This is a genomic window from Anaerofustis sp. NSJ-163 (assembly GCF_024135845.1).
GTDB classification, from domain to species: domain Bacteria; phylum Bacillota; class Clostridia; order Eubacteriales; family Anaerofustaceae; genus Anaerofustis; species Anaerofustis butyriciformans.
The window spans coordinates 57,672-110,911 of record NZ_JAMYJV010000007.1; the positions used below are offsets into that span (position 1 = coordinate 57,672).

The window sequence follows — 53,240 nt, forward strand, 5'->3', positions numbered from 1 at the left end:
TTGCGGCATAAAGAAATACTCCTGAACCACAGCAAGGATCCATGATCACTGTATCTTTCGGAAGTTTTAGTTCCATTAACATTTTTTCAGCAAGTGGTAAGTCTGTATAAAAAACTCCATTGTCTTTTTTATAGCTGTTTTCAAGAGAGCTTTCATATACATTAGAAGCATCTATGTAAGCGTTTTGAGCAAGACTCATAGCAAGCTCTCCTTTCTATTCTTTTTCAATAATATCCATAATGTCTCCAATATTACAATCCAAGACACCACACAGTTTCATCATTACTTCCATTGATACAGGCTGATTTTTGCTTAGTTTTGATAAAGTTGTAGAACCAATACCTGCGGCTTCTTTCAATTGCATTTTTTTCATATTCTTATCAATGAGAAGTTTCCACAGTTTATTATACGAAACAGCCATAACGAATAACCTCGCTTTCAGATATAACCATTTTAATTATAACATGGAACTCGATAGGTTGCAATAATTTTGCGATATAAAAGAAAAAAATTCCCACCTATCGGTTGTTTGAGATTGATTAACTTGGGTATTTGTGATACAATTTTAACCACGAGGTAGATTGCATGTTGAATATTATTGATTTTAAACTATATAAAGCTATATTTGTGTCAGAAGGAAAAAGCAGGTTTATTTGCAAAATTTCATATAATGATGAAATCCTTGAGTGTTATGTTCCAATTACGTGTAAACTCAGTAGTTTAATATCGCTTGATGATAAAGAAATTTTGATAAGAGAAACGACCAAAGCAGCCAAACGAATTAAATATACTTTATTTGCGATACGAAACGACAAAGATTATTTGATTGTTGATACAGGATTTGCCAATCACATTATTAAAGCAATCTTAACCGGAAACAAAAATAAAGGTTTATTTTATCCTGAGCAAGTTATTGAGAATTATAAATGCGATTTTTACTCAAAGACATCTAAAACGTTGGTTGAGGTAAAGAGTGTAATTACAGCAGAGCAAGTGTTGCTGATACCAAATATGAAAACTCAAAGGGCGATCAAACAGCTACAATGTATTTGCTCATTATTATCCCAAGGATATAATGCTGAATATTTTATAGTGGCGTTTGCACCTCAAATTGAGAAAATAGAAATTGATACAACAGAAAGAGTCGGCCAATTATTAGCTGAGTTTTCAAGATTGGACGGTAAAATAACTTGCATAAAGATTTCACTCGACGAGTCATATAAAATTCACATTAACAAATTGATATATTCATTTAAATAAAATTCTCGTTTTATTACAAAAGTCTTGACAAACACTTGTTCTATGAGGTATAATAAAATACTCTCAAAAGAGAGCTACAACTGAATAGTATTCTTCACATTAGAGTGAGAGAGACGGCTTTCAGCCGGACAATGCCTGCGGTATGCTAAGAGAAAATACCGCCGCTTCTGAACTGCCCTGAACTGTCGGCGGTCAGATAAGTGTAAAGGACAGTTTCGACTTTGAATTTCAAAGCCGGTTACATGAATGTGAAGCCACCACCGCAGGAGATAGGTCTATCCTTTTTGCGGGAAGTCGGTACGCATTTGTGTGCCGGCTTTTTTTGTTGCCCGAAAGCCGGTTACAACTGAATGACCGGCTGGACGGGATATGACCGTGCGATGATCTCCCTTTGATGGGAGCGAGCACAGCAACGCTGCGGTGAGACTCCGGGGCAGGGACAGAAAAACGACATTCAGACAGACCGGCAAAACACCCACGAAAAGGACAGCGTAGATGTCTTATACCGTAACAAGCAGGGAAACTGTATTGACAGTTTCCGCTTTAATCGGCAGCAAGTGCCGATTTCACTTTAGGGGCTGCCGCCCCTAATACCCCGAATTCAAAGAAAGGATTGATGTTGTATGAATGAAATAAAGAACAAAAACCTGTTTATCCGTGTGAGCGAAAAAGAAAAAAATCTGATTGAGCGCAATGCTGATAGGTGCGGTCTGACCGTATCGGAATATCTCCGGCAGCGTGCTTTGGGATATATGCCGAGAGCCGTTTTACCCGAAGTATTCTTCTCTTTCAGCGATAAATTAGACGCACTCTGTGTGGTATGCGAAGGCAAAATTTCAGCGGACACGGAAGAAAAAATTATCGCTTTGATTGATGAGATAACCGCCGAACTTATCTTACCGCAAAAGGAAAGGTTGGTGGTATGATGTGGCAACTACGGGATTCTGGCCTGTGAAAAGCAGGCTGAAGGAAGTGATAGACTATGCGGAAAATCCCGATAAAACCATCGACAAAAGGTATGTGGACAGCGATCTCTACGCCGCCTTGCAGTATGTTTCCAATGATAAAAAGACCGATGAGTGTATGTATGTCAGCGGTATCAACTGCAACGCCAAAAGAGCCTATGAGCGTATGATGGCAACGAAAAAGCGCTTCGGCAAAACAGGCGGCAATGTGGCGTATCACGGGTATCAGAGCTTTCAGACCGGCGAAGTAACTCCCGAAGAAGCGCATAAAATCGGCTTGGAAACCGCAAGGCGTATGTGGGGCAAGGAATATGAAATTGTTGTTACCACCCACCTCAATACCGATAATCTCCATAACCATTTTGTGATAAACTCCGTATCCTTTAAGACCGGCAGAAAGTTCGAAAACCATATCTCCGACCATCACAGGCTCCGTGAAATCTCTGACGCCGTATGTCTGGAATACGGAAAAAGCGTCCTAAAAGAAGCCGAGTTTTACGGCGGGAAGAAAAAGGAATACTGGCTGAAGCAGAGCGGCGGTATGTCGCACAGAGAGCTTTTGAAAGCGGATATTGACGCTGCGCTTGCCCAGTCCACCAATTTCAAAGCCTTTGAGATACGCCTCAAAGATATGGGCTATGAGATACGGCGTGACGAGCGCTTTGCCCACTATTCCGTCAAAGCGCCAGGCTGGCAGAGGGCGGTGCGCTTGGAGCGACTGGGCAAGGAATATACCCCTGCCGCCATCCGTGAACGGCTGCTTGGCAATCAGCGGTATATCGGCTATGTGCCTTTTCACAAGCCAAAATATACGCCGCTGCTTCTGCTTGAGATTGAATACCGCAAAATGAAAAAGATGGACGGTATACAGATATTGTTTGAACTGATTATCAAGTTATGCAAGCTGATTACAGGCAACAATATCGCTCCCGCCTCTCCCCGTCCGCTTTCGCCCGAAATGCGGCGGGAGGTTGTCAAACTGGATAAAACCCTTGAAGAATACAGATTCCTGTGTGAGAAGCAGATGGATTCTCCGCAGGAGCTTGTTACTTTTATCAGCGAAACACGGGTGCAAATCTCCGCTTTGGAAAAGGAGCGGCAAGCGGTATATAACCGCAACCGCCATAAGAAAAGCGAAACGCTGAACGCCGAAGCGAGGGATATTACCGCAAAAATCAAGCCTTTGCGGAAGGAACTGTCTACCGCAAGGGCGATTCTCGAAAAGATACCGAGATTTGAAAAACTGCTGGAAACCGAACGGCAGATGGAAACTGCCATAGCAATAAAACACAAAGAAAGAAGGTATGAACGATGACAAATACAAGCAGCCCGCCGAAGAAAAGGGCGGCAAACATCCGAACAGATAAGCTCCGCACCTTTGAGGGACATCCCTTTCAGGTGCTGGACGATGAAGATATGAACAGCCTTACAGAGAGCATTAAGACACAGGGTATTATTTCTCCGCTGATCGTCCGCCCGATTGAAAATACGGACGAATATGAAGTGGTCAGCGGACACCGTAGACTGCACGCCGCCGTAAAAGCAGGACTGACGGAAGTGCCTGCTTTGATCTATCCCCTTGACCGAAACGAAGCGATGATTGCGGTGGTGGACAGCAATCTCCACCGTGAACGGATACTCCCAAGTGAAAAGGCCTTTGCCTACAAAATGAAGATGGATGCAATGAAAGCGCAGGGCAAGCGCACGGACTTAACTTTGTCGCAAGCTGCGACAAAGTCGGATACCGCCGCTGAAATCGGCAAAGCACGGAATGAAAGCCGAGACCAGGTGTTCCGGTATATCCGCTTAACCCATCTCATTCCCGAACTGCTCCAAAAGGTGGACGAGGGCGTGATCGCCCTCAGTCCCGCCGTTGAACTTTCCTATCTGTCCGAAGAACAGCAGAACATCCTGCTGGACGCTATGAGCCTGAACGACTGCACCCCTTCCCACGCACAGAGTATTCGTATGAAAAAAGCGGCGCAGCAGGGCACGCTTTCCTCAGACAGTATCTATGAGATTATGTCGGAGGAAAAAGCCAATCAGGCCGAGCGTATCAGCTTTAAGGTACAGGATTTGAGAGGCTTTTTCCCAAAGAACTACACGCAGAAGCAGATGACCGATACCATTCTGAAACTGCTTTACGACTACAACAGGAAACTGGAACGAAGCCGTAGAAATCGTGACGAAAGGTAAGGTGGCAGTATGAAGAAAACGGAGATTTACCAGAATAACGAAGTTATATATGCTCTGCCGCCTGAGCCGATCGATGAAACCGAGCCGGTTTGTCTTGTGGATTATATGCTGCCTCGAAGCGGAGAACGCAGTCTGGATTACAGCAGGCTGCGCCGCTTCGGGGAGGACGATTTCAAGCTGAAAATTGGCGGGACAACCTACGAAATCTCCACGCATTTTAATCCCAAAGGCAGGCAATGCGTAATGGAGCAATTTAAGGAACTGATTCTGTCCGAAAACCTGATTTAACCATTGCACAATAGAAAAAGGCAATAGGGTATAGTAGGATGAATATGCCTTTGCTATGCCCTGTTGCCGGAAAGGAGAAAATGAACGATGACAACAGCAACGAAACCAAACGGGCAGGCAGATGAAAAAATCACGGCGCTTTACTGTAGACTTTCCGTAGACGATGACAACAAGGACGAGGAGTCAAACTCCATCACGAATCAAAAGCAGATTTTGCAGGACTTCGCCCGAAAAGAGGGATACACCAACACCATGTTTTTCGTGGATGACGGCGTATCGGGCACCACCTTCCAAAGACCGGATTTTATGCGTATGGAGCGTATGGCGGAGAACGGAGAAATCGGCACCATTATTGTGAAAGACCTATCCCGTTTCGGGCGTGAACAGGTGGAAATGGGAAGATTGACGCAGGTGGTGTATCCGTCGCTGGGTATCCGCTTTATCGCCATACAGGAGCGAGTAGATACTTTGACCGGCGATGGCGTGGAGATGATGCCGTTCCACAATATTTTCAACGAGTGGTATGCGGCACAGACCTCCAAGAAAATCCGTGCGGTATGGCAGTCAAAAGCAGATAACGGCAAACGGGTATCTTCTTCTGTTCCGTTTGGGTACAGGAAAGACCCGAATGATAAGGAGAAATGGCTGATTGACGAGCCCGCCGCCGAAGTGGTACGCAAAATCTATGCGCTTTGCCTTGCAGGGCGTGGCCCATCGCAGATTGCGAGGCAGTTGGAGAAAGAACAAATCCTTGTTCCCTCTGCTTACTATGAATCTATCGGCAGAAGTCACGCGCAGAAAGTACCGGCTAATCCGTACTGTTGGGACCAGAAAACCGTTGTCGGTATTCTTGAAAACAGGCAGTACACCGGCTGTGCGGTAAACTTCAAGACCACCACCGTCAGCTACAAGGTGCATAAAACCATTTACAAACCGGCGGTGGAACATCAGGTTATCCCGAATATGCAGGAGCCGATTATCTCGGAGGAACAATGGCTGAGGGTGCAGGAACTTCGTAAACACCGCCGCAGACCGACCGCCACAGGCAGAGCAAGTCTGTTTTCGGGATTGGTGTACTGTCCCGATTGCGGCGCAAAGCTGCATTTCTGCGCTGCAAAAAGCCTGAAACGCAATCAGGAATTTTGGCGGTGTTCTAACTACAAGGACGGCAGAGGGACTTGCCAAATCCACTATATCCGGGATGTTGTGCTGGAAAAGATTGTGTTTGAAGCCATCAGCGGTTTATCGGAGTTTGTGAAGTGCCACGAAACAGTATTTCTGTATATGCTGGCGAAGAAAACCAACGCCATGCGGCAGAAGGAACACAAAAGGCTGGAGCAGACGGTGGAACAGGGTACAAAGAGAATTGCGGAAATCGACAGGCTGATTGAAAAGGTGTTTGAACAGAACGCAAGCGGCATACTTTCTGATGAACGCTTTTCCAAAATGCTCCAAAACTACGAAAAAGAGCAGAAAGCACTGATGCGGGAGGTTTCCGACTGTCAAAAGACCTTGCAGGAAGCGAAGCAGAAGGTTACGGATTTAAGGCTGCTGCTCCGAACGCTTCGTGAACTGACGGATATTGCAAAGCTTACCCCGGCACTTGTAAACTCTCTGATTGAGCGCATTGAAGTCCACAACAACGACAAGTCAAGCGGCCACTGTTATGTGAAGGTGGATATTTACTTCACGGCGGCGGGAATGATAGACATTCCCACCGAGCAGGAAATCCTTGCTATGATGCAGGAAATACGGGAAAACCCACAGGACTTCCGCTTTGTAGCATAACAAAAAGGTACGGCGTAACCCATTTTTCTGAGTTACACCGTACCCCTTACATAAATACTTCCTTATCTGGCGTTGGCATTTCTTAACGGTCTTTTTTTATTTGCTCATTATAATTAAATTATAAAACACTCTTTCAGAGTTTTTATATCGCCTCTGTTATTAAATCTCCCATTTGTCTTGTGCCGACTTCTTTTGTGCCTTCGCTTACTATATCAGGAGTTCTATATCCCATATCAAGAACCTTTGTTACGGCATTTTCGATTGCACTTGCTTCTTCTTCAAGGGTAAATGTATATCTAAGCATCATTGCCATTGAAAGAATTGTTGCAATAGGGTTAGCCATGTTTTTACCTGCAATATCAGGAGCAGAACCGTGAATTGGTTCATACATTCCAAAAGAATTTTCTCCAAGACTTGCTGATGGAAGCATACCAATAGAACCTGTAATTTGGCTTGCTTCATCTGATAAAATATCACCGAACATATTTGATGTTACAATAACGTCAAATTGTTTAGGGTTTCTTACAAGCTGCATAGCTGCATTATCAACATACATATGTGTAACTTCAACTTCCGGATAATCTTTGCTCATTTCTGTTATGATTTTTCTCCAAAGTCTGCTGCTTTCAAGTACGTTTGCTTTATCAATACTTGCAAGTTTTTTGTTTCTTGCCATTGCTGTTTCAAATGCGATTTTACCTATTCTTCTTATTTCCATTTCTGAATAACTTTCTGTGTCGTAAGCTTCGTTTCCGTATTTACCTTCTCTATATCCTCTTTCTCCAAAGTAGATACCGCCTGTAAGTTCTCTTACAACCATAATATCTAAGCTGTCGCCTATAATTTCTTTCTTTATAGGACAAGCATCGCTTAAAGCTTTATGTATTATTGCAGGTCTAAGGTTTGCATATAATCCTAAAGCTTCTCTTATGCCAAGTAATGCTTTTTCAGGTCTTTGATCTCCTGGAAGATTATCCCATTTAGGACCTCCCACAGCACCTAAAATAACGCTGTCAGAGTTTTTGCAAAGCTGTACTGTTTCTTTTGGTAGACATTCACCGCAATTGTCGATTGCGTCTCCGCCTGCTCTAACATATGCAAATTTAAATGTATGAGAATATTTTTCTCCTATTTTATTTAGTACTTTTACAGCTTCAGCTGTTACCTCAGGACCTATTCCATCCCCTTTTATTACCGCCAAATTAAATTCCATATTATTCTCCGATCTTTTCCTTTGTATATTCTACAAGTCCGCCTGCTTTCATGATTTTTTGCATGAATTCAGGGAAAGGTTGTGCCTTATATTCTTTGTTTGTTGTTAAGTTTGAAATAATACCTGTGTTAAAATCAACTTTTACTTCATCGCCTGCTTTAATATCATTTGCTGCTTCTTCACATTCAAGAATAGGTAAGCCGATATTTATTGCGTTACGATAGAAGATTCTTGCAAATGTTGATGCTATAACACAAGATACTCCTGCGCATTTAATTGCAAGAGGAGCATGTTCCCTGCTTGAACCACAACCAAAGTTTTTCGTTGCAACGATTATGTCACCCTTATTCATTTTATTTACAAAGTCTTTGTCTATATCAATCATACAATATTTTGCAAGTTCATCTCCGCTTGATACATTTAAGTATCTTGCAGGGATTATTACGTCAGTATCTACATTATCACCGTATTTAAATACTTTTCCTTGTGCTTCCATTAAAAATCTCCCTCCATTACTTTTTCTGGGTCAACAATATATCCGGCAACTGCTGATGCTGCTGCAACGGCTGGACTTGATAAGTAAACTTCGCTGTCTACATGTCCCATTCTTCCTACGAAGTTTCTGTTTGTTGTTGAAATTGCTTTTTCTCCTGCAGCCAAGATACCCATATGTCCTCCAAGGCATGGCCCGCATGTTGGAGTAGAAACAATTGCGCCTGCTTTTATTATATCTTCAACATATCCAAGTTTGATACTGTCAAGATAAATTTGTTGTGTAGCAGGGATAACTATTGCTCTTACTTTTTTGTTTACTTTTCTGCCTCTTAAAATATCAGCAGCCATTTTAATATCTTCAAGTCTTCCATTTGTACAAGAACCGATAACTGCTTGATCTACATATACTTTTTCTTTCATAGATTCATCTACTGTTTTTGTATTTTCAGGAAGATGAGGATAAGAAACAGTAGGTCTAAGTTTGCTTAAGTCGATTTCTATAACTTGTTCATATTCAGCATCTTCATCAGCTTCAAATACTTCAAAAGGTTTTGTTGAATGTGCTTTTGCATATTCGATTGTCTTTTCATCAACAGGGAATATACCATTTTTTGCACCTGCTTCTATAGCCATATTAGCCATTGAGAATCTATCATCCATAGATAAATACTTGATTCCATCTCCAACAAATTCCATTGATTTGTATAAAGCACCGTCAACACCGATTTTACCAATAATATGTAATATAATGTCTTTACCGCTTATCCATTTTGCAGGTTTGTTTTTTAGTACAAATTTAATTGCTTCAGGAACTTTGAACCATGCTTCACCTGTTGCCATACCTATTGCCATATCTGTACTTCCAACACCTGTTGAAAATGCTCCAAGAGCTCCGTATGTACAAGTATGAGAGTCTGCTCCGATTATAACTTCTCCGGGAACTACTATTCCTTTTTCAGGTAAAAGTGCATGTTCGATACCCATATCTCCAACATCAAAGAAGTTTTTAACATTCATATCCCAAGCAAAATTTCTACAGCTTTTACATTGTTCAGCTGCTTTGATATCTTTGTTTGGTGTGAAGTGGTCAAGTACGATTGCTACTTTGTTTTCATCAAATACTTTCTTTGCACCGGTTTTTTTGAATTCTTTTAAAGCAACTGCAGTTGTAATGTCGTTACCCATTACAATGTCAAGTTTTGCTTCAATTAATTGCCCTGCAACAACGCTGTCTAGTCCTGCGTGTTTTGCAAGGATTTTTTGTGTCATTGTCATTCCCATAATAAATATCTCTCCTTAATTTCTACTTAACAATTTTATTTGCAACACTTACTACGGCATAGAATGAAGATAATGTTATGTTACTTGATACTCCGGCTCCGTAGTACATTTTGTGGTTATGTCCTTCAATTTGAATGTATGAAATAGCTCTTGCGTTTGTACCGTATTCCATAGAGTGTTCTCTATAATCGGTTACTTCCATTTCAATGTTAAATTTATTTTCAAGAGCATGTGTGAATGCATCTATAATACCATTACCAACGCCGCTTATTTCTCTTTCTTCGCCTTTATATTCAATTATAGCTTTGATAGAAACTTCTTCGTCGTGGTCTTTAGTTGTTTCTTTATATTTTATAAGTTTAATAGGATTTTCGTTGTTGATGTATTCTTTTTTGAATATATCAAATATAACTTCAGGTGCAAGGTCACTATGATGTTTATCTGATACTTTTGTTGTAACTTTGCTGAAATCTTTTTGGAATTCTTTAGGAAGATATAATCCATAATTTTGTTCAAGTACGAATGCAACCCCGCCTTTACCAGACTGTGAATTGATACGTACGATTGGGTCGTATGTACCTCCAACGTCTTTTGGGTCGATTGGAAGATAAGGAACTTCCCATATTGTTTGTTTTCTTTCTTCTCTTTTGTTCATTCCTTTTCTTATTGCATCTTGGTGTGAGCCTGAGAATGCAGTGAATACTAAAGAACCAACGTAAGGATGTCTTGGGTTTATTTCCATTCTTGTAAGTCTTTCGTACATATCCCCAAGTTCTCTTATTTTTGAAAAGTCAAGTTTAGGGTCTATTCCTTGAGAGAACATATTCATTGCAACAACCATAATGTCACAGTTTCCTGTTCTTTCTCCGTTTCCGAAAAGTGTTCCTTCAACTCTGTCTGCTCCTGCCATTAAAGCAAGTTCTGTTGCGGCAACTCCCGTTCCTCTGTCGTTGTGAGCATGAAGACTTAATATAACGTCTTCGCGGTGATGAAGTCTTTCTGAACAATATTCTATTTGGTCTGCATAAATATTGGCAGTTGCCATTTCAACGGTTGATGGAAGATTTATTATAATTTTATTATTTACTTTTCCATGCCATGTATCTATTACTGCATTACAGATTTCAACTGCATAATCCATTTCTGTTCCTGTATAGCTTTCAGGAGAATATTCAAAAGTAAAATCTGTTTCAGGATATTTTTTCATTTCTTCCAAGAATTTCTTAGCGCCTCTTACGGCAATTTGTGTTACTTCTTCTTTACTTGCATTAAATACTACGTCTCTTTGAAGAACTGAAGTAGAGTTGTAAAGATGTACTATTGCTCTTTTAGCACCTTTTATGGAAGCAAATGTTTTTTCTATTATTTCATCTCTTGATTGTGTAAGAACTTGAATATTTACATCATCGGGAATCATGTCTTTTTCTATTAATGTTCTTACAAATTCAAATTCTGTATCGCTTGCAGCTGGGAAGCTTACTTCGATTTCTTTAAAGCCTATTTCCACAAGTTTGTTATAAAATTCAATTTTTTCATCTAAGCTCATAGGGATTTCAAGAGCTTGGTTTCCGTCTCTTAAGTCAACGCTGCACCATATTGGAGCTTTTTCAATAACTTTATCCGGCCATTTTCTGTCAGTTTTTTTCATTGGCGGATATGGTCTGTACTTTTCAAAATTTTTCATATTTTTTACCTCTTTAATTATTTATGAACGCACCTTATTTAAAATTTAACACACTTTTTAGTTGGAATTTGGTATAAAAAAACTTCCGTTCTCAAATAAGAGACGAAAGTTACTAATTCCGCGGTACCACTCTAATTTATTCTTTAGTAAATAAGAATACACTCATTAAAGATACGGGCAGTGTGCCGATATCTCGTCACTGTAACGGGTGACACCCGTTTCCACTTACTCTCCGTAGATTTCAGTAAACCACTCTGAGGCGAGTTCGGTTTTTGTTAAGTACTGTTTTACACCAACCAACAGCTCTCTGCGACTTGTTAAAAAACTTACTATTCCTCTTCTTTGTGTTTAAAGGTATTAAGTTCATATTGATAATAATCTATCACATGAAAAGTTAATTGTCAATAATATTTAGAAAATTCTTTAATTTTTAGATGCATTTTACATTTATTATATTTGTAACATTTAGGGTGTTGAATTTATGAAAATATATAGAAAATTTTATGTGAATTATTTTATTTTTCATTAATGTAAAACAATAAAAAAACACCTTAAAAGGTGTTTTTTTATTGTTTTTTTGAGAAAGATGTTTTTACTTGAACGTGGTCGATTTTTCCAAGTCTTCCCGTAAAAGCATTTATTGTATCAGCTTCGCCGATTACGGCAATAGATATAATTGATACATTTTCTCTGTCTAATGGTATTCCCATTCTTCCTCTTATAATATCTTTATAGCTGCTTATTACCTCATTTACTTCTTTTTGTACTTTTTTAGGTTCATCTAGAACCAGACTTATTACTGCTATTCTCATACTTCCTCCTTCATTTACATTTGTTTATGAATTCTTTAATTATTTTTATGCTTGTTTCTTCTTTTTCATAATTGAATTCAGGATGCCACTGAAGTCCCCAAACAAATTTTTTATCCTCTAAATATACTCCTTCTATTAATCCGTCTTTTGAAACTGCCATAGGTTTTAAATTCTCGGCTAAATCTTTTATTGCTTGGTGATGATAACTGTTTACGCCTATTTCATTTAAGTTTAAAAGATTATATAAAGGAGTATCTTTTATTATATCCACTTTATGAAAGTTTATGTTGTAAGGTGGTTTTTGAACGTGGTTTAATCCTTTTTGTGTTTGTAAGTCTTGATATAAACTACCTCCAAGAAGAACGTTTATTATTTGTATTCCTCTGCAAATTGCAAGAAGAGGTTTATCCTCTTTTATTATTTCTTCAAATAATATTGTTTCCATTTCGTCACGTTCAACACATATATTATGACATTTATTGGATTTTTCTTCTTTATACAGATTAGGGTTTACATCGTGTCCACCGGAAAATAGAAATCCATCACAGTATTTTGTAAGTTTTTTTATATTTTCCTTATTAGTTGTTAGAGGTAACATTATAGGTATTCCACCGCATTTTTCAATGCTTAACATATATCCCGGAAGCATCCAATAGCTGTCTTTGTATTCGTCAAAAAGCGGTACTATTCCGATTATTGGTTTTTCCATTTTGTCTCCTTTTTATGTCAATGCTTTTATTAAAATTTGTATAGTTTTATTTTAGCTAATAATAAAAGAATATCATATATAAAAAAATAATTCCATATTATAAAAATTCTATTTTTATAATAAAAATTACATATTTATATTTATTTATTAAATAATAAAGGTATGAAAAAGGGTTTATTTTTATGTTTTGTTTTTATAATATTAATCTATTTCTTTTGTGAAAATTATTCATATAAAACATTTAACAGAACTTTTATGATATATATGAACGGTTCTGATTTGGAAAGCGAAGATAAAATTGCAAGCGGAGATTTGAAAGAAATATGCGAAAGTGAAATACCAAAAGGCAGTAAAGTTTTAATATACACAGGCGGAACAAAGAATTGGAATAATGAAAAAATAAATGAAAATAATAATCAAATATTTGAAATAAAAAACAAAAAACTTCATTTAATTAAGAACCTATCTAAAAAAAGTATGGGAAGCAGTGAAACACTTAGTGAGTTCATTGATTTTTCAATGGGACATTATAAAAGTGATGAAAATATACTGATTTTTTGGAACCATGGAGGAGGAGCAATATCGGGATTTGGTAAAGATGAAAATTTTGATAATGATACGCTTTTGCTTAGTGAACTGAAAAAAGGACTTAAAACTTCATATGAAAATCATAAAACAAAACTAGATATGATTGTTTTTGATGCTTGTTTAATGAGCTCATTGGAAACTGCATATACCATTAAAGACTACTCTAAGTATATGGTCGCAAGCGAAGAGTTTGTTTTGGGCTATGGGTTAAATTATAAAAGTATTATTGAAAAATCACAAAACAGAGATATAGAAAGTTTAGGAAGGTTAATTGTTGAAAGCTATTACAAGGAAAGTGTAAGAAAAAATAAAGATAAGATAATAACAATGTCCTTATTAAATTTAGGTAAGGTTGAATCTTTGTATGATAAATTTAATCTTTTACTTGAAAATAGCATAAATGAAAAAGATGTAAATAATCTTAAAGAAGATATTTTAAAGGGGACAATTTTTGGTGGAAGAACCAAAGAAGAAGGTTTTAGCAATATGGTTGATTTCCTTTCTCTTTCAAAAAATATATTTAAAGAAAGTGATTATGAAAATCTTGAAAAACTTATCAATGAAGTTGTTATATATAATAGGAAAGGTTTTTTAAATAATGATGCTTGCGGGGTATCAATTTTCTTTCCTTTGGATTATAATAATAAGACGTTAAATGAGCTTGTGTTGTATGAAAAGTTTAACGCAAATAACTCTTATTGTAAATTTTTAATTAAATACTCTTTAAATGACGATATGAAAAAAAATAAAGATATTTTCAAAGTTAAAAAGATACAAAACAAAAATATTATATATGAAATAACGAAATACAATCAAAGAAGTAATAATAAACCTTTTTATTTAAATGGATATATGCTAACTTGTTATAAAATTGGGACTATAGGTATGAGTGAAATTTATACTTCCCCTATAATATATAATGGTAAGGAAGCAAGTATCAGATTTGAATATAATGTGTATAATAATAAAGTAGGTATATTAGGCGTTGTTATGGGAAGAGGTAACTTAAATATTTCTGAAAAAAAGCTAAATGAGCTGGCTTTTAATGATAAAATATGTATAATAAATTACGAACTTTTAGAGCAAAATGCTGTAAAGATTTTATGCAAAAATGTGCTTAAAGTCACAGAAAACGTCAATATATTACAAATGTAATCAAAATATGAAAAAATTTTCATATTTTTGTAAAAAAAGTATAATGTTTTTTTTCATCTTATAGTATAATATAAAACGTGAATCTAGAAATTTTTTAATAATTCATATAATAAAGGAGAGAAAAAAATTGAGAAAAATAGCAGTTTTAACAAGTGGCGGGGATGCTCCCGGTATGAACGCAGCTATTAGAGCTGTTGTTAGAGCAGGAATATATTATGGATTTGAAGTTTATGGTGTACAACAAGGTTATCAAGGTTTAATGGATGATAATATCGTTAAACTTGATGCTTATTCTGTATCAGATAAGATTCAAAGAGGCGGAACTTTTCTTCGTTCTGCAAGATGTTTGGAAATGAAAACCGACGAAGGCTTAAAAAGAGCTGTTGATACATTAAATAGACATGAAATAGAAGGCTTGGTAGTAATCGGAGGAGACGGTTCCTACAGAGGTGCTCAAAAATTAAGCAGAGCAGGAATTAACGTTATCGGAATTCCTGGAACAATTGATAATGATATTTCATGTACTGAATATTCTATAGGATTCGATACAGCAGTAAATACTGCAGTTGACGCAATCAATAAAATCAGAGATACATCTTCTTCTCACAGCAGAGTAAATGTTGTTGAAGTAATGGGAAGAAACAGTGGCTTTATTGCTCTTTATGCAGGTATTGCAGCAGGAGCTGAAGCAATTTTAATTCCTGAAAAAGAATTAAACTTAGATGTTGTTTGTGAAAAAATAAAAGAAGGCTTTAGCCTTGGAAAATATTATGGACTTGTTATTCTTGCCGAAGGAGTTGGACATTACGAAGAATTCTGTGATGTTATTGAAAAATACTCTGGTGTAACAACAAGAGGAACTAACTTAGGATACATACAAAGAGGTGGTTCTCCAACTGCATTTGACAGAATGCTTGCAAGTAAAATGGGTGCTTTAGCTGTTGAATGTTTAAGAGATGGAAAAACAAACAGATGTATGTGTTATCAACATGGAAGATTTTTAGATATGGAAATTGAAGAAGCATTGGCTATGCCATATGTAATTGATGAAGAAGCAAAAAGAATTGCTGAAATGTTAGCAATATAATATAAAAATAAGTTTATGATTAGGAGATGGGCATAAAATTATGAAGAAAACAAAAATTGTATGTACAATAGGTCCTGCAAGTGAAGATAAAAAAATTCTTACACATTTAATTGCATCAGGTATGAATGTTGCAAGACTTAACTTTTCACATGGGGATTATGAAGAACATCAAGCAAGAATAGACACAATAAAAGAAATTAGAGAAAAATTAAATCAACCAATTGCTATCTTATTAGATACAAAAGGTCCTGAAATTAGAACAAAGAAATTTAAAGACGGTGGAGTATTCTTAAAAGAAGGAAGCATGTTCACTCTTTATGTTGGTGATGAACTTGGAGATGAACATGGTTGTGCTACAACATATGATCATTTAGCAGAAGAACTAAAAAAAGGTGATGTAGTTTTAATCGATGACGGTTTAATTAAATTAACTGTTAGAGAAATTAAAGGAAGCGACGTTGTTTTAAGAGTAGATAACGGTGGTCCTGTAAAAAATCATAAAAGTATAAATATTCCTGGAGTAAATATTAAACTTCCAGCTCTTACTGAAAAAGATACAAATGACTTATTATTTGGTATTAAAAACGATATTGACTTCGTTGCAGCATCTTTTATTAGAAGCAAAGAAGATGTTTTTGCAATAAGAGAAGTTTTAAATAACAATGGTGGAGAAGATATTCATATTATTTCTAAAATTGAAAACAGACAAGGTGTTGACAATATTGATGAAATTATCGAAGCCAGTGATGGAATCATGGTTGCCAGAGGTGACCTTGGTGTAGAAATTCCAGCAGAAGAAGTACCAATCGTACAAAAAGATATCATTAAAAAATGTAACTATGTTGGTAAACCTGTTATTACAGCTACACAAATGCTTGATAGCATGATAAACAACCCAAGAGCTACAAGAGCCGAAGTTACAGACGTATTTAATGCTATTTTTGACGGTACTGACGCAATTATGCTTTCAGGAGAAACTGCTGCCGGTAAATATCCTATTGAAGCAGTTCAAACAATGGGTATTATTGCAGAATCTGCAGAAAGCAAATTAGCAAGTGACTTTAGAACAAGAAGTAAATATGTAAATGATAAGAGTATGACAAGTGCTGTAAGTTTATCAACAGTACAAATTGCAGATTCTCTTAATGCAAAAGCAATTTTAACACCTACAAGTTCTGGTTATACAGCAAGAAGAATTTCTAAACATAGACCAAACTGTGATATAGTTGCTTATACAGATAAAGAATACGTACAAAGAAGACTATCTATAGTATGGGGTGTTGATGCTTATAAAATTGATGTATTCTCAGATGTAGAACTTTTATATAAAGAAGTAATTAGCAGTGCAAAAGAACATATGCATGTAAAAGATGGTGATATTGTTGTTATTACAGCTGGTATCCCTCTTGGTGTGAAAGGTACAACAAACTCAATCAGAATTGAAACAGTTGGAGAACATGTTCTTAAAGGGGCTGGTTTAATCAGCGGTAGAGTAAGAAGCAATATCAGAATGTATAATGATGATTTAAAAGATTTTAAAGAAGGTGAAATCTTAGCTCTTACAAAATGCTCAAAAGAAGCTAAACCTTTATTAGAAAAAGCAGGCGGAGTTGTTTATACAGAAAAGGCATTGTTAAATGAATTAGCAATGGAATTAAGAACAGCAGGTATTCCTGTTTTGGTTGGAGTAGAATCTTTTGAAGGATTTGAAGATAACGATAAAGTTACTCTTGATGCTACAAGAGGTATTCTATATAAAACAAAATAATTAAATAATCTTATAGGGGCGTAACATGAAGACTTATTTAGAAAACGGTAATATAATGAAATTTTTTGTGGATATGTTTTTTGTTACAATTGCATGCATTATTATGGCATTTGCATTTGCAGCATTTTGTATTCCAAATAATATAGCACCGGGTGGGTTTTCAGGTTTAGCTACAGTCCTATATTCTTTTACAGGGGCACCGGTTGGTGTCTCTTCTTTTGTTATGTGTATTCCTTTGTTTATTATTTTATATAAGGATATGGGTGTTATAAATTTTTTAAAGACATTGTATGGTACATTTGTTTTCTCGTTTTTTATAGATTTAATGACGGGAAGATTTAATTTTACAAATGATTTATTTTTAGCATCTGTATTCGGAGGAATAGTTTTTGGTTTTGGGGCAGGCGTATTGTTTAAGTTTAAAGGGACTACAGGTGGAACTGAACTTCTAGCCTTACTTATTCATAGAAAACTTACCCAGATATCTTTAGGTAATTTAATTTTAATAATAGATGGTATTGTAATATTAATTGCCGGTATTGCATTTAAAAACTTTGAAATAATGCTTTATTCTGCAATAAATATTTATGTTGCAACAAAAGTTATAGACTTTATTCAGGAAGGTTCAAGCTATACAAAGGCATTTTATATATTTACTTCATATCCTAAAGATATTAAAAATGCAATTTTTCAAAATCTTGACAGAGGCGTTACTTTCTTAAAGGCAAAAGGCGGATTTACGAATGAAGATAAAGATATTGTCTTTTGTGTTGTAAGCAGAATGGAAGTTGCAGCTTTAAGAGAACTTGTTACTGATATTGATAAAGATGCTTTTGTTATTCTAGCAGAGGTTAGTGAGGTTCTTGGTGAAGGATTTAAGGGTGTAACAGAGGAATAACCATGAAAGAAATAATTATAAATGATGAATATAAAGATATGAGACTGGACAGGTTTGTTACTAAAGTGACAAACCTGTCTAAAGTTGAAATTCAAAAGCTTTTAAGAAAGAAAAATATTAAGGTAAATGGTAAAAAAGAACAAGGAAGTTACAGAACTAAAAAGCTTGATAAAATTCAGTTTTATATAAATGAAGAACATTTTAAAATAGAAAAAAAAGTAAAAGCCGTAAATACAAATAGACTAGATATTATTTATGAAGATGAAAATATTATTATTGTAAATAAACCGGCAGGTATTTTATCTCAAGGAAACGGAAGCAATAAAGCTGATGTTGTAAGTATGCTTAAAAGCTATTTGAATACAAATACTACCGGAATAATAACGAGGCTTGATCTTAATACAAGTGGTATAGTAATTGCAGGTAAAAACAGAAGAAGTTTAATGTTGTTAAATGAAATATCAAAGAAAAATTTAATTGATAAAAGATATTTAACTTTGGTATATGGTGAATTTAAAAATGAAGGTAAAGTAACTCTTTATGGAATAAAAGATAGAAAACAAAACAAATTAATTTTAAATAAAGAAAAAATAAATGGTGCATTTGAAGTAAGCGCCTTTTTTAAAATAAAGAAAAAATATAAGGATTATACTTTACTTGAAGTAAAACTTATTACAGGGAAAAGTCATCAAATAAGATCTCAGCTTAATGCTTTAGGATATAGTGTATTAGGGGATAGAAAATATGATGATTATAAAAAAACAGATTCAAATATAACTTTAAACAGACAGTTTTTACATTGTTATAAAGTAACAATAAATTATGATGAAAAATATAAAGATATAATTAAAGAAAAAAAACAATTTAATTCTCCTCTTCCAAAAGATCTTGAAAAAGTTATAAGTTTATTGGAAAAAACAGATAAATTTTGATAATTTATTTTAAAATTATATTTTATAATTTTATTTGTTAAATTATGATATTTATTGGAGTGATTATATGTATATAAGCAGAAAAAAGAAGATAATTTTTATCGTTTCTTTTGTTGTATTTCTTTTATTCTTATTTATTGTTTTTGCATCGAATGTTTTTAAATCAGATAAATTATTACCTATAAATAAGGATATTGAAGCAGGGAAGAATATAGATACTTTATCTCTTGTAAAGTTAGGTGATGATTATAAAAACTATATTGTTAGTGCAAAGAGTGAAAAGATAACGCTAAATAAAACAGGAAAAACAACAATTACATATTACATAAGAAAAAACGGTGAAAGCAAAAAGGAAAAAGTTGAAGTATCATTTAATGTAGTTGATACTACTCCTCCTGATATAAAAACCGAAGATGTGTTAAGTGTTGCTTATGGCAGTGAATTTAATATAAAAAATTTGGTTAGTGTGTATGATAATGTTGATGAGAGGATAAATGATATTGATGTAAGTGGAGAAGTTAATACAAAAAAATTAGGACAATATAAGATTACTGTTACAGCAAAAGACAGCAGTAAAAACACCGTAACGAAAGAATTCGTTGTGTCAGTGGTAAATCCATATTTACCATATGAAGATATTTCTTCAATTAGCGGTAAATGGTTAAATAAAGAAGAAGATTTGATTTTGAGCTTTTTTAATAACTACGGAAGAGCTAAATATTCTGTTAGCGTGAAAGGTGAATTATCAAATTATAACGGATTTGTAAGCAGTATAGATGTAAAGGGAAATAAAATAACTCTTGTTTTAAGTTATAATGCTTCAAATTGGCAGGAAGGAGAAAGTCCTGATTATAAATTTGCTAAAATGGTTTTGATAAAAAATGATAATAAATTAACATTAAAAAGTTTTATGAAATACAAAGATATTGATTTTTCTTATGCTGGAGAAAGTTGGCAGGAAGTAGATGAAAAATACACAAATTAAAAAAGACCCGTTAGGGTCTTTTTTTATAATCCTAAATTATAATCATTTAAGAAAAATACTTTAATTCTGTCTTTATTTTTTTGATATCCAGTCAAAGTATAGAAAATACATATTTTGTCATCACTCTTACAGTTAGCACATCTTCCAAGTTCTCTGCAAGGAGTCTTCATATCAAGTCTTTCACAGTTCATTGGACCTGTTTGTTCTTTTACTCTGTCGATTGCAGCATCTACACTTGATACGATTTTATTAGGACTCGCTATAATTATTACATGTTCAGGTCCGTAAATTAAAGCTGAAACTCTGTTTCCTGTTCCGTCAACGTTATATAATTCACCGTTAACAGTTATTGCATTGGAGCTCATAAAATAGTAGTCAACAAAATTTGCTTCCATTGCGATTTTTCTTGCTTCTTCTTTTGAGTTAGCTTCTTTCTTTCTGTCTTTAAAGTCATAACTTTGAATAAGTTCGCTTAAGCCTTCCACTTGTTTGATAGTATAGCTTCCGCCCATTGCAGTTGTTGAGCCTTCAGGAATAAGTTCCCTAACTGCATTTAAAAGTTCATCTTTACTATCAAATAATCTTGCGTCAATATTGTTTTTGTTTAAAGCTTTAATTGTTGTTAAAATTTTCTTTTCATTAATTTTCTTTATGCTGCCGATATAATCCATTTTTTATCTCCTTTTATTCTTCGGATAATTCTTCCTCATCTTGAGATGGGGCTTTTGCAATTGTTGCGATGTTTACATCTTCATCAAGTTTCATTACTTTAACGCCTGATGTGCTTCTTCCCATTTGAGATATTCCGCTTACATCAATTCTAATAACTGTTCCGTCATCACTTATAAGCATTATATCGTCTTTTTCTTTTTCAACTACGCACATTCCTGCAAGGTTACCTGTTTTGCCTGTAATTTTATAGTTAAGCACGCCTTTTCCGGCTCTTCCTTGTGTAGGATATAAATTAGCTTTTGTAATTTTACCATATCCTTTTTCTGTAATAGAAAGTACGTATCTGTCATTCTTAGCAATGTCCATTCCGATTACGAAGTCATTTTCTTTAAGCGTAATACCTTTAACACCTCTTGATACTCTACCAATTGGTCTGATATCTTCTTCTTTGAATTTGATTGCAACACCTTTATGAGTTCCAAGTATTACTTCTTGGTGTCCGTCTGTTAGGCATACTCCAATAAGTTCATCGTCTTCTGCTAAGTTAATTCCGATAATTCCGTTCTTTCTTGAAGAGTCATATTCAGTTAGGCTTGTCTTTTTAAATATACCGTTTCTTGTTGCCATTAGAAGGAATTCATCATCTTTAAATTCTTTTATAGGTATAACTGCTGTTATTTTTTCGCCTGGATCAAGAGCTAAAAGATTTACTATTGCAGTTCCTTTTGCTGTTCTTGATGCTTCAGGAAGTTCATAGCCTTTAAGTCTGTATACTTTACCTTTGTTTGTAAAGAACATAATGTAGTGATGTGTTGTAGTAAAGAATAGATGTTTTACGAAGTCGTTTTCTCTTGTAGATAAAGCCGTAACACCTCTTCCACCTCTCTTTTGAGCTTTATATGTGTTTGCAGGAAGTCTTTTTACATAACCTACGTGAGTTATTGTAACTACAATATCTTCTTCTTCGATTAAGTCTTCCATGTCAAAATCTTCATCATCAGCTTCAAAAGCTGTTCTTCTTTCATCGTTGTATTTACCTTTGATTTCAAGAAGTTCTTCTTTTATGATATTCATAACCAAATCTTCGCTTGCAAGAACGCTTTCTAAGTATTCTATTGTTTTAAGAAGTTCAGCATATTCATTTTCAAGTTTTTCTCTTTCAAGTCCTTGCAATCTTCTAAGTCTCATATCGACGATTGCTTTTGCTTGTACTTCAGAAAGTTCAAAGCGTTCCATAAGTTTTAATTCAGCATCGTTGTAACTTGCTCTGATGATTTTGATTATTTCATCAATATTGTCAAGAGCAATAAGAAGACCTTCTACAATATGAGCTCTTGCTTTTGCTTTCTTTAAATCATATTCTGTTCTTCTTACGATTATTTCTTTTTGGTGATTTAGGTAATGAACCAAGATTTCTTTTAGGTTAAGAACTTTAGGTTGGTTGTTTACAAGAGCAAGCATTATTACGCCGAATGTATCTTGCAGTTGTGTATATTTATATAACTGATTTAAGATGATTGAAGCATTAACGTCTTTTCTTAAATCAATTGCAACCCTAATTCCGTTTCTGTCTGATTCATCTCTGATATCTGAAATTCCAACAACTTTTTTGTCTCTTACCAAGTCGGCAATTTTTTCAACAAGTTTTGATTTGTTAACCATATAAGGAATTTCTGTAATGACAATTCTTTGTCTTGTTTTACTTATTTCTTCTATATGAGTTTTACTTCTTAATTTAATTCTTCCTCTACCTGTTGTGTATGCGTTGTAAATACCGCTTTTACCCATAATGATTCCGCCTGTAGGGAAGTCGGGACCTTTGATATATTTAATAAGATCGTTTATTTCTATGTTTTCATCGTCTATTAAAGCAACAATTGCATCTATTACTTCTCCTAAGTTATGAGGAGGGATGTTTGTTGCCATACCAACGGCGATACCGTTAGAGCCGTTTACAAGAAGATTTGGGAATCTACTTGGAAGAACTACAGGTTCTTTAAGAGTTTCATCAAAGTTAGGTATATAATCTACTGTTTCTTTGTTTATGTCTCTTAACATTTCTCCTGTAAGTTTTGTCATTTTTGCTTCGGTATAACGCATAGCCGCTTGGCTGTCGCCGTCGATTGAACCGAAGTTACCGTGACCGTCTACAAGAGGATATCTTGTAGAGAAATCTTGGGCAAGTCTAACCATTGCATCATAAATTGCGATGTCACCATGAGGGTGATATTTACCCATTGTATCCCCAACGATTCTGGCACTTTTTCTAAAAGGCTTATCGTAGGTTAAGTTAAGTTCTGCCATAGAATATAATATTCTTCTGTGAACAGGTTTTAAACCATCTCTTACATCTGGAAGAGCTCTTCCGACAATTACGCTCATGGCATAATCTATATAAGAGGTTTGCATTTCTTGTACTATGTCACGTGTTTCTATTTTTCCATGAATATCTTGAATTTCTTCTTTTTTCGCCATATTTTATACCTCCTATATATCTAGATTTTTAACCTTTCTTGCGTTTTCTGTGATGAAGTCTTTTCTTGGTTGAACTTGGTCTCCCATAAGGATAGAGAAAATTTCATCAGCATAAGCTGCATCATCTATTGTAACTTGTAATAAAGTTCTGTTTTCAGGGTTCATTGTTGTATCCCAAAGTTGTTCACCGTTCATTTCCCCAAGACCTTTATATCGTTGAAGACCTATTTTATCTCTTCCGATTTCGCTTAATTTTTCTTCAAGTTCTTCATCTGAGTATAGGTACCATACTTTCTTTTGTTTTTCAAGTTTATATAAAGGGGGCTGCGCTATATAAACATATCCTGCGTCGATAAGACCTCTCATATAACGATAGAAGAATGTAAGAAGTAATGTTCTGATATGAGCACCATCGACGTCGGCATCGGTCATGATTACAATTTTGTGATATCTTGCTTTTTCAATATCGAATTCGTCTGAAATACCGGTACCAAAAGCAGTAATCATAGAACGGATAGTATCTGCATTTAGCATTCTGTCAAGTCTTGCTTTTTCTACATTTAAAATTTTACCTCTAAGTGGTAAGATAGCTTGAGTTTTTGGGTTTCTTCCTAGTTTTGCACTACCACCCGCACTGTCCCCTTCGACAAGGTATATTTCACATTTTGCAGGGTCTTTTTCTCTGCAGTCGGCAAGTTTTCCAGGTAATGCTGTACTTTCAAGTACGCTCTTTCTTCTTACAAGGTCTTTTGCTTTTCTTGCTGCTTTTCTTGCTCTTTGAGCAGTTAGAGCTTTTTCAACAATTATCTTAGCTTCTTGAGGATGTTCTTCAAGGTAAGCTGTGATGTTGTCTCCAACCGTAGTATCAACATATCCTCTTACTTCAGGGTTACCAAGTTTTGTTTTGGTTTGTCCTTCAAATTCAGGATCAGAAATTTTTACGCTGATTACAACAGTAAGACCTTCTCTTATGTCATCTCCGGAAAGATTTTCTTCGTTTTCTTTTAAGATAGAATATTTTCTTGCATATGCATTGATACTTCTTGTTAAGGCTGTTTTAAAGCCGTTTACATGCATACCGCCTTCAACGGTATTGATGTTGTTTGCAAAAGAATATATACTTTCGCTGAAACTTGTAGTGTACTGCATAGCAACATCTAAAAGACAAACGTCGCTTTCTTTTTCAAAATATATTATTTCATTTGTAAGTTTTTCTTTGCCTCTGTTTGCGTATTCTACAAACTCTATGATACCACCTTCATAATGGAAAGTTTCTTCTTGTTCTTTGCCTTCTCTTTCATCTTTTAAAGTGATTTTTAATCCTTTATTTAAGAAAGCAAGTTCTCTTATTCTGTGTTTTAAAGTATCATAGTTATATACAAGTTCAGAGAAAATTTCATAGTCTGGTTTAAAGAATACAGTTGTACCTGTTTCTTTAGTTTTTCCTATAACTTCAAGTTTTGTTATAGGTTTACCTCTTTCATATTTTTGCTGATGTATTTGACCGTTTTGGCATACTGTAACGGTTAAATGTTCTGATAATGCGTTAACAACCGATACACCAACACCGTGTAAACCTCCGGATACTTTATATGTACCAGAATCAAATTTACCACCGGCATGAAGTATTGTAAGGGCAATTTCAACGGCACTTTTTTTGTATTTTGGGTTAATTCCAGTAGGAATACCTCTACCGTCGTCTTTTACGGTGATTGTATCTCCTTCACCTATTGTTACAACTATATTTTTACAAAAACCGGCTAATGCTTCGTCCACACTGTTGTCTATGATTTCATATACAAGGTGATGAAGACCTTTTTCTCCTGTACTACCAATGTACATACCCGGTCTTTTTCTAACAGCTTCCAGACCTTCCAGTACTTTTATTTTACTGGCATCATAATTATTATTATCTTGTTTGGCCACTGGTTACCTCCTTTAAATTTCCATTTTCAATTTTATATATTTTATAATCATTTATATCTTCTAAAAAAGAATGATTGACACAAGTTATAAATGATTGTGTGTCCTTTATTAAGTTTAATATTTGTTTTTGTCTGAATTTATCTAAATCACTCATTACATCGTCAAGAAGTACTATCGGATAGTCTTCAAATTTGTCATAAAGTAATTTTATTAGGGATAATTTCATGCAAAGGGCAATGCTTCTTTGTTGTCCTTGAGATGCAAATTTTTTTGTATCCAAGTCGTTTATAAAAATGTTTATGTCGTCATGATGTATTCCGACAGTTGTTGTTCCTCTTGATAGGTCCTCTTTTCTTGCATTTTTTAGTGCATTTTTATACATTAGCTTTATATCTGTTAAGTCACTGTTTTTAAGTACATTTGAAGAATAGAAAAATTTAATATTTTCATTTTTGCATACTTCTTTGTTTAGATTATCTGCAATTTTTTCGATTTTCTTTAAAATATTTATTCTTGTTTTTATAATGTCGCTTCCTATTGTGTATAAGGTTTCATCATATACATCCAGTAAACTTGAAGCGATATTTCTTTTTGTGTAATCTTTTAAAATAGTATTTCTTTGTTTTAAAGCTTTATTGTATTTTCTTAAAGCACTATGATAAGCAGGAAAAATAAGGCTTATACTTTCATCTAGAAATTTTCGTCTGTCCTTTGGATATCCTTTTATAATTTTTAAATCTTCAGGAGTAAACAAAACTATATTGTATTCTTTTAAAAGTTCTGTTCTTGTTTTTACGGGGGTGGAATTAATTTCATATTTTCTTTTTTCTTTAATAGTGAGTTTTACGTTGGTGTCTATATCATCTTCCTTTTTTACATTTGCCGAAACTATGCAAAAATCGCTATCTTGTTTTATGAAATTAAGAGTGCTTTTTTCTCTATGAGAAATTCCGTTTAAAGTCAAAGAAAGGGCCTCTAAAAAATTAGTTTTGCCCTGTGCGTTTTCCCCATAAAAAATATTATATTTTTTATTAAAGGACGTATTAATTTTTTCAATATTCCTAAAATTTGTTATATCAATATTTTCTATATACATAAAAAAACCCCTTTAGGATTTATACTGTAATTATAGCATAAAATGGGGTTTTTTCATAGGATTTAATCAAAATATGAGGGATATTTTAATTAAAAAACAAATGTGAATTTTTTGTTTTATAATGTGTTAAATTAATACAAAATATTTTGACATGAGAATGTTTTGATATATAATAAAGATAATTTATTTTTACTAATCGGAGAGAATTATAATATGAAAAATTTTTTAAAACAAGTTAACTTATTTTACGGAGTAGTAATACTTCTGATTTCAATTTTATTTTTACGCCCAAGTTTAATTGGGCAAATAAATCCAGAACAGTTAAAGGTGTATTTAAATATTCAAATATACTACGCCATAGGATTGCTTGCAGCTTTGATTTCTTTGGTATTTATGAATTATATTTATACAAAGGTAAAGTATGGAGTAATTAAAAGTGTTGATGATATTAGATACATAAAACCAAGAAGAATCATGTTCTTTTTCATGGCAATAGCCGTAATAACATTTTTAGGAACATTTTGTTATGAATTTCCAAAACTATCAGGACTAGTTGATGTTGGTTTTGTTGGAATTCTTTTAGGTAAATCTACATTTTCATATTCTATATGGGGTATGTTTGTTAGTGCTGTTATAGTGCTTTATGTAATGTTTTTTACAAAGTCTCTTGAAAATGAGCTTCCAAGACGCAGAAGATCAAAACAAAAAGTTAAAGTCGATATGAATGACTTCTTTAGTATTTTTATCCCTCATATACCTGCTTTAATAAACTTAATTGTTCTTGTTGTATTCTTTGTTGGAATGAGAAACTTGTTGTAAAAGGTATTTTTTGTTTATTAACTAAATCATAAATTTTAACAAAATATATTTTATTAAGTTTTTATTATGGTATAATAAAGGCAAATATAAGGTTATAAGGAGAAGATTAATGTACGCTAAAAAGACAGATAATATAGGAGATGTAAATATCTCTACTGAAATTATTGAACAAATGGTAGGGCTTTGTGCAATGGAATGTTTTGGTATTGTAGGAATGGCAAGCAGAAGCGTAACCAATGGTATTATAGAACTTTTAAAGAAAGAAAACCTTAGAAAAGGTGTAAAAGTTGTTGAAGAAGATGGCAGACTTATAATAGATATTTACGTTATTGTTGAATTTGGCGTGAAAATTGTTACGGTTGCAGAAAATCTTATTGACACCGTAAAATATAATGTTGAAAAACAAACGGGACTAAAAATCAAAAAAATCAATGTTCACGTTCAAAGCGTTAGAGCTAATCAATAAAATAACGGTGAGGTAAAAGTAAAAAATGATAGATTCAAAAATGTTTAAAAAAGTATTAAAAGGGGCATATGCTAACCTAGAAAATAATAAACAAATGGTTAACAATTTAAATGTTTTCCCTGTTCCTGACGGTGATACAGGAACAAATATGTCTTTAACGGTTAAAACTGCCGTTGAAGAAATGAGTAAGGTTACATCTGATAAAATCGGTGATATTGCTGCAAGCATGTCAAGCGGAGCTTTAATGGGAGCAAGAGGAAACTCAGGTGTTATTTTATCACAACTTTTCAGAGGGTTTGCAAAAGGTTTAAAAGATGTAAAGGAAATTGACATTGACTCTTTAATAGGAGCATTTGAGCTTTCTACAAAAATGGCTTACAGAGCCGTTATGAAACCAACTGAAGGAACAATTCTTACAGTTGCAAGAGAAATGCATGAATTTGCAAAAGAACATGGAAAAAGCTATTCTTCAGTAGAAGATTTTATTTCTCACGTTCTTGAAGCAGGGGAAAAATCTCTTCAAAATACACCAAATCTTTTACCTGTATTAAAAGAAGCAGGGGTTGTTGATGCCGGAGGTAGAGGTTTACTTTGCTTATTTGAAGGTGCTTTAAAAGTTTTAAAAGGTGAAGAAGTTGTATTTATTGATGTTGAAGATGTAGAAAAAGAAGAAAGCGGAGTACAAGGCTTTGAAATAGATTCTTCTGATATTAAATTTGGATACTGTACTGAATTTTTAATTAAAGTTCATGAAGAAAATTTAAAATATGAAAGTGCTATTACTGCAGCATTAAAAGATAAACTTACTCCAATCGGAGATTCTTTGGTTGCTGTTCATGATAATGGAATTATTAAAATTCATGTTCATACAAATGTACCTTGGAATGCAATGAAAATGGCGGCTACTTGTGGTGAACTTTCAAAAATTAAAATTGAAAATATGAGAGAACAACACAGTGAGCTTATTTTGAAAGAAGCTGAAGAAGAAAAACCGGAAGAAAAATATTCTAAAGAAGAAAAAGACTTCATCTTTATTGGTGTTGCTGCCGGAAGCGGTATGAGTAAAATCCTTAAAGATCTTGGAATGGATTATGTTATTGAAGGAGGACAAACAATGAATCCTTCAACTCAAGACTTCTTAGATATAATTGAAAATACAAATGGTAAAAATTATATATTAATGCCAAATAATAAAAATATCATAATGGCTGCAAGTCAAGCTAAGGAAATAAGCGAAAAGAATATTGAAGTTGTAAAAACAAGAACAATTCCGGAAGCTATTTCTGCTTTAATGGTATTTGATGCAACATCTTCTTTGGCTGATAATGCCGAAAATATGACGGATGCAATAAGCGAAGTTAAAACAGGTCAAGTAACATTTGCCGTAAGAGATACACAAATTGGTGATACTGTAATTTCAGAAGGAGATATTCTTGGTATTTTAGGTTCTGATATTGTTTGTGATACAAAAGATGTTTCAACTGCAACAGTTGAGTTGATTGATAAAATGGTTGATGAAGACAGCGAACTTATTAGTATTTACTATGGTGAAGATATAAAAGAAGAAGATGCAAACAAAGTTGCTGAAATAGTTGAAGAAAAATACGAAGATTTAGATGTTGAAATAACATACGGCGGACAGCCATTATATTACTATATTGTAAGTGTTGAATAATATGAGTTATAAATTAACAAATCTTAAAGGTGTAGGGGAAAAGAAAGCCTTAGAACTTAATAATTTAGGAATTTTTTCCCTAAAAGAACTTATTGATTACTATCCAAGAACTTATGAGGTTATCGGAGATATTAAATCTATAAAAGATGCAAAACAAAATGGGAAAGAACTTATTAAATGTACTTTTGTAGAAGCTCAAAAAACGAGGATAGTAAGAAGAAATTTAAAAATAACAAAAATAAAATTTGAAAGTGAAGGTAGTATATTTTATGCTACCTTCTTTAATAATCCCTATATTTCTTCATTCTTTAAAAAAGATGAAGAATATAAACTTTATGGTAAAGTGGAAAAAAAGGGGAATTATTATGAAATGGTTTCTCCAAAGTATGCAAAGTTAAATGATGAAACATCTATAAAAATCGGACTTAATCCGGTTTACCCGTTAAGCAGTAAAAGCAAAATAACAAATAAAGAGCTTAAGAAATTTGCTTTAAATGCATTAGATATTATGACAATAAAGGATTTTATTCCGGAAAATATAAAAGATGAGTATAATTTATGTTCATTATATGATGCATATAAAGGAATTCATAATCCAAAGATGCTGGATGATACTCTTAAAGCCAATGAACGTTTGACTTTTGATGAGTTTTGCGGATTTAATTTATCTATGATATTGAATAAAAACTTAAACATGGGAGTTAAGGGTGAAATAATAGAAGTAAATTACAAACAAGATTTCTTAGATAAACTTCCTTTTACACTTACTGATTCTCAAAATAAAGTTATTAAAGACATAGAAGATGATTTTATATCTGGAATTAAGATGAATAGGCTTGTTCAAGGGGATGTAGGGAGTGGTAAAACAGTTATAGCCATGTACGGTGTATTTTTAGCTGTTATGAGCGGATATCAAGCAGTTTTTTGTGCCCCTACGAAGATACTTGCTTCTCAGCATTTTGAGAAAATGAAAGAAATATTTGATAATTTTAATATAAGAATGGAATTTCTTTATTCCGGTATGACAGCTAAAGAAAAGCGTTTGGCTTATGAGAGAATAGAAAGCGGAATAAGCAATGTGATTGTAGGTACTCATGCAGTTTTTTCAAAGAAAGTAAAATACAAGAATTTGGCTCTTGCTGTTATTGACGAGCAGCATAGGTTTGGGGTTATGCAAAGAGGGTTTTTAACAAAAAAAGGGGATAGCGTTCATACTCTTGTAATGAGTGCAACACCTATTCCAAGAACATTGGCTCTTAGTATTTACAAAGACCTTGATGTGAGTATAATAGATAAAAAACCTTCCGGCAGAAAAGAAATAAAAACATACTTTAAAGATTATTCATATTATGACAGAGTATATAGATTTGCTGTAAAACAGATTAGTGAAGGGAATCAGGTATATGTTGTTTGTCCGTCAATTGACAGTGAAGACTTAAAAGCTGCAGAAGATATTTATGAAAAATTAAATAAAACGTATTTTAAGAATATTAACACTGCTTTAATTCACGGAAAAATGCCAGAAGATGAAAAAGACAGAATAATGGATGATTTTTATGGCGGAAAAATAAAAGCGTTGGTTTCTACCAGTGTAATAGAAGTAGGTATAGACAGTAAAGACGCAACTCTTATCATTATAGAAGATGCGGATAGATTTGGTCTTGCTTCTCTTCATCAGCTAAGGGGAAGAGTTGGAAGAAATGACAAAGAAAGTTATTGTATACTTTTAAGTAATAATCAAAGTAAAAAGAGTATTGAAAGGCTGAGTTTTTTATCAAAGAATACAGATGGGTTTAAAATAGCTCTTTATGATTTGAAAACAAGAGGAAGCGGAGATATTCTTGGAGTAAGACAAAGCGGGAAAGACGGATATAATATATATAAACTTATTGAAAACAGCGAGCTTTTTAATAAGGCAAAAGATGCAATGGAAGATATTTTAAACGACAATACAAAGGGAAACAGAGATTATTTAAAATATATAAAAGAAAAATACAGCAGTATTTCAAAGAATATTACATGGAATTAGAGGAAAAATAAATGAGAGTTATCGGTGGGAAAATGAGAGGAACGAATCTTGATAGTCCAAAAGACAGAAGAGTTCGTCCTACAACAGATAGAATAAAGGAAGATTTATTTAATATTCTTATGCCGTATATACCTGAAAGTAAATTTTTGGATTTATTTGGCGGTAGTGGTGCAATAGGTATAGAAGCTATAAGCCGTGGTGCAGATAAAAGTTATTTTATAGATAATAACATGGACAGTATAAGGCTTATAAGAAAAAATATAAAGAAAACGAGATGTGAAGAGTTTTGTAAAGTAATAAAGAAAGATGCCTTAAGTTTTGTTAATAATACGGAAGAAAAATTCGACGTTATTTTTCTTGATCCTCCATATAAATATGAAAAACTTAAAATTTTAATAGAAAATATAGTGAAATGTGATATACTATGTAATGATGGTATATTAGTTGTAGAGCATGACAAAAATATACCAATTGGAGAATTTGAACATTTAACAAAAATCAGATCAAAGTCTTATTCACTTACAAGTATCGATTTTTTTGTTTTGGAGGATTAGATGAAAAAAGCAATATATGCGGGAAGTTTTGACCCAATAACAAACGGACATTTAGACATAATAAAAAGAGGGGCAAAGGTTTTCGATAAAATTTACGTTGTACTTATGGAAAACACAAAAAAAACTCATCTGTTCTCATTGGAAGAAAGATTATCGTTACTTAAAGAAAGCGTAAAAGAACTTGGTGATAAAGTCGAAGTAGATTTTTACACTGGACTTATAGCGGATTATTGCAATATAAAAGATACTTATATTTTAATCAGAGGGCTTAGAGCATTAACTGATTTTGAATATGAATTTCAAATGGCTACTATAAACAGAAAGCTTAATAAGGAAGTTGAAAGCGTCTTTTTTGTGGCAAGCAATAAATATACCTATGTTTCTTCCAGCAATGTAAAACAAATTGCTGAATTTAGAGGAGATGTTTCTTCTATAGTACCTGAATGTGTAAACAATGCACTTATAGAAAAATATAAGGGAGAGAAATAATGAAAGTTTTAGAATTATTGGATAAATTACAAGATTTAGTGGAAAATGGGGCAACAGTTCCTTTTTCAACAAAAATAATTGTTGACCCTGACGAAGTTTTAGATTTGTTGGATGAAATAAGAGCAGAAATGCCCGGAGATTTAAAAGATGCAATCAGAATTACTGAACAAGAAAAAATGATTGTTGACGGGGCTCAAAGAGAAGCAAATAAGATTATGAATGCTGCTGAAAGAAAAGTTAAAGAGCTTATTGATTCTGATGAAATTACAAGAAGTGCATATAATAAAGCTCAAGATATGCTAAAAAAAGCAAATACAGAATCTTTAAATATGAGAATAGGTTCAATTGAATATTCTGCTGCAATGCTTAAAGACTTACAAGATAAATTAAGAGAAATGATGAATACAATTGAAGATAATAAAATAGAGTTAAAAGAACTTAGAAAATCTGCAATTAACAGCAGACCACCGGAAGTTAACGAAGAAAAATAAAAAGAGATATTTTTATATCTCTTTTTTTAATATCACCGCTGAAGCTGCGATTATAAAAGTATATATTACACAAAAGAAAAAAACTGATGTAATACTATATGAAAAAGGTAAAAAATTGCTTAGGGCAAATGTAGTTATTTCGCCTCTTAAAAATATGAAACTTAATATATAAGAAATAATAGCCGATATGCTTCCAATAATTATTTTTGAAATGATATATTTTAATGCGTTTAAATCTGTATTTACAATAAAAGATATACATTGCATATTTGCACATAATCCCCCAAATGATAAAAGGAATGTAATTGATGAAATTATTATTGGTAGAGGGAGAATATTAATGGAGCTTAATAATTTAATTCCGTTTGTCATTTCAATTAGCCCCTTTATAAAAGCGGATAAAAATATATGTAACTTAAATGGAAGATATTCATTAAATAAAATAGTATTGTCAATTAAATTTATTACAAGAGAAAAAAACATTATATATCCCATTACGCTTAAAAGAGTGTTTAGGGAATTGGTAATACTGTCGGAAAAAATTTTCCCTATATTATAATGTTTTTTATAATTTGAATGTGAAATATTTATTTTTGTTTCTTTATCATATTTAAAAAATATTTTAGCGTATATAAATAAAGCCGAGTATATGCTTATCAGCATTATAACTGCACTAACTGGTAAATTTAAAAAGATACTACACACAGTTCCTATTACAAATATTGGTCCTGGGGTAGAGCATATTGATATTAGTTTTGAGGCTTGTGGTTTTGTAAGTTTATTATTAAGATACATATCACAAACAGATTTGCTTCCTATTGGATATCCGCAAATAATACTTGTAATTAAAGGATAAGCTCCTATTCCACTTGTTTTAAAAAATTTAGTCATAAAAGGGGAAAATATTTTTGCCATATATTTTGCATAATCAAGTTTGAAAAACATATTTGAAATAACTAAAAAAGGAAATAATGAGGGCAGTACTCCGTTAAAAAAGAGTATTGCCCCGTCTTTTATTGCATTCACTGCATTTTTTGTATTTAAAATTAAATATAATAATAAAATAATTAAAATAATAAAATATAAAATTCTTTGTTTTTTCATATTTTATTTATATGCTATCTATTAAGATAAAATGCCTGCTTGTAAAAATCCAGATTGAATTTATCTAAATTAATATTATATATATTGTCTGCCTTAATATTTTTTTCAATTATTTCTCTGTCTGTTTCATTTAGTTTATATATATCTTTATTTAGATTATTAAATATCTGAATTCCATTTTGTTTTATCTCTTTTAAAAGAGTTCTTCCTTTGTTATCAAATGCAAGAACTTTGATATAACCGGGAGTATGATGTTTATATTTATCAAATTCTTTTTTTTGATAATTTGTAAGAATATGAATTAAAATTCTTCTTATTCTGTTTTTTGTATATCTTTTGGTAGATATTAAATTTATAAAACTTTCAACATCATTTGAAAGAAAAATATTATTGTATATTCTGTTGTTTAGTCCTATTTCTACATCAGCATAATTATATAAGTCATCTTTGTCCATTGACATAATTATGCTTTTTAAAGTAAAGAAATAATCTTCCAATATCTTAACATGAGGAATATTATTATAAGTTTTTATTGCATTAATTGGAACATAGTCGCTGATGTCTTCACCTTTTAGAATTTTTTCCCTTATACCGTAAGCACTTAAAAAACTGTCTAAACTATCTGTGCTTTTGTAAGAAGAGGTTCTTTTAATTGGATAAGGAATTATCAATGAATTAAGACTTATAAGTTCTTTAATATATTCTAATGCCAATATATTATTGGGCTGTTTTATAAAAGAAATATCTTTATTTAAAAGTTTATTTAATGCTTCTTGCTTTGATTCAATATAAGATTTTCCTTTTGATAAATTATCTTTTAATATTTCTTTAAATACATCGCTTTCTTTGAGTAAAATCTTTGCAATTTGAATTGTTTCTATAAGTTTTGAGTTGTCTTCCATTCCAAAACAAAGATAATTTATTATTCCGAAGCTGTTTAATATTCTTACTGCAGAGGAAGCAAAAATTTCTGCCGTTGTGCAAGCATAAACAAAAGGCAGCTCTATAACAAGATTAGCACCGTTTTTTACTGCCATTTCAGCTTTTTTGTATTTATCGATGATGGATAATTCTCCTCTTTGGGTGAAGTTTCCACTCATTATACAAACTACGTTGTCGGCATTAAGATTTTCTTTTATTTTTTCTATTTGATATTTATGTCCGTTATGAAACGGGTTGTATTCAGCTATTATTCCTGCTGTTTTCATTTTATACCTCTGTGATTATGTTTTTACTTAAAAAGTATAGATAACTATGAGAGACTTTTTTATTCATTAATGTAGTTATTGCCTTTTTATAATAATTTATTTGAAGTTTATATTCTTTAATAAGCGTTTCTTTTTCTTTATCTGTTTTAAAATAGTTGGTTTTATAATCAACTAAAATCATATTTCCATTTTCATCTTCAAATGTAAGGTCAATAATTCCTTGAACTAATACATCTTCATCGCTTTCTACCCATTTGTCAGAAATATCTTTTGCAGGTATCGCAAGGTTAAAAGGAAGTTCTCTATATATTTTTTTTGAGTTTAATAATTGCTTGCCTATTGCACTTTCAAAAAACTTATATACATATTCCATGTCAATACTTTCATATTCTTTTTTAGAAAGTATTTCTTCTTCTATTAATTCATTAATTTGATTATCAATATTATCTCGCAAATTATTATCTTCTTTTAATTTATTTATATCAATTGTCTCAAAAATAAAGTGAATAATAGTTCCTTTTTGTGCTGCCGATATTTCCGTTTCTTCTTTTAGGAAATCAGGTTCTTCTTTTATTGTAATTACATTATTTCCAACTTCCAAAAGTTCTGTGTTTTTTAAACTGCTTACACCTGCTTTTCTTGGAATTTTAGTATCTATAATATTTTTATACTTATAATTTAGATTTTGAATTATTAACTTACTAAAATCTTCATTTATAAATTTTTCGTTTTTTGTTGTTTTATCTTCGTTATTATTAGTGTCCGTTAATAAAATGTTTATATCATTGTTATATATTATAAAGTTTTTATCTTCAAAAACAATATTTTCTTTCGTATTAAAATGTTTATTACAAAGGATTGCTTTAACTATCCAGTCTAAGTATGTTTTAGAATTTTTTATATCTACTCTTGTTATTTCTTTAGGTATTTTTTCTAAGATATCTTCAATTTTAGCCTTTGATGTTATTATTAATTTTTCCTTTGCTCTTGTAAGGGCAACATAAAGTAAACGCATTTCTTCACTTTTTAGTTCTTGTTTTTCAAGTTCATTTACGGCAATTTTTGAAATACTGTTTATTTTTATTTTATTGTCCAAATCTATTAGGCTAGGGCAAAGTCCCAAATCTTTATTTAGAACGATATTTTCTTTTAGGTCTCTTTCATTAAAAGTCTTGCTTGTATCCATTAAAATAACTATTGGAAATTCAAGTCCTTTGCTTGCATGGATTGTAGTGAATTTTACACTGTTATCACTATTTTCATTTAAGGCTATACCTGACTCATTTCTTTCTTTTGCATAGTCCATAAATTTAATAAATCCATATAAACCTTCATTTGAAAAGTTTTCGTATTCTTTTGCTTTGGTAATAAGTGCTTTAAGGTTATTTTCTCTGATATTACCAAAGGGAAGAGCTTTTACATATTCTGTAAAAGAAGTCTTTTCATAAATATCTTCAATTAAATCACTGACAGACATATATAGACTTTTAGAGTTATATTCGTTTATTATATTTATCATATTTATTACTTTATTTTTAAGTTCTATATTGTCATTTTCTTCTTTAGTGAAATTTTCAACGCATTTATAATAATATTTTTCTTTTGAGTATAATTTTATTTCCAGTAGTTCCTCTGTGGAAAAATTAAAAATAGGACCTCTCATAACTCCAAGAAGTGACAAGTCGTCTTTAAAATTATTTATTATATTTAATAAGTCTTTAATTATTGATATTTCGTGTGTTTTGAAATATTCTGTTTCTTTTTCGCTGTTTACGGGAATTGAATATTTGTTAAATATTTCTTTTAACGGTTTTATTTTTGTATTGGCACTTCTTGCAAGAATACAAATATCAGAAAATTTTGTTTTCCTGAATTTCTTAAGTTCACTATCATATATATCTTGCTTTATTAAATTGTTTATTAACATTGCCAGGTATGTATACTCTTTTTCGTCATTTGTTAAAGGTTTATCAAAATAATCTTCATCATTTTCATTTTCTTTTAAAAAGTGAAGTTCTATTTTACTTTCTATTTCTTCATTTCTTCCCGGGATAAGCTTTTCATTTTCGTTATAGTTTATTTTACCTATCTCTTTTGACATTATTTTTGAAAATAATTCGTTGATTCCTGATATGATATTTTTATTTGTTCTAAAATTTGTATTCATATATATTATTTCGTTTATATCATTTTCTTTTTCATATCTTTCTAAACGATTTATGAATACTTCAGGTTCTGCTTGTCTAAAACGGTATATACTTTGTTTTACATCCCCTACGGTAAAAAGATTATTTTCTTTAATTATTTTTGTTATGATTGCTTCTTGTACAAGGTTAGTATCCTGGTATTCGTCTACAAAAACGAAATCAAACTTGTTTACAATTTCTTTTCTTGCATTTTCATTGTTAAGTATTTCAAGGCAGAGATGTTCAATATCATTAAATTCCAAAACACCTTTTTCCTTTTTTATTTCTTTATAGTAATAATCAAAATCAATCAAAGCTTTTTCGATTGTCTGCATTTGAGGATAAAGATTATTGTTGATTTTTAATATATCTTCAATAGAAAAAGCATATAAATTATTTATGATATTTTTTATTGTATCTTTTGCTAAATTCCTTTTTTGTGTTATTTCATTTTTTATTTGGGGATCGAGTTTGTTTGTTCCTACAATTCTTGCTCTAAATATATCACCCATTTTTAAGCTGAAAACTTTGTTGGAATTACCTTCAAAATCTCTTTTTAAAAGTTTTATATTGTTAACTTCTTCATTTAATAAGTCTATTAATTTTTCATTTGCTTTGTAAAATTTTGCTTTTTCCAAGGCTTCATTTAGTAGATTAAAAGAAAGTTCAATTCCGTCATAAGCTTCTTCTTTAATTATTTTAAAGGCAAGACTTTCTTTAAGCTCTTCTTCGTTTTGATTGAAAAATTCTACTTTTTCATGAAGCCATTTAAAAGGAGATGGTCTATTGTATATAAAAGTATATATGTTTTTTAATTGTTCCTTAAAATAGTCTTCATTTGTACGTGAAAAAGAATAATTTAATGAGGTTTGAATGAACTGTTCATCATTGTTTTCATATCTATCATTAAACAGTTTTTCAAAAGCTTCATCCATAAGCATGTCTACATTTGTATCCGTTATTATTTGAAAAGATGGGTCTATTTCTACAATATGGTAATATTCTCTTATAATATTTATACATAGAGAATGAAGGGTACTGATATTTGCACTTTCTAAATTTGAAATTTGTTCAAATAAAAACTTTTTGTCGCTTTTTTCTTCTTTTAATTTTTCATAAAGAAGTTTTCTTATTTTCTCTTTCATTCCGTTTGCAGCGGCATTGGTAAAAGTTACTACAAGAAATTTATTAATGTCGATTTTATTTTCAAGCATTAATCTTATTATTCTGTTTGTTAAAATTGCAGTTTTACCACAGCCTGCCCCTGCGCTTACAAGGAGGTTTTTTCCGTCGTTATTTATTGCTTTATATTGACTTTCAGTCCATTTCATTTTCACTTTCCTCCTTTATAAGTTTTAATATGTCTTCTGCTTTTGCTTTTGGTAGTTCATTAAATTTATTATCTTTAAAGCAAGTATCAAAATGACATATATTTTCATATTTACAATATTCGCATGGTGTTTCATTTGCTTTCTTATATGGAGTTATTGATATTTTACCATTTATAATATTATCGGAAATTTCTTTTGCTAAATTCGTAGCATGATTTATTAAGTTTGATAAATCTTCTTTTGGAATAACTTTATTTCTTTTGCTTTTAAGTTTCTTTACTATTCCGTTGTTTTCATCATCGTCAATATTATTTAATATATCCGTATTATCAATAACAACTCCGTCAATTTGGTTTTCTTCTGCTTTATCTATTAATGTTTTTAAATCCTCTGAATTTTTTACGTTTGTTATTTCAGGTGAGATTCTAAAATATAATGCACCGGCAGGTTCGCTATTATTATTTAATGTTGTTGCTGCAAGGTATATTGGAAGCTGCATATTTATTCCATAATAACTCTTTGAGAAATCGAATGTTTCTCCTTTTGTTTTATAGTCTATTACCTTTACATATTCTCCCTCATCAGAATTATAAGTATCTATTCTGTCTATTTTCCCTTTAATGCTTACAATGTTGTTTTCTTTTGTTATAAAGTTTAAAGAGTTTTCTTTATCTTCTCCGAATTCACTTTCGCATTTTGAAATGTGAAAATTGCTTCTTCTTAACTGTGTAACTATATTTGAAAGGGCATAGGAAGAATTTCTAAGAAGTTTCTTCTTAAAATAAGCGCTGTTTACAATTTGTTTTACTTTCCCTTTTGAATATTTTTCTGTTACTTCTTTAGTTATTTCTTTTGTTAAATCATTAAGTTCTTTTGAAGTAATTTTGTTTACGTCAACTTCGTTATTTATTATTTTATTTGAAAAAACGTATATAATCTCATGTAAGATATTTCCTATATCCGGGCTGTTTAATTCAAGTTTTTTTCGTTCAATTGGGGAGATTATATATGAAATAAAATAACTGAAAGGACATTTTGCATAAGTTTCAAGCTGGCTTATGCTGGTTATCATTTTGCCGTTATATATTTCATTAATAAGTTTCTTATTAGAAATTTCTGAGTTGTTGCTAAAGTTTATAGCGCTTTCCATTATGTCAATATAATTTTTTCCCAAGTTATCATTTTTATAAATATCATAAACTTCTTCCCAAAGATTATTCACTTCGTTGTTTTCGCTTTTATTAATTTTATTATTTATTAAATGTTTAAATGTAGCATCAAAATTTGATATTAAACTTAAATTATCATCTAAATTATCTTTATTAAAAGTTTTTGTTCTAATGTTTGGCATAATGTTTTTTATTCGCATTATAATAGAACTTTCGGTCAATTCATCACCGGAAGGAGAAAGTATAGGATAAGAAAAATAAATGTGTTTTTGTGTTTTTAAAATCAACGATGTCAAAAAGTATTTTTCTTCCTGTTGTTTATATTCATTTGTACTTCTTATTTCTACTCCGCTTTCTATTATTTGAAGTTTTTCCTTGTTAGAAAAAATACCTCCTGATTGGGCAAAGTTTGTTGGGAGTATGCCGTCATTTACACCTAGAATAAAAAGATATTTTATGTCGCTGCTTCTGGAACGTGATAAAGTAGCGATATTTACGCTGTCTATGGTTGATGGGATTATACCTATTTTTAATGCTTTAAATCCGCTTTCCATTATTTTTGCATATTCTTTTAAGCTTAGTTTTTCTTCGCCAAGGAAGTTATAAAGCTGTTCAAATATATTTATTATGCTGTTATAAATTTGTGCGTATTTATTTGCATTTGTATAGTCATCTTTTTCTTCAAAGTTTTTTACTATTCTTTTTATTTTTTCATCTAATCCAAAATCTTTTAAGAATTTATAAAATACAGTAGTTGTTTCTTTTACATTTTTAGTATTTTTAAAGTTTTCTTTTAAAGTTATAAGAGGTAAAATAAATGCATCTTTTTTCTCATTCAAATAATCTAAATTATAGTCATTGAACTTATTGTTTCTTTTAAAGTCTTTAAGCCACATTGTTCCTTTTATGCCAAATTCCAAAGCATAATTTTCAAAGGTTTCGATGTCGTCTTTTGATAAATCTGTAAGCCCTGTTTTTAAAAAAGAAATTATATCGTTCGTTTGGAAGTTACTGCTTATTATATTTAATATTTTTATTATTCCTCTTAATATATTTGTGTCTATTACATTTGATGTATTGTCTAAGAAGTAATTTATTTTATATTTATTGAAAACTTCACTTATGACATTTTTATATGTTTCGTAATCTGAAGGCAAAACTTGTATGTCTCTATATAAAGCATTTTCCTCTTTTATAAGCTTTAAGATATTTATTGCTGTATTTTCAACTTCTTCGTATAGACTTGAGGCTTTAAAAATTTCAATATTTGTTACTTTGTCTTTATATTCCTTTGTGTCATATGAAAAAATATTATCCGCAAGGAATTTTAAATCTTTTTCTTTTTCTTCTTCATTTTGCGTTTGAATATTAAATTCTTCACTACATTTATCTGCAAGTTTATGTAACTTATATATTGTATTTTCTACTATTTTATAAGCAGGGGAGCTTTTTCTTTTTATATCATCTTTTGCGGTAAATAAAAAAGTTTGATTAATTTCCCTTTTGCTTATGGCTTCTATAAGAGAATAAATGTTTTTATCGAAAGATTCAAAGCCAAAGTAGTAAATTTCGCTGTTATCCAAAAATCTTGCTTTATCTAAATTTTGGCTTGCATGAAATGTTAAATCGTCAGCGTCCCAAAAATCAGTGCCTAAAAAGTTATTATATCTTTCATAGATTTTATGAATATCATGAGTCTTTTTGTATAAGAAATTGTTGTTATTTTCTTCATCTGAAAATTTATCCGGGCTTAAATCTTCACCGGTTACATTGTTTTTCGTAAGTTCAGAAAAAAGCTCGCATACATTTTCGTTAAAAGATGCATTATTTGTAAGTCTGTTAAAGCATATAAGTTCTTCTTTTAATTCATTTAAAATAAAGCTAAGCACCATACTTTTTCCGCTTTCGTCTAAGGTTTTTGGCACTTCGCTTTTTGTTTTTGTAAGTATTCTGTTTGAAAGTCTTTTAATGCTTAAAACTTCAATATCAATAAGCCCTTTTGCTGTTAATTTATCTGTAAGCATTCGTTCTGCTTCTACTGTAAATTGTTCCGGAACTAAAAAGAGAATTTTGTTTATTTCATTATTCTCTTTTAAAGTTCTCCTAATATCTTTGCTGGCTTTGAAAAAGGCTTTTTCTTCAATGTAACTGGTTATAATATTAATCATTTTATTTATTAATCATCCTCAAATAATTTTATTTTTTCAAGTTTGTCTATGTTTATTTTTAATCTTTTTATATATGAAACGAATTCTAAAATATCTGCTGTTGTATAAAGAGATTTATAGCTTTCTTTTGTTTTGTTTAAGAAATCATAGTCTTCCAAATATTTTTTTACATTTCTTACCATTTGTTCCGCAGGGTCTAAAAGAGTAAGGTTTTTATATATTTCGTTTATTTCACTTTCTATTATTGGGAAATGTGAACAGCCTAAAATTAATTTTGATACATTTTTGTTTTGATCTACTATTGGCTGTATACATTCTTTTATAAGTTCATTAAGTAAGGGTTTATTTTCGATTTGAGAGTCTATTACCTTTGGAAGTCTTGTTGAGTCGTTTGATATAATTTTAATATTTTCGTTTACTTTATGAATTTCTTTATTATATGATCCGCTTTCTACAGTAGCTTTTGTTGCAATAAGCCCGATTAAATTATCATTTTCTTCTTCGCATTTTTTTAACGCGTATTCGCTTCCTGCTTTAACAATACTAAATAAAGGCACATTTGCATTAAGACTTTTAATATGAGATGAAATAGTATTGCAGGCAAGTAAAACAGCTTTTACATGATGTTTTTCAAGAAAAGCTATCATTGCATTTGCATATTTAATTATGTCTTCTTTGTTTTTGTTTCCATAAGGCATTCTTTTTGTATCGCCTATGTAAATTATATTTTCATTAGGTAGGAGTTTTTCTGTTTGTTTGAAAACGGTAAGTCCTCCCACTCCACTGTCTAAAATACCTATTGGTAGATTATTACTCATTAAAATTGACCTCTTTTTATAATAAATTTGAATTACTGTGATTATTCTATCATAAAAAACATAACATTAAAACAAGATAATTGAAGGAGAAGCCTATGAAGTTATGTTATATGCTGGATATTGATAAGTATGAGGAAAAAATTCCTTGTTCTAAGTGGAATAATCTGTATGAAAGGTTGTATCAAATGATTTTTAAACAAAGGAGAGTAAAAGGTCCTTTTTTAATTAAAGACGGTTCCTTTAAAGTTGTGGGGAGTGTTTTCTTGGTGGATTTTAATAATTTCATATCAAATAGGAATTTAAGATTAATAAATAATTATTTTGATAATGAAGAGGGGTTTATATGTCTTCCGAGAGATTTTAATGTAAAATATTTTTCAATGTGCAATATTCCATATATTCATGATGAAGATATATATTTTATTGCTTTCTTTTTAAAATTAAAAAAAATGGTAAAAGATGCACAAAAAATACAGGTTGGGGTTTGTTTGGATAAAAATACAAATTATGAATATATAAAGATGATTTGTGAATATTTTTCACTTGTAATATTTTTTGTTAATAATCCTTATATTGGGGAAAATATTGCAAGTAATATTTTAAAAGATACGGGAAGCAGTATATATGTAAGTAAAAGTATATCTTCAATGAAAAAATGTGACTATATATTTGATTTAAGTAAAGAGATGTTAAGCGATAAAATAAATCATATAGAATGTAAAAATTATATTTCATTATATAAAAAGAATGAATATATAGATTGTAAGAGGATAATTAACGATGTAAAAATTATTCCAAGTGGTTTTAATATTCAAAATATAGATATTGATTATTTTGATTTATCCTTTGTAAAAGGTCTTATATTATTAGAAAATAATATAAACGACAAAAAAGATATATTAAATATTAATTTAGAGGAATTTTTACATAAAAAATCTTTAAAAATGCGGTTTTTTAATGGGTTTAAGCTCTTGACATGATTAATTTGAGTTATTATAATAAGTCCATTAGTATAAATGAAAAATATAGTTAAGAGGTAGTTTTGATGACTGGTAAAGAAGTAATCTTATCAAAAGAAGGATATAAAGAATTAGAAGAAAGATTAAATTACTTAAAGGACGAAAAAAGACATGAAGTTGCTTTGAAAATCAAAGCAGCCAGAGAATTCGGGGATTTAAGTGAAAATGCTGAATATGATGAAGCAAAACAAGAACAAGGATTTATTGAAGGCGAAATAAGAGAAATTGAATATAAATTAAAACATGCGTTAATTTTTGATGATGAAACAAAAACAAAAGATGTTGTTTCTCTTGGAAGCAAAGTAAAAGTTTATGATACTGATTTTGATGAAGAAGTTGAATATATTATTGTAGGAAGTGAAGAAGTAGACTTAGACAACAATAAGATTTCAAATGAATCTCCTATTGGAAATGCTCTTTTAGGTAAAAAAGTTGGAGAAGTAGCAAAGGTTAAACTTCCTGATGGAATAGTTGATTTAAAAGTTTTAGAAGTAGAATAAGAATGGAGAGATGATAAATGAGTAGTGATTTTTATGAAAATGTTCCTGAAGTAGTTAAAGTAAAGATTGATAAATTTAAAGAACTTACAGCTCAAGGAAAATATCCTTATAAAGAATGTAGATTTGAATATAATGCATTTTGTAAAGATATTAATGAAAAGTTTGAAGAATACGACGGCAAGGAAGTAAAAATTGCAGGTCGTCTTATGTCAAAAAGAGGACAAGGTAAGGTTGGTTTTTATGATTTAATGGATTCAACTGATAAAATTCAACTTTTCATAAAAAAAGATGTTGTTGGCGAAGAAGAATATGCTTTAATTAAATCTTACGATATCGGGGATATTCTTGGAATAGACGGAGAAGTATTTAAAACTCAAAGAGGTCAAATTTCTGTTAGAGTTAAAAAGGTAACAATGCTTAGTAAATCTATTCAAGTTTTACCTGAAAAATTCCACGGACTTAAAGACCCTGAGCTTAGATATAGACAAAGATATGTTGATTTAATAATGAACCCTGAAGTAAAAGATGTTTTCTTAATGCGTTCAAAAATCGTAAAATGCATGAGAGATTTTATGGATGGAGAAGGTTTTATTGAAGTTGAAACTCCTGTTCTCGGAACGCTTGCAGGTGGTGCAAATGCAAGACCGTTTATTACTCATCATAATACTTTGGATATTCCAATGTATATGAGAATTGCTACGGAACTTCCTTTAAAAAGACTTATTGTTGGCGGATTTAACAGAGTATACGAAATAGGAAGAATTTTTAGAAACGAAGGCATGGATGCTACTCATAATCCAGAATTTACCACTATGGAATCATATCAATCATATGCAGATTTTAACGATGTAATGGAAATGATTGAAAAGATGTTTGATTACATTTCTACAAATACTGTAGGCAGTGATACAATAACATATGGAGAACATGAAATTTCTCTTAAAGCACCATTTAGAAAAGCTAAAATGGTTGATTTAGTAACAGAAGCAACAGGTGTTGATTTTGATAAAATAACAGATATTGAAGTGGCAAGAGCAGAAGCAAAAAAATTAAATGTTGAACCTGAACCTGACTGGGGTATAGGTAAAATTATAGAAGAGTTGTTTGAAGAACATTGTGAAGCAAACTTAATTCAACCTACATTTGTAACACATCATCCGGTTGAAATTTCTCCACTTGCTAAAAAATGTCTTGATGATGAAAGATATACTCAAAGATTTGAATTATTTGTTGCAGGTCATGAGTATGCAAATGGATTTAGCGAACTTAACGACCCATTTGATCAAAGAGAAAGATTTGCAGCACAAATGGAAAAGAAAGCAACAGGGGATGAAGAAGCTCACCCATACGATACAGACTTTATCAATGCTCTTGAAGTTGGACTTCCTCCAACAGGCGGTGTAGGTGTTGGTGTAGACAGACTTGTAATGCTTCTTACAAATCAAAGTTCAATAAGAGATGTAATCTTATTCCCGACAATGAAACCACTTGACAGTGTAAATACTAAAGTTAGTGAATCTAATGTAGAAGTAAAAGAAGAGGATAAAAAGATTGATTTTTCAAATGTAAAAATCGAACCTCTTTTTGAAGAAATGGTAGATTTTGAAACGTTCTCAAAATCTGATTTTCGTGCCGTAAAAATCGAAAACTGCGAAGAAGTTCCAAAGAGTAAAAAACTTTTAAAATTTACTCTTAATGACGGAACAGACCGTAAACGTACAATCTTAAGCGGTATTCGTGATTATTATAAGCCTGAAGAATTAATAGGTAAAACAGCTATTGCAATAGTAAATCTTCCACCAAGAAAAATGATGGGGATTGATTCTGAAGGTATGCTTATATCAGCGGTACATGAAGAAGACGGAAAAGAAGGATTAAACTTATTAATGGTAGATGATAAAATCCCTGCAGGTGCAAAATTATATTAAGATATAAATTAAATAAGTGGGCAGCTTGGTAATACAAGCTGTCTATTTTTATAATTTAAAACGGGGAGAAAAATGAAAATAAGAAAGTATAGACCTTCAGACTGTGAAGAAGTAATAAAGTTATTTTATGATACGGTTCATAATATAAATAAAAAAGATTATACCAAAGAACAGTTAGATGTATGGGCGACGGGAAAAGAAGATTTAGAAAAGTGGAATAGTTCATTAGAGAAACATTTTACTTTGGTTGCTACTAATAATGGAATGATTGTAGGGTTTGGAGATATGGATAGAACGGGATATCTTGACCGCTTGTATGTTCATTCAAAGTATCAAGGTGTTGGGATTGGAAGTTCTATTTGTGATTTATTAGAAAAATATGTAAATGAAAAAATTGTAACTCATTCCTCAATTACAGCAAAAACATTCTTTGAAAAAAGAGGGTATAAGGTTGTGAAAAAACAACAAATAAACAGGCAGGGAATTATTCTTGTTAATTATGTTATGGAAAAGTAATTTTATTTATAAATTTTATGGGGTCATATATTTATATATAATCAATTTTAGCAACAAACAGTTGCTTGTTAGAAGATTGTATTAATATTATAATGCTTTTAAAGGTGGAGGTTATTAATATGGATACAAAAGATATTATTTATAAACTTAGAAAAGAAAAAGGAATGTCTCAAGAAGAACTTGCAAATAAGGTGTATGTTACAAGACAGGCAGTATCTCGTTGGGAAATGGGAGAAACTCTGCCTAATACTGAAACACTAAAATTATTATCAAATGTTTTTAATGTTTCAATTAATACTCTTTTAGGTTCTCCTATAAAACTAATTTGTCAGTGCTGTGGTATGCCTCTTGATGATTCTATAATAAGTAAAGAACCAAATGGTGAATTTAACGAAGAGTATTGTAAATGGTGTTATAATGAAGGGGAATTTACTTATCATAATATTGATGAGCTTATCGATTTTTGTGTAGAGCATATGTACATAGAAAACTATACTAAGGAGGAAGTTAGGGCTTATATGATTGATTTGCTTCCTAAACTAAATTATTGGAGAGATATAGATAAATAATATTTTAGAAATAGATGTTTTGTAGTTTTAAATATAAATAATATTATTGTTTTAGCTTTGGTAAATTTACCAAAGCTTTTTTATAACATAATTGTTAAACAATTTGTTATAATAAATAAAATATTAGTATTACTTTTCTAATAAGAGGTAGTTTGAATGGCGTACAATGAACTTGTAAAAAATTTTAATCGTATTAGAGATTATATGAGAGAATTTTATGTTTATGGATTTAAAAGCCGCAAAGAGTATGATAATAAAAGTGCAAGATCTTACGATAATGAAAAAAGAAGAATAGAAAGCTGGCTTGGGGAATATATGGGCTTTAATAAAACAAAAGAAGGAAAAAATGTTTTTATATCCATAGATTCTAGGTTAGAACAACATAATCCTTTATATAAAGCATGGAAGGCAAAGAGTTTTACAAATGGAGATATTACACTTCATTTTATTTTGTTTGACATACTATATTCTAAAGATATTTCTATGTCTATAAAAGAGATTATGAAAGAAATAGATAATATTCTTATTAATTTTGATAATCCGAAATTTTTTGATGAATCAACGGTAAGGAAAAAATTAAATGAATATGTTTCTCAAGGGATAATAGTTAAAGAAAAGAAAGGTTCAGCTTTATATTATAGCCGTTCAAAAAATACTAAGTTTATGAACACTGATTGTTTGGATTATTATTCGGAAATTGCACCTTGCGGAGTTATTGGGTCCTATCTTTTGGATAAAGTTCCAAAAGATAAAAGCAAGTTTAATTTTAAACATCATTACATAACCAATACTATGGATAGCGAAATTATGGAAGAAGTTTTTTATGCAATTAGAGAAGAAAGAGAAATTAAAATTAAAACGATAAATCAAAGAAAGAAAGTAAAAAAGGAAAATGAAGTTGTTCCATTAAAAATATACATAAGCGTGCAAAACGGAAGAGAATATTTAATGTCATATTCTCTGAAAGATAAAGTAATATTTCCTTGCAGGATAGATAATATTGTCAGTGTGAAATTGGGAAATAAAAATAAACTATTTAAAGAATTAAGAAAGGAATTAGAGGAAAACAAAAAATATATATGGGGTGTAAGTACGGGAAATAAAGACAGTAACACTCTAGAACATGTTGAATTTACAATAAAATATAATGATGATGAATTTTTTATTCCAAAGCGTTTGGAAAGAGAAAAGAGATGTGGAAAAATCGAAGAAATAGGTGATAATAAATTAAAATTTAGCGCAGATGTTTATGATAGTATGGAACTTGTGCCATGGATAAGAACTTTTATTTGCAGAATAGAATATATAAGTTTTTCAAATAAAAAAATAGAGAAACAGTTTAAAGAGGATATAGAAAAAATGTATCAAATGTATGAAATTGAGGTAAAAAATGATTTTTAGCGAGTTATATGGTGTGTATTATTCCACAATGGCAAAGATTATTGAAAAAGCCATAAAAAATCCATTAAATAAACAGGATATTGAAAAGATAATTAAAGAAAATGCTTTTGATGAAAGTGTTATGAATATTATAAAAGCAATAGAAGAAGAGCAGTGGAACCTAATAAAAAAAGACGGTACCACGCCTTTAAAACATAAACCTACTCTTCCTCTTACAACACTTCAAAAAATGTGGTTAAAATCAATATTTTTAGACTCCAGAATAAAGCTGTTTATTGATGATATTCCAAAATTAGATGATATTGAACCTTTATTTTTGAAGGAAGATATATATTTTTTTGATAGGTATTTGGATGCTGATAATTATGAAGATAAAAAATATATAAAGAATTTTAGATTGATAATGGATGCAATAGAAAATTCTTATCCATTAAAAATTAATATGAAAAATAAAAAGGATAAAGAGGTAAATGTTGTTTTTCTCCCTAAGAGTCTAGAATACTCTAAAAAGGATGATAAATTTAGAGTTGTGGGTATAAATAAAAAACATACAAGCAGGATAAATTTAGGAAGAATAATTTCTTTGGAGAGATATGAGGGAAATTTTGATTTTTCAAAAAGTGTGGTTATAGAAAACGAAGAATCTCAAAGATTTGTTGATTTTGAACTTATAGATGAAAGAAATGCACTTGAGAGGATAATGTTCAACTTTTCTTATTTTAAAAAGGAAGTCGTAAAGATTGAGGATAAACTCTATAAAGTCAGAATGTTTTATGATAAAAGTGATGAAACGGAAATATTAATAGAAATACTATCTTTTGGAACAATGATAAAAGTTACTGGTCCTGATCATTTTATTAATATAATAAAGGATAGATTATTAAAACAAAAAAGTTGCGATATTTAATAGTTCGCAACTTTTTTTCCATGATATGGGAATTTTATAATGCTAAAATAAGCTTGTAGTTAAGATATTTAGAAATAATAAATATAAAACTTTTAAAGATACGCACAGCAAAGTTGAGATTATGTATAGCTAGTTAAGTAGCACATACTTCATAGGTATGGTCTGCCCGGTGAAAGCCCGAGTGCGTAAAAAGAACTTGTATCTTGTAAAAGGCACTTACAGCAATGATGGTTTATATATAGAAATAAGCTCAAATTTAAGTGCCTTGTTTCCCATTATAAAAAAATAAGCAAAGGAGGTAGTTTTTATGTGGGCATATTTAAAAAGAGAAAATAAATTAAATAATACTTTTACAGAAAATGGAGCAAAAACATATAGTACAACAGGCTCTTATTGTTTAGATTTATTTTCTTCTGTTGGTGCAATTAGAAATAATAGTGAAAATGATATAGTGAATAGATTTATTCGTGCATTTTATGAAAATGATAATCTTGCAATGAAACTGCTATTCTTTGCAAGGGATATAAGGGGAGGTTTAGGAGAAAGAAGAGTTTTTCGTACTATTTTAAGATGGCTTGCTTATAATAAACCTGAAATAGTAGAAAAGAATTTAAAATATATAGCAGAATACGGTCGCTATGATGATTTGTTCTGCTTGATAGATACACCTGTACAAGACGCTATGGCTTGTTATGTAAAAATTCAATTAGATAAAGATTATGAAGCTATGATAAAAGGGGAAAATGTATCTCTTTTGGCAAAATGGATGCCTTCTATTAATACTTCAAGTAGAGTAGCTGTAAAAAATGGAAAATTTTTTGCAAAATCTTTAGGGTTAAGTTATGCAAATTATAGAAAGAGACTTTCTAAGCTTCGTAATTATATACATATAGTCGAAAATAATCTAAGACAAAAGGATTACTCTTTTGATTATGAGAAACTTCCTTCAAGAGCAATGTATAAATACAGACATGCATTTATTAGAAATGACCGTTCAAGGTATTTTGCTTATTTAAACAATGTTTCTAAAGGAGAAGCTAAAATTAATGTTTCTAATATTATGCCATATGAAATGGTGGAACCTTATTTACGTGAGTGGCAATTATATTTTTCAAACAACAACGATGTAAAAGAAGAGGATAAGATAGCTTTTAATACAATGTGGGAAGCATTGCCTAATTACGTAGGTGATGAAAATACAATCGCTGTTGTGGATACTTCCGGTTCTATGTATTATGATCAAAAGCCAATGCCAGCTTCAGTTGCATTGTCCTTGGGATTATACTTTGCACAGCATAATAAGGGTATATTTAAAGGTAAATTTATTGAGTTTTCAAAAAAACCTGAGCTTATAGATATTAAAGGGGATACTTTCTTTGAACAGTTTAGATATATTGCTTCATTTAATGAGATTGCAAATACTAATATTGATGCAGTATTTGATTTGATTTTAAATGCAGCTGTTAAAAATCATATTAAGCAAGAAGAACTTCCTAAGAGACTTATTATTATTTCCGATATGGAGTTTGATATGTGTGTTGAAGGGGCTCAAATATCAAATTTTGAAAGAGCAAAGAGGAAGTATGAATCTTATGGTTATAAACTTCCAGAGATTGTATTTTGGAATGTTGCCAGCAGATATGGGCATCAAGCGGTTAGCGCAAATGAACAGGGGGTAATTCTTGTATCCGGATTTTCTCCAAATATCTTTAAGATGGTAGCAGAGGGTAGCTGTGAACCTTATAACTTTATGATAGATGTTTTAATGTCAAAAAGGTATGAGGATATTTCAGCGTAGAGGGATTATAGAAAAGACAACTAAAATTGGTTGTCTTTTTTTATTAAATAGGTTCCTATATTTTTATTAACAATAAAATTTGTGATAAAATAAATATATTCATTGAGATTAAAACTAAAAGGAGCTTAAAAATGATAAAAGTTTTATCTGTTGAAAATATGAGGAAAAGCGATGCTTATACAATAGAAAAATATATTTCAAGTAAGGAACTTATGTATAAAGCAGGGGTAGGAGTATTTAAAAGCGTAAAATGGAAAGGTAGTGTTGCCGTTGTATGCGGCAGTGGCAATAACGCAGGAGACGGATATGTTATAGCAAGTTTATTACATGAAAACAATATTCCTTGTACTATATTTTTAATAAAAGAAAAGTTTTCAGAAGATGGGAAGTTTTATTTTGATAAATGTGTTGAAGCAGGGATAAAAGTAGAAATATGCAGTGAGGAAACTACCTTTGAAAATTATGATATGATAGTTGACTGTATGCTTGGCACAGGTTTTAGAGGAGATGTTAGAGGTTTAGCAGGTATGATTATCCATGAAATCAATAAAAGCGGTGCATATGTTGTGTCAGTGGATATAAATAGTGGTCTAAACGGAGATAGTGGTATGAGTTCGTTATGTGTTGCATCTGATTTAACTGTTTCCATTGGGGGTTATAAATTAGGACACTTTTTAAATATGGCAAAAGACGTAATAAAAAATAAAGTGAACTGTGATATTGGAATAAAACCTGTTGATGAACCTTATTATTTAATTGAAAAAAACGATTTAAAAGAAATTTTTAAGGAAAGAAAAAATTATTCAAATAAAGGCAGTTATGGATATATTGCATTAATAGGTGGATGTAAGAAATACAGCGGAGCAATAAGACTTGCGTGTATGGCTAATGCAGCTATGCGCTCAGGTGCAGGCGTTGTAAAAATAGGGTTGCCTGATAGTATAAGCTCTGATGTAACATCTCATATTTTAGAAAGCACTCTTTATCCTTTGAAAGATAAAAACGGAGAAATAGAATTTGATAAAAAAGAAATTGACGGACTCATTAAAGGAGTAAAGCTCGTTGCTTTTGGAATGGGGGTAGGGTTAAGTGATGAAACTTATAAGGTGTTAAAATATATTTTAGAAAATTATGATGGCAAACTTGTTATTGATGCAGACGGATTAACTATGCTTTCAAAGATGGATGAAAATATATTTGAAAAAACAAAGTGTAAATTAATTCTGACTCCTCATATAAAAGAATTTTCACGTTTAACCGGTCTTACCATAGATGAAATACTTGAAAATCCATTGAAAATAGCAATGAATTATGCAAGGGAAAAAGGTGTAATTTTGTTATTAAAAGGACCTAGTACTATTATAACAAATGGTGAAAAAGCATATATAACAGATAGAGGTTGTGTAGGAATGGCTACTGCAGGAAGTGGTGATGTGTTATCTGGTATAATTTCCGCAGTGTGCGCATATAATGATGATTTATTGCTTTCTACAGCAGGCGCTTCATATATAAACGGTAGAGCCGGAGAATTGGCACAGGAAAAAATAAATTCTATAAGCATGATTGCTAGCGATACAGTAAATAACATTGCCGAAGCGATAAGTGAAATAATAAAATAAAGGTATATAATTCTTTAAAATGTAAATAATGTAAACTGTAAGAGTCAAGTATTAATAATAATTGTAAAAAAAACTGCAAAAAAGTGTAAAAAAGGTATTGACAGTTAAGGAATAAAGTGATAATATAACAAAGCTGTTTCGAGCGGATAGCTGGATAAGCATACGAGAAGAAGTCAATGAAAAAAAATGACAAAAAAAGTTAA

45 protein-coding genes and 1 other annotated feature (1 of these 46 only partly in view) are annotated in these 53,240 nt (G+C 31.3%); of the genes, 28 read left to right on the top strand and 17 right to left on the bottom strand.

Features of this window, described 5'->3' with window-relative positions; genetic code table 11:
* Positions 1 to 199: the beginning of a class I SAM-dependent DNA methyltransferase gene (locus M6G78_RS09720; RefSeq protein ID WP_253230260.1), read on the bottom strand. Its footprint begins 1,214 nt before the window's first position; only the first 199 of its 1,413 coding nucleotides appear in the window; its start codon is at positions 197 to 199; the stop codon falls past the left edge of the window.
* A 15-nt stretch (positions 200 to 214) separates the two neighbouring features.
* Positions 215 to 421, bottom strand: coding sequence for a helix-turn-helix transcriptional regulator (locus M6G78_RS09725; protein ID WP_204444156.1), 207 nt, complete (start codon positions 419 to 421; stop codon positions 215 to 217).
* 164 nt (positions 422 to 585) lie between these two features.
* On the opposite strand from M6G78_RS09725, the gene M6G78_RS09730 reads away from it, so the two are divergent.
* From M6G78_RS09730 to M6G78_RS09755, 6 genes are all read left to right on the top strand, one after another.
* Positions 586 to 1,260: a DNA/RNA nuclease SfsA gene (locus M6G78_RS09730; protein ID WP_253230261.1), complete on the top strand. Its 675-nt coding sequence runs from the start codon at positions 586 to 588 to the stop codon at positions 1,258 to 1,260.
* Positions 1,261 to 1,883: 623 nt separating this feature from the next.
* Positions 1,884 to 2,186, top strand: coding sequence for a hypothetical protein (locus tag M6G78_RS09735; RefSeq protein WP_253230262.1), 303 nt, complete (start codon positions 1,884 to 1,886; stop codon positions 2,184 to 2,186).
* Position 2,187: 1 nt separating this feature from the next.
* Entirely contained in the window at positions 2,188 to 3,540 is a 1,353-nt protein-coding gene (locus M6G78_RS09740) for a relaxase/mobilization nuclease domain-containing protein (protein ID WP_253230263.1), read from the top strand.
* The gene (locus M6G78_RS09745) at positions 3,537 to 4,421 is read left to right on the top strand and encodes a ParB/RepB/Spo0J family partition protein (RefSeq protein WP_253230264.1); all 885 of its coding nucleotides are present in this window, start codon (positions 3,537 to 3,539) and stop codon (positions 4,419 to 4,421) included. Before M6G78_RS09740 ends, M6G78_RS09745 begins: the two co-directional genes overlap by 4 nt.
* Before the next feature lie 9 nt (positions 4,422 to 4,430).
* Complete coding sequence (locus tag M6G78_RS09750) at positions 4,431 to 4,709, top strand: transposon-encoded TnpW family protein (RefSeq protein WP_253230265.1); 279 nt, start codon at positions 4,431 to 4,433, stop codon at positions 4,707 to 4,709.
* Positions 4,710 to 4,796: 87 nt separating this feature from the next.
* A complete protein-coding gene (locus M6G78_RS09755) occupies positions 4,797 to 6,497 on the top strand; it encodes a recombinase family protein (protein WP_253230266.1) in 1,701 nt (566 codons plus the stop codon).
* Between the two features lie 142 nt (positions 6,498 to 6,639).
* Here the strand turns inward: M6G78_RS09755 and leuB are convergent, their stop codons facing one another.
* The 6 genes from leuB to M6G78_RS09785 form a co-directional block, all read right to left on the bottom strand.
* Positions 6,640 to 7,710, bottom strand: coding sequence for a 3-isopropylmalate dehydrogenase (leuB, locus tag M6G78_RS09760; protein WP_253230267.1), 1,071 nt, complete (start codon positions 7,708 to 7,710; stop codon positions 6,640 to 6,642).
* A gap of 1 nt (position 7,711) precedes the next feature.
* Complete coding sequence (gene leuD, locus M6G78_RS09765) at positions 7,712 to 8,206, bottom strand: 3-isopropylmalate dehydratase small subunit (protein ID WP_138268001.1); 495 nt, start codon at positions 8,204 to 8,206, stop codon at positions 7,712 to 7,714.
* Positions 8,206 to 9,486, bottom strand: a complete 1,281-nt coding sequence (gene leuC / locus M6G78_RS09770) for a 3-isopropylmalate dehydratase large subunit (protein ID WP_253230268.1) — start codon at positions 9,484 to 9,486, stop codon at positions 8,206 to 8,208. The genes leuD and leuC overlap by 1 nt, the downstream gene beginning before the upstream one ends.
* A gap of 22 nt (positions 9,487 to 9,508) precedes the next feature.
* Positions 9,509 to 11,170, bottom strand: coding sequence for a 2-isopropylmalate synthase (gene leuA / locus M6G78_RS09775; protein ID WP_253230269.1), 1,662 nt, complete (start codon positions 11,168 to 11,170; stop codon positions 9,509 to 9,511).
* Between the two features lie 95 nt (positions 11,171 to 11,265).
* Positions 11,266 to 11,522, bottom strand: a binding site (T-box leader).
* Between the two features lie 214 nt (positions 11,523 to 11,736).
* The gene (locus tag M6G78_RS09780) at positions 11,737 to 11,982 is read right to left on the bottom strand and encodes a TM1266 family iron-only hydrogenase system putative regulator (protein WP_253230270.1); all 246 of its coding nucleotides are present in this window, start codon (positions 11,980 to 11,982) and stop codon (positions 11,737 to 11,739) included.
* Positions 11,983 to 11,992: 10 nt separating this feature from the next.
* Positions 11,993 to 12,691 carry a gamma-glutamyl-gamma-aminobutyrate hydrolase family protein gene (locus M6G78_RS09785; protein ID WP_253230271.1) on the bottom strand — a complete coding sequence of 233 codons (699 nt, stop codon included), beginning with the start codon at positions 12,689 to 12,691 and terminating at the stop codon, positions 11,993 to 11,995.
* A 255-nt stretch (positions 12,692 to 12,946) separates the two neighbouring features.
* Here M6G78_RS09785 and M6G78_RS09790 point away from each other — a divergent pair, with 255 nt between their 5' ends.
* The 6 genes from M6G78_RS09790 (at position 12,947) to M6G78_RS09815 (ending at position 20,104) form a co-directional block, all read left to right on the top strand.
* Positions 12,947 to 14,434 (top strand): clostripain-related cysteine peptidase, encoded by a 1,488-nt coding sequence (locus M6G78_RS09790; protein ID WP_253230272.1) that lies wholly within the window; start codon positions 12,947 to 12,949, stop codon positions 14,432 to 14,434.
* Positions 14,435 to 14,561: 127 nt separating this feature from the next.
* Complete coding sequence (gene pfkA / locus M6G78_RS09795) at positions 14,562 to 15,521, top strand: 6-phosphofructokinase (RefSeq protein WP_138268007.1); 960 nt, start codon at positions 14,562 to 14,564, stop codon at positions 15,519 to 15,521.
* Between the two features lie 40 nt (positions 15,522 to 15,561).
* The gene (pyk, locus tag M6G78_RS09800; protein WP_253230273.1) at positions 15,562 to 17,289 is read left to right on the top strand and encodes a pyruvate kinase; all 1,728 of its coding nucleotides are present in this window, start codon (positions 15,562 to 15,564) and stop codon (positions 17,287 to 17,289) included.
* A 25-nt stretch (positions 17,290 to 17,314) separates the two neighbouring features.
* A complete protein-coding gene (locus M6G78_RS09805; protein WP_253230274.1) occupies positions 17,315 to 18,187 on the top strand; it encodes a YitT family protein in 873 nt (290 codons plus the stop codon).
* Between the two features lie 2 nt (positions 18,188 to 18,189).
* Positions 18,190 to 19,119, top strand: coding sequence for an RluA family pseudouridine synthase (locus M6G78_RS09810; protein ID WP_253230275.1), 930 nt, complete (start codon positions 18,190 to 18,192; stop codon positions 19,117 to 19,119).
* A gap of 67 nt (positions 19,120 to 19,186) precedes the next feature.
* Positions 19,187 to 20,104 (top strand): immunoglobulin-like domain-containing protein, encoded by a 918-nt coding sequence (locus tag M6G78_RS09815; RefSeq protein WP_253230276.1) that lies wholly within the window; start codon positions 19,187 to 19,189, stop codon positions 20,102 to 20,104.
* Between the two features lie 23 nt (positions 20,105 to 20,127).
* Here M6G78_RS09815 and M6G78_RS09820 read toward each other — a convergent pair whose 3' ends face one another.
* From M6G78_RS09820 to recF, 4 genes are read right to left on the bottom strand one after another with little or no spacing between them, the layout of a single operon-like run.
* Positions 20,128 to 20,775 carry a lactate utilization protein gene (locus M6G78_RS09820; RefSeq protein ID WP_253230277.1) on the bottom strand — a complete coding sequence of 216 codons (648 nt, stop codon included), beginning with the start codon at positions 20,773 to 20,775 and terminating at the stop codon, positions 20,128 to 20,130.
* Between the two features lie 13 nt (positions 20,776 to 20,788).
* Positions 20,789 to 23,251, bottom strand: a complete 2,463-nt coding sequence (gene gyrA, locus M6G78_RS09825; RefSeq protein WP_253230278.1) for a DNA gyrase subunit A — start codon at positions 23,249 to 23,251, stop codon at positions 20,789 to 20,791.
* Positions 23,252 to 23,263: 12 nt separating this feature from the next.
* Entirely contained in the window at positions 23,264 to 25,177 is a 1,914-nt protein-coding gene (gene gyrB / locus M6G78_RS09830; RefSeq protein ID WP_253230279.1) for a DNA topoisomerase (ATP-hydrolyzing) subunit B, read from the bottom strand.
* Positions 25,161 to 26,273 carry a DNA replication/repair protein RecF gene (gene recF / locus M6G78_RS09835; RefSeq protein ID WP_253230280.1) on the bottom strand — a complete coding sequence of 371 codons (1,113 nt, stop codon included), beginning with the start codon at positions 26,271 to 26,273 and terminating at the stop codon, positions 25,161 to 25,163. The genes gyrB and recF overlap by 17 nt, the downstream gene beginning before the upstream one ends.
* Positions 26,274 to 26,486: 213 nt before the next feature.
* On the opposite strand from recF, the gene M6G78_RS09840 reads away from it, so the two are divergent.
* From M6G78_RS09840 to M6G78_RS09870, 7 genes are all read left to right on the top strand, one after another.
* Entirely contained in the window at positions 26,487 to 27,092 is a 606-nt protein-coding gene (locus M6G78_RS09840; RefSeq protein WP_138268015.1) for a hypothetical protein, read from the top strand.
* A 109-nt stretch (positions 27,093 to 27,201) separates the two neighbouring features.
* Positions 27,202 to 27,558, top strand: a complete 357-nt coding sequence (locus M6G78_RS09845) for an Asp23/Gls24 family envelope stress response protein (RefSeq protein WP_138268016.1) — start codon at positions 27,202 to 27,204, stop codon at positions 27,556 to 27,558.
* A 25-nt stretch (positions 27,559 to 27,583) separates the two neighbouring features.
* Positions 27,584 to 29,233, top strand: coding sequence for a DAK2 domain-containing protein (locus tag M6G78_RS09850; RefSeq protein ID WP_253230281.1), 1,650 nt, complete (start codon positions 27,584 to 27,586; stop codon positions 29,231 to 29,233).
* A 1-nt stretch (position 29,234) separates the two neighbouring features.
* Positions 29,235 to 31,262 carry an ATP-dependent DNA helicase RecG gene (gene recG / locus M6G78_RS09855; protein WP_253230282.1) on the top strand — a complete coding sequence of 676 codons (2,028 nt, stop codon included), beginning with the start codon at positions 29,235 to 29,237 and terminating at the stop codon, positions 31,260 to 31,262.
* Positions 31,263 to 31,273: 11 nt separating this feature from the next.
* Entirely contained in the window at positions 31,274 to 31,816 is a 543-nt protein-coding gene (gene rsmD, locus M6G78_RS09860; RefSeq protein ID WP_138268019.1) for a 16S rRNA (guanine(966)-N(2))-methyltransferase RsmD, read from the top strand.
* Positions 31,817 to 32,305, top strand: coding sequence for a pantetheine-phosphate adenylyltransferase (gene coaD / locus M6G78_RS09865; protein ID WP_138268020.1), 489 nt, complete (start codon positions 31,817 to 31,819; stop codon positions 32,303 to 32,305). It begins immediately after the preceding gene.
* Complete coding sequence (locus tag M6G78_RS09870) at positions 32,305 to 32,796, top strand: hypothetical protein (RefSeq protein ID WP_138268021.1); 492 nt, start codon at positions 32,305 to 32,307, stop codon at positions 32,794 to 32,796. Before coaD ends, M6G78_RS09870 begins: the two co-directional genes overlap by 1 nt.
* Positions 32,797 to 32,808: 12 nt before the next feature.
* Here M6G78_RS09870 and M6G78_RS09875 read toward each other — a convergent pair whose 3' ends face one another.
* Genes M6G78_RS09875 through murI form a run of 5 tightly spaced genes read right to left on the bottom strand, consistent with a single transcriptional unit; the run spans position 32,809 to position 42,780 of the window.
* Positions 32,809 to 33,900 (bottom strand): hypothetical protein, encoded by a 1,092-nt coding sequence (locus tag M6G78_RS09875; protein WP_253230283.1) that lies wholly within the window; start codon positions 33,898 to 33,900, stop codon positions 32,809 to 32,811.
* Between the two features lie 14 nt (positions 33,901 to 33,914).
* Complete coding sequence (locus tag M6G78_RS09880; RefSeq protein ID WP_253230284.1) at positions 33,915 to 35,108, bottom strand: nucleotidyltransferase; 1,194 nt, start codon at positions 35,106 to 35,108, stop codon at positions 33,915 to 33,917.
* Position 35,109: 1 nt separating this feature from the next.
* Complete coding sequence (gene addA / locus M6G78_RS09885) at positions 35,110 to 38,625, bottom strand: helicase-exonuclease AddAB subunit AddA (RefSeq protein WP_253230285.1); 3,516 nt, start codon at positions 38,623 to 38,625, stop codon at positions 35,110 to 35,112.
* Positions 38,612 to 41,962: a PD-(D/E)XK nuclease family protein gene (locus tag M6G78_RS09890; RefSeq protein ID WP_253230286.1), complete on the bottom strand. Its 3,351-nt coding sequence runs from the start codon at positions 41,960 to 41,962 to the stop codon at positions 38,612 to 38,614. The genes addA and M6G78_RS09890 overlap by 14 nt, the downstream gene beginning before the upstream one ends.
* A gap of 8 nt (positions 41,963 to 41,970) precedes the next feature.
* Positions 41,971 to 42,780, bottom strand: coding sequence for a glutamate racemase (murI, locus tag M6G78_RS09895; protein WP_253230287.1), 810 nt, complete (start codon positions 42,778 to 42,780; stop codon positions 41,971 to 41,973).
* Positions 42,781 to 42,875: 95 nt separating this feature from the next.
* Between murI and M6G78_RS09900 the strand changes: the two genes are divergently transcribed.
* The 9 genes from M6G78_RS09900 (at position 42,876) to M6G78_RS09940 (ending at position 53,037) form a co-directional block, all read left to right on the top strand.
* The gene (locus M6G78_RS09900) at positions 42,876 to 43,760 is read left to right on the top strand and encodes a hypothetical protein (RefSeq protein ID WP_253230288.1); all 885 of its coding nucleotides are present in this window, start codon (positions 42,876 to 42,878) and stop codon (positions 43,758 to 43,760) included.
* Positions 43,761 to 43,822: 62 nt separating this feature from the next.
* Entirely contained in the window at positions 43,823 to 44,299 is a 477-nt protein-coding gene (gene greA, locus M6G78_RS09905) for a transcription elongation factor GreA (protein ID WP_253230289.1), read from the top strand.
* Positions 44,300 to 44,316: 17 nt separating this feature from the next.
* Positions 44,317 to 46,227, top strand: a complete 1,911-nt coding sequence (gene lysS, locus M6G78_RS09910) for a lysine--tRNA ligase (RefSeq protein WP_253230290.1) — start codon at positions 44,317 to 44,319, stop codon at positions 46,225 to 46,227.
* Between the two features lie 72 nt (positions 46,228 to 46,299).
* On the top strand, positions 46,300 to 46,743 hold the full coding sequence (locus M6G78_RS09915; protein WP_138268030.1) for a GNAT family N-acetyltransferase: 444 nt from the start codon (positions 46,300 to 46,302) through the stop codon (positions 46,741 to 46,743).
* A gap of 119 nt (positions 46,744 to 46,862) precedes the next feature.
* Positions 46,863 to 47,312: a zinc ribbon domain-containing protein gene (locus tag M6G78_RS09920; RefSeq protein WP_138268031.1), complete on the top strand. Its 450-nt coding sequence runs from the start codon at positions 46,863 to 46,865 to the stop codon at positions 47,310 to 47,312.
* A gap of 156 nt (positions 47,313 to 47,468) precedes the next feature.
* Positions 47,469 to 48,713, top strand: coding sequence for a WYL domain-containing protein (locus M6G78_RS09925; RefSeq protein ID WP_138268032.1), 1,245 nt, complete (start codon positions 47,469 to 47,471; stop codon positions 48,711 to 48,713).
* Positions 48,703 to 49,620 (top strand): WYL domain-containing protein, encoded by a 918-nt coding sequence (locus tag M6G78_RS09930; RefSeq protein ID WP_138268033.1) that lies wholly within the window; start codon positions 48,703 to 48,705, stop codon positions 49,618 to 49,620. Before M6G78_RS09925 ends, M6G78_RS09930 begins: the two co-directional genes overlap by 11 nt.
* 307 nt (positions 49,621 to 49,927) lie before the next feature.
* Positions 49,928 to 51,418: a DUF2828 family protein gene (locus M6G78_RS09935; RefSeq protein ID WP_138268034.1), complete on the top strand. Its 1,491-nt coding sequence runs from the start codon at positions 49,928 to 49,930 to the stop codon at positions 51,416 to 51,418.
* A gap of 131 nt (positions 51,419 to 51,549) precedes the next feature.
* On the top strand, positions 51,550 to 53,037 hold the full coding sequence (locus M6G78_RS09940; RefSeq protein WP_138268035.1) for an NAD(P)H-hydrate dehydratase: 1,488 nt from the start codon (positions 51,550 to 51,552) through the stop codon (positions 53,035 to 53,037).
* Positions 53,038 to 53,240 lie beyond the last annotated feature (203 nt).

What these genes read in the sequence shown, in the direction of transcription:
- M6G78_RS09725 (WP_204444156.1), bottom strand. Translation starts at nt 421, where the DNA reads ATGGCTGTTTCGTATAATAAACTGTGGAAACTTCTCATTGATAAGAAT.
- M6G78_RS09730 (WP_253230261.1), top strand. Translation starts at nt 586, where the DNA reads ATGTTGAATATTATTGATTTTAAACTATATAAAGCTATATTTGTGTCA.
- M6G78_RS09735 (WP_253230262.1), top strand. Translation starts at nt 1,884, where the DNA reads ATGAATGAAATAAAGAACAAAAACCTGTTTATCCGTGTGAGCGAAAAA.
- M6G78_RS09745 (WP_253230264.1), top strand. Translation starts at nt 3,537, where the DNA reads ATGACAAATACAAGCAGCCCGCCGAAGAAAAGGGCGGCAAACATCCGA.
- M6G78_RS09750 (WP_253230265.1), top strand. Translation starts at nt 4,431, where the DNA reads ATGAAGAAAACGGAGATTTACCAGAATAACGAAGTTATATATGCTCTG.
- M6G78_RS09755 (WP_253230266.1), top strand. Translation starts at nt 4,797, where the DNA reads ATGACAACAGCAACGAAACCAAACGGGCAGGCAGATGAAAAAATCACG.
- leuB (WP_253230267.1), bottom strand. Translation starts at nt 7,710, where the DNA reads ATGGAATTTAATTTGGCGGTAATAAAAGGGGATGGAATAGGTCCTGAG.
- leuD (WP_138268001.1), bottom strand. Translation starts at nt 8,206, where the DNA reads ATGGAAGCACAAGGAAAAGTATTTAAATACGGTGATAATGTAGATACT.
- leuC (WP_253230268.1), bottom strand. Translation starts at nt 9,486, where the DNA reads ATGGGAATGACAATGACACAAAAAATCCTTGCAAAACACGCAGGACTA.
- leuA (WP_253230269.1), bottom strand. Translation starts at nt 11,170, where the DNA reads ATGAAAAATTTTGAAAAGTACAGACCATATCCGCCAATGAAAAAAACT.
- M6G78_RS09780 (WP_253230270.1), bottom strand. Translation starts at nt 11,982, where the DNA reads ATGAGAATAGCAGTAATAAGTCTGGTTCTAGATGAACCTAAAAAAGTA.
- M6G78_RS09785 (WP_253230271.1), bottom strand. Translation starts at nt 12,691, where the DNA reads ATGGAAAAACCAATAATCGGAATAGTACCGCTTTTTGACGAATACAAA.
- M6G78_RS09790 (WP_253230272.1), top strand. Translation starts at nt 12,947, where the DNA reads ATGATATATATGAACGGTTCTGATTTGGAAAGCGAAGATAAAATTGCA.
- pyk (WP_253230273.1), top strand. Translation starts at nt 15,562, where the DNA reads ATGAAGAAAACAAAAATTGTATGTACAATAGGTCCTGCAAGTGAAGAT.
- M6G78_RS09805 (WP_253230274.1), top strand. Translation starts at nt 17,315, where the DNA reads ATGAAGACTTATTTAGAAAACGGTAATATAATGAAATTTTTTGTGGAT.
- M6G78_RS09810 (WP_253230275.1), top strand. Translation starts at nt 18,190, where the DNA reads ATGAAAGAAATAATTATAAATGATGAATATAAAGATATGAGACTGGAC.
- M6G78_RS09815 (WP_253230276.1), top strand. Translation starts at nt 19,187, where the DNA reads ATGTATATAAGCAGAAAAAAGAAGATAATTTTTATCGTTTCTTTTGTT.
- M6G78_RS09820 (WP_253230277.1), bottom strand. Translation starts at nt 20,775, where the DNA reads ATGGATTATATCGGCAGCATAAAGAAAATTAATGAAAAGAAAATTTTA.
- gyrA (WP_253230278.1), bottom strand. Translation starts at nt 23,251, where the DNA reads ATGGCGAAAAAAGAAGAAATTCAAGATATTCATGGAAAAATAGAAACA.
- recF (WP_253230280.1), bottom strand. Translation starts at nt 26,273, where the DNA reads ATGTATATAGAAAATATTGATATAACAAATTTTAGGAATATTGAAAAA.
- M6G78_RS09840 (WP_138268015.1), top strand. Translation starts at nt 26,487, where the DNA reads ATGAAAAATTTTTTAAAACAAGTTAACTTATTTTACGGAGTAGTAATA.
- M6G78_RS09845 (WP_138268016.1), top strand. Translation starts at nt 27,202, where the DNA reads ATGTACGCTAAAAAGACAGATAATATAGGAGATGTAAATATCTCTACT.
- M6G78_RS09850 (WP_253230281.1), top strand. Translation starts at nt 27,584, where the DNA reads ATGATAGATTCAAAAATGTTTAAAAAAGTATTAAAAGGGGCATATGCT.
- recG (WP_253230282.1), top strand. Translation starts at nt 29,235, where the DNA reads ATGAGTTATAAATTAACAAATCTTAAAGGTGTAGGGGAAAAGAAAGCC.
- rsmD (WP_138268019.1), top strand. Translation starts at nt 31,274, where the DNA reads ATGAGAGTTATCGGTGGGAAAATGAGAGGAACGAATCTTGATAGTCCA.
- coaD (WP_138268020.1), top strand. Translation starts at nt 31,817, where the DNA reads ATGAAAAAAGCAATATATGCGGGAAGTTTTGACCCAATAACAAACGGA.
- M6G78_RS09870 (WP_138268021.1), top strand. Translation starts at nt 32,305, where the DNA reads ATGAAAGTTTTAGAATTATTGGATAAATTACAAGATTTAGTGGAAAAT.
- M6G78_RS09875 (WP_253230283.1), bottom strand. Translation starts at nt 33,900, where the DNA reads ATGAAAAAACAAAGAATTTTATATTTTATTATTTTAATTATTTTATTA.
- M6G78_RS09880 (WP_253230284.1), bottom strand. Translation starts at nt 35,108, where the DNA reads ATGAAAACAGCAGGAATAATAGCTGAATACAACCCGTTTCATAACGGA.
- addA (WP_253230285.1), bottom strand. Translation starts at nt 38,625, where the DNA reads ATGAAATGGACTGAAAGTCAATATAAAGCAATAAATAACGACGGAAAA.
- M6G78_RS09890 (WP_253230286.1), bottom strand. Translation starts at nt 41,962, where the DNA reads ATGATTAATATTATAACCAGTTACATTGAAGAAAAAGCCTTTTTCAAA.
- murI (WP_253230287.1), bottom strand. Translation starts at nt 42,780, where the DNA reads ATGAGTAATAATCTACCAATAGGTATTTTAGACAGTGGAGTGGGAGGA.
- M6G78_RS09900 (WP_253230288.1), top strand. Translation starts at nt 42,876, where the DNA reads ATGAAGTTATGTTATATGCTGGATATTGATAAGTATGAGGAAAAAATT.
- lysS (WP_253230290.1), top strand. Translation starts at nt 44,317, where the DNA reads ATGAGTAGTGATTTTTATGAAAATGTTCCTGAAGTAGTTAAAGTAAAG.
- M6G78_RS09915 (WP_138268030.1), top strand. Translation starts at nt 46,300, where the DNA reads ATGAAAATAAGAAAGTATAGACCTTCAGACTGTGAAGAAGTAATAAAG.
- M6G78_RS09920 (WP_138268031.1), top strand. Translation starts at nt 46,863, where the DNA reads ATGGATACAAAAGATATTATTTATAAACTTAGAAAAGAAAAAGGAATG.
- M6G78_RS09925 (WP_138268032.1), top strand. Translation starts at nt 47,469, where the DNA reads ATGGCGTACAATGAACTTGTAAAAAATTTTAATCGTATTAGAGATTAT.
- M6G78_RS09930 (WP_138268033.1), top strand. Translation starts at nt 48,703, where the DNA reads ATGATTTTTAGCGAGTTATATGGTGTGTATTATTCCACAATGGCAAAG.
- M6G78_RS09935 (WP_138268034.1), top strand. Translation starts at nt 49,928, where the DNA reads ATGTGGGCATATTTAAAAAGAGAAAATAAATTAAATAATACTTTTACA.
- M6G78_RS09940 (WP_138268035.1), top strand. Translation starts at nt 51,550, where the DNA reads ATGATAAAAGTTTTATCTGTTGAAAATATGAGGAAAAGCGATGCTTAT.